The organism is Pseudomonas sp. R43(2017) (assembly GCF_002112345.1).
GTDB classification, from domain to species: domain Bacteria; phylum Pseudomonadota; class Gammaproteobacteria; order Pseudomonadales; family Pseudomonadaceae; genus Aquipseudomonas; species Aquipseudomonas kribbensis.
Map to the genome: position 1 here is coordinate 1 of NZ_NEHJ01000010.1, position 57,671 is coordinate 57,671.

Here is a 57,671-nt window from a genome sequence, read left to right on the forward strand (position 1 = left end):
AGCATTCGCAGTCACTCGCGCGCATCAAGGGGATGGCGCGAAACTTTGCGGGGGATCAAACAGGAAAGAAGTCAGGCAAGTAGGCGATGTCTGTAGGGCAATTCTCTAAATGCGATTCGGCGGACAACCGACATTGCCCGTTGCTCAACCTTGGCCGCGATCGTTATGCTGCTGAACCCTTTAATCAGATCCGAGCAGCGGTACCCGATGCCGCCTGGGATGTTTTTGATAACGGATCCGATGATGAATGCACCGCTGAAGGCGTTCGGCCCGATCAAGGCCGTGATTTTCGATATGGACGGTTTGCTGCTGGACACCGAGGGCATCTACACCGAGGTCACCTCGCTGATTGCCGAGCGTTACGGGCGCACCTTCGACTGGAGCATCAAGCAAAACATCATCGGGCGTGGCGCCGGCGATCTGGCCCGTTATGTGGTCGAAGCGCTGGATCTGCCGATCACCGCCGAAGAGTTCCTGGTGATCCGCGAGCCGCTGATGCGCGAGCGTTTTCCCACCGCGCAAGCGATGCCGGGTGCCGAGGAACTGATCCGTCACCTCAAGGCGCACAACATTCCGATTGCCGTCGGCACCAGTTCGTCGCGCCAGTCGTTCGGTCAGAAAACCACCTTGCACCGTGACTGGTTTGCGTTGTTCGACTTCATCGTCACGGCTGACGACCCGGAAGTCGGTGCGGCCAAACCGGCGCCGGACATTTTCCTCACCGCCGCGCGCCGCCTCGGTGTAGCGCCGGAAGATTGTCTGGTGTTCGAGGATTCACCGTTCGGCGTGACAGCCGCGAAAGCAGCTGGCATGACCGCCATCGCGATTCCCGATGCGGCCATGGCCGATGAAAAATACGCACACGCCGACGGGATTCTTCGTACGTTGAAAGCGTTCACGCCGAGTGCCTGTGGTTTGCCGGCGCTGGACTGGGCCTGATCAAACCGCAAACATAAAAACGCCGCCCCTCTGTTAAAGGAGGGGCGGCGTTTTTCGTTATCGGCAATCTGATCAATCAGGCGCCGAAACCACCGTCGATGCTCAGGCTGGCACCGGTGATGTAACCGGCCTCCGGGCCTGCGAGGTAGGCGACGAAGCTGGCGATTTCCTCGGCTTTGCCGTAACGACCGACCGCCATCAGCGGAATCAGGCTTTCGGCAAAGTCGCCGTGGGCCGGGTTCATGTCGGTGTCCACCGGGCCAGGCTGCACGTTGTTGATGGTGATGCCCCGTGGGCCGAGGTCGCGGGCCAGGCCTTTGGTCAGGCCCACCAGCGCGGATTTGCTCATCGCATACACGCCGCCACCGGCGAAGGGCATGCGGTCGGCGTTGGTGCTGCCGATGTTGATGATGCGCGAACCTTCGCCCATGTGTCTGGCGGCTTCCTGACTGGCGATGAACACACTGCGCACGTTAATTGCCAGAGTCTGGTCGAAGTCTTCCAGTTTGAAGTCTTCCAGCGGGGCGACGGCCAACACACCGGCGTTGTTGACCAGAATGTCGAGGCGGCCAAAGGTTTCGACGGTCGCGTTCACGGCGTTGCGGATGGCGCCGGCATCGGCGCTGTCGGCCTTGATCGCCAGGGCTTTGCCGCCGCTCGCGGTGATGCTGTTTTGCAATTCCTCAGCCTTGGCGGCGGAGCTGACGTAGGTGAAGGCAACCGCGGCGCCTTCGGCGGCCAGGCGCTTGACGATGGCGGCACCGATGCCGCGAGAGCCGCCTTGAATCAGAGCGACTTTACCGCTGAGGTGTTGAGTGGTCATGTTCGATCTCCAGAAATTTCAAGGCAGGCTGCCTTGGTGTGGTGTCGAGTATCTGCCCCTCGCCACCGGGCGAGTAGACCGTGGTTGCTATAGTCTGTGTAAACCAAAAGTTTGGAATGGCGGCCATGGAAACCTTCAGCAGTATCGAATGCTTCGTGCGTAGCGCCGAAGTCGGCAGCTTTGCCGAGGCCGCGCGACGCCTGAGCCTGACACCGGCCGCCGTGGGCAAAAGCGTGGCGAAACTGGAAGCGCGCCTCGGCGTGAGGCTGTTCCAGCGTAGCACCCGTCGGTTGACCCTGACGGAAGCGGGGCAATTGTTTCTGAGTGAGGTCAGCGGCAGCCTGACCACCATCCAGAATGCCGTGAGCAATCTGGCCAGCGCCGGCGGTCAACCAGCGGGTACGCTTAAAGTCAGCATGGGCACGGTGTTCGGCCGCTTGTACATCGTGCCGTTATTGGGTGAGTTTCTGAAAAGGTTTCCGGCGATCAACCCGGACTGGCACTTCGATAACCGACAGGTCGATCTGATCGGCCAGGGTTTTGATGCAGCGATTGGTGGCGGCTTCGAACTGCCCCAAGGGGTGGTCGCGCGCAGGCTGACGCCGGCGCATCGGGTGCTGGTAGCCTCTGCGGATTATCTGGATCGACACGCGCCGATCAGCGAACCGGACGACCTCAAGCTGCACGAGGGCATCCTGATCCGCTCACCGCAGACCGGACGCGTGCGTTCCTGGCAGTTGACCCATCGCACACAGCAACACAGCCCGCTGACCCTCACGGCGCGAATGACCATGAGCGATTCCGAAGCCGCCTGCGCCACGGCGGCGCAGGGGCTGGGGATTGCGTTGGTGAGCATGCCGTTCGCTGTCGGTTATCTGGAGGCGGGAACGTTACAGCGGGTCTTGCCTGACTGGTACGTCGACGACGGCAACATCTCCATCTATTACGCCGAGCACAAACTGCTGCCGGGCAAGACCCGGGCGTTCGTCGATTTCATCATCGAACAGTTTTCAACCCAGGGGCTCGCAGAGCGCTTCAACGCGCAAAACGTGCTGGCCAGCCGATGATGGTCTTCGGCCGTGGGGTCGCATACGTCCGCACCTTGGACGTCGACAGCCCCAGGCGCACCAGCGACTCGGCGATGGTCACGGCAGCGGTGACGCCATCGATCACTGGCACCCCGGTACGCTGACGGATCTTCTCATCGAGCCCGGCCATGCCGCCGCAACCGAGGCAGATCACTTCGGCTTTATCCTGAGTCACGGCCAGTTCGGCCTGGTGCACGATCGCCTCCAGCGCCCGCTGAGGTTCGTGTTCCAGCTCCAGAACCGCCAGGCCGCTGGCCCGCACCGAGGCGCAGCGGTCCCACAGGCCCGAGAGTTTCAGCCGATCCTCGATCAACGGCACGGTGCGATCCAGTGTGGTGACCACCGAATAGGCATGGCCGAGGAACATCGCAGTGCTGGCCGCCGCATCGGTGATGTCCACCACCGGCACGTTGAGCAATTCCTGCAAACCTTCGCGACCGTGTTCGCCGTAGCCGGCCTGGATTACTGCGTCGAACGGCTGGTCGTAGGACATCACCCGGTCCATCACGGCGATGGCCGCCAGATAACTTTCGAAATTGCCTTCGACTGAATCGGCGCCGAAGTACGGCGTCAGACCGACAATTTCGGTGCCGGGGGAGGCCACAGCCTGCGCCGAACGGGCGATGGCCTGGGTGATGGATTCGGTGGTGTTGACGTTGACCACGAGAATACGCATGGGAAGTCCTTATTACGGTTGGTTCTGCGGCCCCGCGAAGGGCCGCCAAAAGATTCAGTGGCTGACGTTGTCGACGGCGATGGCTTCGCCGTCCACGTCGGCGTAGTGCGGCTGGCGTTTGGCGACGATCAGGTAAAGCATCCCGGCAATGCCGGCACCGATCAGCCAGGAGAACGGCGAAACGCTGTGGAAGCCCGGCACCAGCGCCAGGACGATGGCGATCAGCGCGGCCGGAATGAACGCCGCCACCGCCCGCAGATTGACCCCGCGGCTGTAGAAATACGCGCCGTTCGGGTCTTCGCTATATAGCTGCGGTACATGGATCCGGCCTTTGCGGATCAGCCAGTAGTCGACCATGATCACGCCGTACAACGGGCCGAGCAGGGCACCGAGGCCGGACAGGAAATACACGATCACCAGCGGGCTGTTGTAGAGGTTCCACGGCAGGATCAGCACCGCAATCGTTGCGCTGATCAGCCCCGCACGGCGGAACGTCAGGTACTTCGGCGCCAGGTTGCTCAGTACAAAGGCCGGTGCAACGAAGTTGGCCATGATGTTCACCGCCACGGTGACGATCAGGAACGCCAGGCAGCCGAGCACCAGAAAGAACGTATTGGGGATCGACGCGATGATTTCGGTCGGGCTCTCGATGATCCGCCCGTTGATCTGAAATTGCGCACCGCACAGCAGGACGGTGATCCCGGCGAACACCAGAATATTCACCGGCAAGCCCCAGAAATTTCCGATCTTGATGGTTTTGCGGCACGGCGAAGAACGGGCGAAGTCGCAGAAGTTGAGGATCAGCGTGCCGTAGATCGCCAGCCACAAGGCGCCGCCGGCAAAGATGTTGCGCCACATCTCGCCGCCGGTCAGCGGTTCGCGGATCGACCAGGCAATGGTCGCGTCGGCCTGGGTGTACATCCACGCAGCTAGGCAGGCGACGGTCAGCAGAATCACCGGACCGGCGAAGGCTTCGTAGCGGCGGACCATTTCCATGCCGTAGGCCAGAATCCCCAGTTGTACGAACCAGATCGCCACGAAACACACCCAACCCAGACTCGACAGGCCGAGGATCGAGTTGTGGTCGTAGTCGGCGAATCCGGGATGGATCGCCGTGAGCAGTACGCGAAATACCACCGACGCCAGGTACGTCTGAATCCCGAACCAGGCGATGGCGATCACCGCCCGGATCAACGCAGGAATCTGCGCCCCGTGAATGCCGAAACTGATCCGGCTGATCACCGGAAACGGCACTCCGGTCTTCTGTCCCATGTAGCCGGACAGGTTCATGAAGAAGTACACCAGCGCCGCGCCGATCCCCAGCGACAGCAGAATCTGCCAGCCGCCCAGACCCAGGGCGTAAAGACCGATGGCAAACGAATAGTTGGCGATGTTGTGCACATCGTTGGTCCACAGGGCAAAGATGCTGTATTTGCCCCAGCGCCGTCCTTCGACCTTGGTCGGTGCGAGGTCACTGTTGTGCAGACGCGGACTCAATTGCAGCGGTTCGGCGATGCCGTCACCGGGCGCGGTGTGATCGAGGGTTGAGGAGGAGGGCAGATTCAGCGCGATGTTGTTGTTCGAAAGACTCGTACGCATTCCGGCAGGCTCCTGATGTTCGGGCCGCGATGACTGTGCATGAGCGCTCGGGCTCGGCAGATCTTCGTCGCGACGCTGAAACATCACTGGTTACGGGGCATCTGCAGCCTGTACGGGATAGGGCGCTTCAGGCTTGCGGATCGAAAGTGTGGGTTCATGTTTTGCGGTTTTGTATACAAAACATGTATGCACTTAAGCCAGATCTGTGCCAGTCAGCGATCTATGAAAACCACCACTGATTTCGAAAAGTTATTGAATGGCGCCAAGTCACTGAAATTCAGGCGATATAAATTGACCGTTCGAACAGGTATTTATTTTTCGGAAGGGATTTTGGCGGACGCCGGAAGGGATCGCTTTGGCAGCGGGATGTAACTTTTCAGGGCGCGGAAATGAAAAGTGCACACATAAATGGCACCGATGGTGACAATCCTGTGTACACGTTTTCTCATGGCATAACAAAGCAGATGTGGGAGCGGGCTTGCTCGCGAAGGCGTCCTTCCAGTCAACAGATCCAGTGACTGACAGACCGCTTTCGCGAGCAAGCCCGCTCCCACAGGGGGACATCATTGGGGCAGAGACTTAGGCCTTGCTGATGATATTCCCGGCGTGCAACCCGCATTCTTTCTGGGTCGCTTCTTCCCACCACCAGCGGCCTTCGCGCTCGTGCTGGTTCGGTAGGACAGGGCGGGTGCACGGTTCGCAGCCGATACTGATGAAACCGCGCTCATGCAGGCTGTTGTACGGCAGCTCCAGCATGCGGATGTAGCCCCAGATTTCCTCGCTGGTCATCTGCGCCAGCGGGTTGAACTTGTACAGCGTGCGTTCCGGGGTGGAGAACGCGCTGTCGATTTCCATCACCGCAACCGCGCTGCGGGTGCCCGGGCTCTGGTCGCGGCGCTGGCCGGTGGCCCAGGCTTTGACGCCGGACAGTTTGCGGCGCAGCGGCTCGATCTTGCGGATGCCGCAGCATTCGCCATGGCCGTCCTTGTAGAAACTGAACAGGCCCTTTTCCTTCACGAACGGTTCAAGTTTCGTGTAGTCCGGCGAGACCAGCTCGATGTCGATCTTGTAGTGCTCGCGCACCTGATCGATGAATCGGTAGGTTTCCGGGTGCAGACGACCGGTGTCGAGACTGAACACTTTGACGTTCTTGTTCAGCTTCCAGGCCATGTCCACCAGCACCACATCCTCGGCGCCGCTGAAAGATATCCACAGGTCATCGCCGAACTCGGCGAACGCGAGTTTGAGGATGTCCTGGGCGGATTTGTTGGCATAGGTCGTGGCGAGTTCCACGACGTCGAACGTTGGGCTCATCAGGGCGGCTTCCTACAGGTCGGTGGCGCTTGGCGCTCTATATGGCGGCGATGTTAACAAAAAGCAACGCCCGCCGGGGCGGCCTCTGCGTTGCACGGTCCAGGTCGAGCCGCTAGAGTTCGGGCTCGCTCGACTCAATAAACATTACAAACGGAGTGTCCTGTGGAAATTGCCTGTCTTGACCTTGAAGGAGTGCTGGTCCCGGAAATCTGGATCGCCTTCGCCGAAAAAACCGGAATCGAATCGCTCAAGGCCACCACCCGGGACATTCCCGATTACGACGTGCTGATGAAGCAGCGCCTGCGCATCCTCGACGAGCATGGCCTGAAGCTTTCGGATATTCAGGAAGTGATCGCCACCCTCAAGCCGCTGGACGGCGCGGTGGAGTTCGTCAGCTGGCTGCGCGAGCGGTTTCAGGTGGTGATTCTGTCGGATACGTTCTATGAGTTTTCCCAGCCGCTGATGCGTCAGCTGGGCTTTCCGACCTTGCTCTGCCACCGTCTGATTACTGACGACAGCGGGCGGGTTACCGGCTATCAGTTGCGTCAGAAAGATCCGAAACGTCAGTCGGTCCTGGCGTTCAAGAGCCTGTATTACCGGGTGATTGCCGCAGGTGATTCCTACAACGACACCAGCATGCTGGGCGAGGCGGATGCGGGGATTCTGTTCCATGCGCCGGATAACGTGATCCGCGAGTTCCCGCAGTTTCCGGCGGTGCACAGCTTTGGCGAGTTGAAGCAGGAGTTTCTCAAGGCTTCGAACCGCGATTTGAGCCTGTAAGTCATGCTGTGGCGAGGGCGCAACCGCCCTCGCCACACTCGTCAGAGGTTCTGCAGGGTTTCGAGCAGTACTTTGACTTTGGTAATCGACTCCTGATACTCCGCCTCCCAATCCGAATCGGCGACGATCCCGCCACCACCCCAGCAACACACCTGCCCATCCTTCACCAGCAGACTGCGAATCGCGATGGAGCTGTCCATCTCGCCACGCACGTCCAGATACAGCAACGAGCCGCAATACAAACCGCGTCGGGTCGGTTCCAGTTCGTCGATGATCTGCATCGCACGAATCTTCGGTGCGCCGGTGATCGAGCCGCCGGGGAAGCTGCCGGCGATCAGGTCCAGGGCATCGCGATCCTCCGCCAGCTCACCGGTCACGCTGCTGACCAGGTGATGCACGTTCGGATAACTTTCCAGGCTGAACAGCTCCGGCACCCGCACCGAGCCGATGCGGCAGGTGCGACCGAGATCGTTGCGCAGCAGGTCGACGATCATCAGGTTCTCGGCGCGGTCCTTGGGGCTGGCCAGCAGTTCGGCGGCGTTGGCGGCGTCTTCGGCCGGTGTCGCGCCACGGGGGCGGGTGCCTTTGATCGGGCGGGTTTCCACCTGGCGTTGGCTGACTTTGACAAAGCGCTCGGGCGAGAGACTCAGCACCGCGTTGCCGTCGGGCAAGCTCTGGAACCCGGAAAACGGCGTCGGGCAGGCCTCGCGCAACGCACAGTAAGCCAGCCATGGGTCACCTTCACACGGCGCGCGGAAACGCTGGGCGAAGTTCACCTGATAGCAGTCGCCCGCCTGGATGTATTGATGAATGCGTTCGAGGGCCTGGCGATAGTCGTCGGCCGACAGGTCGGCGGTCATCGGCGTGTTCAGTTTGAAGGGCGTCAGCTTGGCGGCCACCGGTTGGCTGAACAGATCGATCAGCCGTTGTTTTTCGCTGTCGCTTACCGACGGGTGAAACACCAGTTGGCTGGTCGCTTTCTGGTGATCGCTGATCAATGCCCAGTCATACAGGCCGAATCGCGCATCCGGCAGTTGCAGATCGTCCAGCGCCTGGCTCGGCAGGTTTTCCAGATGCCGGCCGAAGTCGTAACTCAGGTAACCGATCAGGCCACCGGCGAACGGCAGCTCGTATTCCGAAGACAACTGTGCCTCGCCGAGGCGCGCCAGATTGTCCCGCAGACGTTGCAGGAAATCGTCGCCGCGCTCATCCGGCAACACCGCCAGTTGTTCCAGCGGCCACGCACTGAGAAGGTCATAACGGCCACGGTCGGCATTCGGCCGGCCGCTGTCGAGCAGCACGGCGCCGGGCGCATGGCGGATTGCCGCGAAATAGTCGGCGGGGTTGGCGCGGTAGGGTAGCGGGTGTACGGAGCAGGTCAGCATGGGCGGGGCAGATCGGCCATCGAGGCGGGGTGGGGATTGTAGTCCCCTCGGGGAATTGCTCCTAGAGGGGATGTCGGGGATTGGCAGATCGGAGGCCGGTAACGCGACTCAGCCCTCGACCACCGGAATGTGCCCGAACAGTTCCTGAGCAAACGCCACCCGCTCTTCAACCGTTTCAGTCACACCGCGGGTCTTGAGATCCTCCAGATGCGCTTCCACCGCATGGGTCCGTGCCGTCAGCCCGCAGTCATTGGCAATCTGGATATTCAGCCCCGGCCGCGCATTGAGTTCCAGAATCAGCGGGCCTTTCTCCTGGTCCAGCACCATGTCCACGCCGATGTAGCCCAGGCCGCACAGCTCATAGCAACCGGCGGCGAGCCTCATGAAACCGTCCCAGTAGGGCAGTTGCACGCCGTCCACCGCGTTGGTGGTGTCCGGGTGTTTGGCGATGATGTTGTTCAGCCAGGTACCGCGCAGGGTCAGGCCGGTCGCCAGGTCGACACCGACGCCGATGGCGCCCTGGTGCAGGTTGGCCTTGCCGCCGGACTGCCGGGTCGGCAGGCGCAGCATGGCCATCACCGGGTAGCCCATCAGCACGATGATGCGGATGTCCGGCACGCCTTCGTAGCTGATGCTCTTGAAGATCTGGTCCGGGGTCACCCGGTATTCGATCAGCGCCCGGTCGCGGTGGCCACCGAGCGAATACAGACCGGTGAGGATGCTGGAGATATGGTGCTCCAGCTCTTCGTGGGTGAGGATCTTGCCCGACACCGTGCGATAGCGACCCTCGAAACGGTCGGCGATGACGATGATGCCGTCACCGCCGGCGCCCTGGGCCGGCTTGATCACGAAGTCGTTGCGCCCGCCGATGATCTCGTCGAGCTTGTCGATTTCCTTCTCCGTGGAGATCACGCCATACAGTTCCGGCACATGAATGCCGGCCTTGATCGCGCGCTCCTTGGTGATGATCTTGTCGTCGACGATCGGGTACAGACTGCGCTTGTTGTACTTGAGCACGTAGTCCGCGTTACGCCGATTGATGCCCATGATGCCCCGGGCTTCCAGGGCCTTCCAGGTCTTCCAGAAACCGAACATCAGGCGTCAGCCTTCTTCAGGAAGGCCTTGAAGCGCACCAGTTCGGTCAGGCGATAACCGCGATAGCGACCCATGGCCAGCATGAAGCCCACCAGAATCAGCAGGATCGCCGGGAAGGTGAACACGAAGTACACCAGCTCCGGCACGGTCATGATCAGGTGCGCCAGGGACGCCGCGAACAGCGTGCCGATTGCCACTTTCAAGGCATGGCTGGCGCCGCGTTCTTCCCAGGTGATCGACAGGCGTTCGATGGTCATGGTCAGAATCACCATCGGGAACAGCGCCACCGACAGGCCGCGTTCCAGACCGAGCTTATGACTGAACAGACTGATCGCCGCGATCAGCACCACCACGAAGGTCAACACCACCGACAGTCGCGGCAGCATTTGCAGCTTCAGATGTTCCAGATACGAGCGCAGCGACAGTCCAAGCGCGGTGATCACGGTAAACAGCAGGATGCCGAAGCCCAGTTGCGTCTCGCGGAAGGCCAGGGCGATCAGCACCGGAGTGAATGTGCCGAGGGTCTGCAGGCCGACCAGATTGCGCAGGATCAGGATCACCAGCACGCCGATCGGGATCATTACCATGATCATGAACGTCTGCTGGGTCTGCAGCGGCAGGCCGTACAGCGAGTATTCGAGGAAGTTGGCGTCGGTGTTTTCGTCGGTCAGTTTGGCCAGACGAATTGCGTTCATCTCGCTGTTGTTCAGGCTGAAGGTCACGTTGGCTTTCTTCGCGCCGTCGACGGTGATCAGGTTTTCATCGCCGGTCCACCACAGCAGGCGGTCGGTCGGCAGGCCTTGTTCGCCGGTTTCCGGGTTGAAGTACAGCCAGTCGTTGCCGTTGAAGCTGCGCAGCCACAGTTCAGGGGTTTGCGGCTGATCGGCGACGAGGCGGATGGTGTGGACTTTCTCGACAGGAACGTGGGCGATGGACAACAGCAGTTCAACGATTTTTGCCTTGTGGGCCGTCGACGGATCACCGGCCAGCAGCAGTTTCACGTTGTCGTCGTTGGTGTTGTTGACACGTTTGATCGCCTCGCCGATGAAGGTTTCGACGTCGGCCGAGTGCTGGCGGATCGGCGCGAGCAGGGCTTCGGCGGCGATTTTTTCCGGGCCTTCGATGGCCATGCTGTCGCGGAAGGTCGGGCCTTTGACCTTGGTTTTCTCGGCGGTGTAACGCTTGGTCAGCACCAGACGGTAATAAAGGGTCTGGTTGCCCTTGGCCCGGCGCGCCGACCAGGTGACCTTGCGGTTGCCGTCGACACGGTTGACCGCCACGCCATAGTTGTTGGAGATGAAGCTCTCATTGAGGCTGACGTAATCGCGGCTCAGGGGCGGCACGAACATCTGGATCTTCACCGGATCCTTGGTGCTGGCGACGAACTCGACCTTGGCGTCGATGTTCCACAAGTCGTCGGTGGCGTCTTCGGTCACCGGGATGCCGAGCACGAAAATCTGATAGGCCGTAACCGAAACGCCCAGGAGCACCAGGATGGTGATCAGGATTTTCAGGTGGAAGGTTAGAGAACGCATGGAAATTACTCGGCGGTATGAGCGGCGATGGCGCAGGCGGGTTTGCCGGCAGCGTATTTAAGACTGGGATCGACCAGCGCATCGAAGCGTTTCAGCGCCTCGGAGCCGATCAAAAGCGGGTATTGGAACGCACTGCGGTCGGTCAGGTTCACTTCGATACTGCGCATTGCCGAACCCATGCAGATATCCAGCTCGATCACCGGGCGTGCGGTGTACTTCTTGCCTTCTTCCGGGTCGTAGTCGCCGGCGCGGCGCTTGATCTTGCTGACCCGGGCCAGCGGCCGTTCGATCGGGTGCGAGTGCGCAGCGTCGATGGCCAGGTAGAAACGCACCCAGGATTCACCGTTGCGCTTGAAGCGTTTGATGTCGCGGGCGCTCAGGGAGGCGGTCTTGGCCCCGGTGTCGAGTTTCGCCGCCACTTCCAGGTTGATCCCGTCGAGGGCGGCGTACTCGTTGAGGCCGTACACAGTCTTTTCCCCCGCCACAGCGAGGCTGGGCAGGCAAAACAGATAGAAAAAGGTGGGGAAGGGCTTGATTCTCATAAATCCTGGCGAGCAGCGGTCCGTTCTCGGTTCAGGGCCACGGCATCAGGAGATCCTGTCTGCGCGCGCCTTCGTGTGCCTATCAGCTTTTTATGACAAGCCGTGCAAGTGACTGGCAAATGCGGGCGGCATTCTAGCACGGTGGTTTTATGGCGCCAGCGCCCGAGCGGGTCTATAACCCTTGGGGCTGATATCGGGCGTTATTAGACGATTGTCGACAATATCCATTTATCCTTTGACTGGCGCAGGCTGATTCGCTAGTTTTTGCCGCATTGGATTTAAAGGTGTCGACAATATGCTGGATCAACTCGATCCCCCGGTCATCAGCGGCGACGATTCGGAAACCCTGTCCGAAAACGTCTTCCGGCGTATCCAGGCCGCCATCGTCAAAGGCGAAATCGCCCCGGGCAGCAAGATCTCCGAGCCGGAACTGGCGCGCACTTATGGCATCAGTCGCGGGCCGCTGCGCGAGGCGATTCATCGTCTGGAAGGCCAACGCCTGCTGGTGCGCGTGCCACATGTCGGCGCGCGGGTGGTCTCGTTGAGCCATGCCGAACTGCTCGAACTCTACGAAATCCGCGAATCCCTCGAAGGCATGGCCTGCCGTCTGGCGGCCGAACGCATGAGCGTCGAAGAAATCGACGAACTGCGCCGGGTGCTGGAAACCCACGAGCGCGATGCGGCGTTTCAGGCCGGCGTCGGCTACTACCAGCAGGAAGGCGATTTCGACTTTCACTACCGGATCATCCAGGGCAGCGGCAACCGCACCCTGACCCAGATGCTCTGCGGCGAGCTGTATCAACTGGTGCGCATGTACCGCATCCAGTTTTCCACCACGCCCAACCGCCCGCGCCAGGCCTTTGCCGAACACCACCGGATTCTCGATGCCATCGCCGACCGTGACGGCGAGCTCGCGGAATTGTTGATGCGCCGCCACATCGGCGCCTCGAAACGCAACATCGCCCGTCATTACCAGGACGGCGCCGACAATAAGACAGCCACTGAACGAGGTGAGTCATGAGTTCCAACAAGAGCACTCCAGGCCAGCGTTTCCGCGATGCGGTCGCCAGCGAACATCCGTTGCAAGTGGTCGGCGCGATCAACGCCAACCACGCGCTGCTGGCCAAGCGCGCCGGTTTCAAGGCGATCTACCTGTCCGGTGGCGGGGTGGCTGCCGGCTCCCTCGGCGTGCCGGACCTGGGCATCACCGGTCTGGATGACGTGCTGACCGACGTGCGCCGCATCACCGACGTCTGCGACCTGCCGCTGCTGGTGGACGTGGACACCGGTTTCGGCGCCTCGGCGTTCAACGTGGCCCGCACTGTGAAGTCGATGATCAAGTTCGGCGCCGCGGCGATTCACATCGAAGACCAGGTCGGTGCCAAGCGCTGTGGTCACCGTCCGAACAAAGAGATCGTCACCCAGCAGGAAATGGTCGACCGCATCAAGGCTGCCGTCGATGCCCGTACCGACGACAGCTTTGTGATCATGGCCCGCACCGACGCACTGGCCGTTGAAGGCCTGGAGTCGGCACTGGATCGCGCCGCCGCGTGCATCGAGGCCGGTGCCGACATGATCTTCCCGGAAGCCATCACCGAACTTGAGATGTACAAGCTGTTCGCCAACCGCGTGAAAGCGCCGATCCTGGCCAACATCACCGAGTTCGGCTCGACGCCGCTGTACACCACCGAGCAGCTGGCTGGTGCCGACGTGTCGCTGGTGCTCTACCCGCTGTCGGCGTTCCGCGCGATGAACAAGGCTGCAGAAAACGTCTACACCGCGATCCGCCGCGACGGCACCCAGCAGAATGTCATCGACACCATGCAGACTCGCATGGAGCTCTACGATCGCATCGATTACCACACCTTCGAGCAGAAGCTCGACGCGTTGTTTGCGGCGAAGAAGTAAGCCGCAACCGTACTCCCTAACAAATTCAAGATTGGAGACAACAATGGCCGAAGCAAAAGTACTCAGTGGCGCCGGGCTCCGGGGCCAGGTTGCCGGGCAAACCGCACTGTCCACCGTGGGCCAGGCCGGCGCCGGGCTGACCTATCGCGGCTACGACGTGCGCGAACTGGCGGCAGACGCACAGTTTGAAGAAGTCGCGTACCTGCTGCTCTACGGAGAGCTGCCGACCAAGGCCCAGCTCGCCGAGTATCAAGGCAAACTGAGCAAGCTGCGCGATTTGCCGCAAGCGTTGAAAGAAGTGCTGGAACGCATCCCTGCCGACGCCCACCCGATGGACGTGATGCGCACCGGTTGCTCGTTCCTGGGCAACATCGAACCGGAGAAAGACTTCTCCGAGCAACGCGACAAGACCGACCGCCTGCTGGCCGCGTTCCCGGCGATCATGTGCTACTGGTATCGCTTCAGCCACGACGGCAAACGCATCAATTGCGTGAGCGACGAGCCGTCCATCGGTGGCCATTTCCTGCACCTGCTGCACGACAAGAAGCCTAGCGAACTGCACGTCAAAGTGATGAACGTTTCGTTGATCCTCTACGCCGAGCACGAGTTCAACGCCTCGACCTTCACCGCCCGGGTGTGCGCATCGACCCTGTCCGACCTGTATTCCTGCGTCACGGCAGCCATCGGCTCGCTGCGCGGCCCGCTGCACGGCGGCGCCAACGAAGCAGCGATGGAAATGATCGAGCGCTTCTCGTCGCCGGAAGAGGCGATCAAGGGCACCCTCGGCATGCTCGAGCGCAAGGACAAGATCATGGGCTTCGGCCACGCGATCTATAAGGACAGCGATCCGCGCAACGAGGTGATCAAGGGCTGGTCGAAGAAACTCGCCGACGAAGTGGGCGATAAAGTGTTGTTCGCGGTTTCCGAAGCCATCGACAAGACCATGTGGGAGCAAAAGAAACTGTTCCCCAACGCCGACTTCTACCATGCCTCGGCGTACCACTTCATGGGCATCCCGACCAAGCTGTTCACCCCGATCTTCGTCTGCTCGCGCCTGACCGGCTGGGCGGCGCACGTGTTCGAACAGCGCGCCAACAACCGCATCATCCGTCCAAGCGCCGAGTATGTCGGCGTCGAACAGCGCAAGTTCGTGCCAATCGAACGTCGCTGAATGGTGGGCTGACCTGGAGCTTGAGAACACCGATACACCCTGTGGGAGCGAGCTTGCTCGCGATTGCGGTACATCAGTCGACATCAGTGTTGAATGTCAGTCCGCTTTCGCGAGCAAGCTCGCTCCCACAAGGGGCTGTGTGAATCTTGAGACCTGTGCCAGGCCCCACCTTTTTGTTATCACCGTGACCGAGTCCTGACCGATGAACACAGAATTTCGCAAGAACCTGCCCGGCACACCGCTGGACTTTTTCGACGTCCGTGCGGCTGTCGATGCGATCCAGCCCGGCAGCTACGACACCCTGCCGTACACCTCTCGCGTGCTGGCGGAAAACCTCGTGCGTCGCTGCGACCCGGCCACGCTCACCGATTCCCTGAAACAACTGATCGAGCGCAAACGTGACCTCGACTTCCCGTGGTTCCCGGCCCGTGTGGTGTGCCACGACATTCTCGGCCAGACCGCGTTGGTGGACCTGGCTGGCCTGCGCGACGCGATTGCCCAACAGGGCGGCGACCCGGCGCAGGTCAACCCGGTGGTGCCGACGCAACTGATCGTCGACCACTCGCTGGCAGTCGAGGCGGGCGGTTTTGACAAGCAGGCGTTCGAGAAGAACCGCGCCATCGAAGACCGTCGCAACGAAGACCGTTTCCACTTCATCAACTGGACCAAGAAGGCGTTCAAGAACGTCGACGTGATCCCGCCGGGCAACGGCATCATGCACCAGATCAACCTGGAGAAAATGTCTCCGGTGATCCAGGTGCGCGACGGCGTTGCATTCCCGGATACCTGCGTCGGCACCGACAGCCACACCCCGCACGTCGATGCACTGGGCGTCATCGCTATCGGCGTCGGTGGACTTGAAGCCGAGAGCGTGATGCTCGGCCGCGCGTCGTGGATGCGCCTGCCGGAAAGCGTCGGCGTCGAACTGACCGGCAAGCTGCAACCGGGCATCACCGCCACCGACATGGTGCTGGCGCTGACCGAATACCTGCGCAAACAGAAAGTGGTCGGCGCATGGCTGGAGTTCTTCGGCGAAGGTGCCTCCGCGCTGACCCTCGGCGACCGCGCGACCATCTCCAACATGGCCCCGGAATACGGCGCTACTGCCGCGATGTTCTACATCGACCAGCAGACCATCGATTACCTGAAACTCACCGGTCGTGAAGACCAGCAAGTGCAGCTCGTCGAGCAGTACGCCAAGCAGATCGGCCTGTGGGCCGACAGCCTGAAAGGTGCGCAGTACGAGCGCGGCCTGACCTTCGATCTGTCTTCGGTGGTGCGCAACATGGCCGGCCCGAGCAACCCGCACGCCCGTGTGGCGGTGTCGGATCTGGCGGCCAAAGGCATCTCCGGGAAATGGGAAGACGTGCCCGGCCAGATGCCCGACGGCGCCGTGATCATCGCCGCCATCACCAGTTGCACCAACACCAGCAACCCGCGCAACGTGATCGCCGCCGGCCTGCTGGCGCGCAACGCCAACAAGCTCGGCCTGACCCGCAAGCCTTGGGTCAAGTCGTCGCTGGCGCCGGGCTCGAAAACCGTGGCGCTGTACCTCGATGAAGCGGGGCTGACCACGGAGCTGGAGCAACTCGGTTTCGGCGTCGTCGCGTTTGCCTGCACCACTTGCAACGGCATGTCCGGCGCGCTGGATCCGGTGATCCAGCAAGAGATCATCGACCGCGATCTGTACGCCACCGCTGTGCTGTCCGGCAACCGCAACTTCGACGGCCGGATTCACCCGTACGCCAAGCAGGCATTCCTCGCTTCGCCGCCGCTGGTGGTGGCCTACGCGATTGCCGGCACCATCCGTTTCGACATCGAAAAAGACGTGCTCGGTGTGGTCGACGGCAAGGAAATCCGCCTGAAGGACATCTGGCCGAGCGACGAAGAAATCGACGCGGTGGTGAAGTCGTCGGTGAAGCCGGAGCAGTTCCGTCAGGTCTACATCCCGATGTTCGCCATCCATGAAGACACCGGTCCGAAAGTCACGCCGCTGTACGACTGGCGCGAAATGAGCACCTACATTCGCCGTCCGCCGTACTGGGAAGGCGCGCTGGCCGGGGCGCGTCCGCTCAAGGGCATGCGCCCGCTGGCGGTGCTGCCGGACAACATCACCACCGATCACCTGTCGCCGTCGAACGCGATCATGCTCGACAGCGCCGCCGGTGAATACCTGGCGAAAATGGGCCTGCCGGAAGAGGACTTCAACTCTTACGCGACCCACCGTGGCGACCACCTGACCGCCCAGCGCGCAACGTTTGCCAACCCGAAGCTGTTCAACGAAATGGTCGTGGAAAACGGCAAGGTCAAGCAGGGCTCGCTGGCCCGTGTCGAGCCGGAAGGCCAAGTGATGCGCATGTGGGAAGCCATCGAAACCTACATGGAACGCAAGCAGCCGCTGATCATCATCGCCGGCGCCGACTATGGCCAGGGTTCGTCCCGGGACTGGGCGGCCAAGGGCGTGCGTCTGGCGGGTGTGGAAGCGATTGCCGCCGAAGGTTTCGAGCGCATCCACCGCACCAACCTGGTGGGCATGGGCGTGTTGCCGCTGGAATTCAAACCGGGCACCGACCGTAAAACACTGGGCATCGACGGCAGCGAAACCTACGACGTGATCGGCGCCCGCACGCCACGTGCCGACCTGACGCTGGTGATCCATCGCAAGAACGGCGAACGCGTCGACGTGCCGGTGACCTGCCGCCTCGACACCGCCGAAGAAGTGTCGATCTACGAGGCCGGCGGCGTGCTGCAACGCTTCGCTCAGGACTTCCTCGAAGAGTCGGCGGTTGCCGTTTAAATCAACTGATGTGGGCATGGGACTTCAAGTCCCATGTCTTCGTTAAGGAGCACCATGGCTCACGCACCGCAAATAAAAATCCCCGCCACCTACATGCGTGGCGGCACCAGCAAAGGCGTGTTCTTCAGCCTGAAAGATCTGCCTGAAGCGGCGCAAATTCCCGGCCCGACCCGCGATGCGCTGTTGCTGCGGGTAATCGGCAGTCCCGACCCGTACGACAAACAGATCGACGGCATGGGCGGCGCCACCTCCAGCACCAGCAAAACCGTGATCCTGTCGAAAAGCATCAAGGCCGATCACGACGTCGATTACCTGTTCGGTCAGGTGTCCATCGACAAGCCGTTCGTGGACTGGAGTGGCAACTGCGGCAACCTGTCAGCGGCGGTCGGATCGTTCGCCATCAGCAACGGCCTGGTGGACGCCAGCCGCATTCCGCACAACGGTGTGGCGGTGGTTCGCGTGTGGCAGGCCAACATCGGTAAAACGATCATTGCCCACGTGCCGATCACCAACGGCGAAGTTCAGGAAACCGGTGATTTTGAGCTCGACGGCGTGACCTTCCCGGCCGCCGAAGTGCAGGTCGAATTCATGGACCCGGCGGCGGAAGAAGAGGGCGGCGGTGGTTCGATGTTCCCCACCGGCAATCTGGTCGACGAACTGGAAGTGCCGGGTGTCGGCACGTTCAAGGCGACCATGATCAACGCGGGTATCCCGACGATCTTCGTCAACGCCGAAGACATCGGTTACACCGGCACCGAATTGCAGAGCGCGATCAACAGCGATCCGAAAGCCTTGCAGATGTTCGAGACCATCCGCGCCTACGGTGCGCTGCGCATGGGGCTGATTTCCAACATTGACGAAGCGGCCAAGCGTCAGCACACGCCGAAAGTGGCTTTCGTGGCCAAACCTGCGGATTACGTGGCGTCCAGTGGCAAGGCGATTGCCGCCGGGGATGTAGATCTGCTGGTGCGGGCGTTGTCGATGGGCAAGCTGCACCACGCGATGATGGGCACGGCGGCGGTGGCGATTGGTACGGCTGCGGCGATTTCCGGCACTTTGGTGAACCTCGCGGCCGGTGGTGTTGAACGCAATGCCGTGCGCTTCGGGCATCCGTCCGGGACGTTGCGCGTCGGGGCTGAGGCCAGTCTGGAAAACGGTGAGTGGGTTGTGAAGAAAGCGATCATGAGCCGCAGTGCGCGGGTATTGATGGAAGGTTACGTCCGCGTGCCTGGAGATTCGTTCTGACGAACAGTCGCCGAGAGCGAGCCTGATCGCTCTCGGCGCTTTGCGTATTTCAATAACAAGAAAAATTAGCCCTGAACCGAGGTCCCATCAACGAACCACTTTGAAGAGTGAATCGAACATGAGCGCCAACGTCGACCTGAACAACCGCCCCGACTACGACGATGTCCTGCAGAACATCGCCGATTACGTCCTCACCTACAAAATTGAATCCGCCGAAGCCCTCGACACCGCCCGCAACTGCCTGATGGATACTTTGGGCTGCGGCCTGCTGGCCCTGCGTTTCCCCGAGTGCACCAAGCACCTTGGCCCGATTGTAGAGGGCACTGTCGTCCCATTCGGCGCGCGAGTCCCCGGCACGTCCTATCGCCTGGATCCGGTCAAAGCCGCGTGGGACATCGGCTGCATCGTGCGTTGGCTCGACTACAACGACACCTGGCTCGCCGCCGAATGGGGGCATCCGTCGGACAACCTCGGCGGGATTCTCGCGGTGGCCGATCACCTGTCGCAAAAACGTCTGGCCAATGGCGAGGCGCCGCTGACGGTACGCGATGTGCTTGAAGCGATGATCATGGCCCACGAGATTCAGGGTGTGATTGCACTGGAAAACTCCTTCAACCGGGTAGGCCTCGACCATGTGATTCTGGTGAAAGTCGCTTCGACAGCCGTTGTTGCCAGGCTCATGGGCGCCAATCGCGAGCAACTGCTCTCGGCGTTGTCACACGCGTTTGCCGATGGTCAGGCGCTGCGCACTTACCGGCATGCGCCGAATGCCGGTTCGCGCAAATCCTGGGCGGCAGGGGATGCGTCGAGCCGCGGGGTGCGTCTGGCAGATATCGCGATGCGCGGCGAAATGGGCATTCCCGGCGTGTTGACGGCAAAGCAGTGGGGCTTCTACGACGTGCTGTTCAGCCACACCAACAACGATCTGGCGCTCAAGCCTGAAGGCAAACGCGCCTTCAGCTTCTCGCGATCCTTCGGCAGTTACGTGATGGAAAACGTGCTGTTCAAAATCAGCTTCCCTGCCGAATTCCACGCGCAAACCGCCTGCGAAGCCGCCGTGATCCTGCACCCGCAGGTGCGCAATCGTCTGCATGAGATCGACCGCATCGTCATCACCACCCACGAATCGGCGATCCGCATCATTTCCAAGGTCGGCCCGTTGGCCAACGCCGCCGACCGCGACCACTGCATCCAGTACATGACCGCCGTGCCGCTGGCGTTCGGCAATCTGGTGGCCGAGCAGTACGAAGATGACTTCCACGCGGCCCATCCGCTCATCGATGTGCTGCGCGAAAAAATGGTCATCGTCGAAGAGCCGCGTTTTACCCGTGAATACCTGGAAGCCGACAAGCGCTCGATTGCCAACGCGGTGCAGGTGTTTTTCAAGGACGGTTCCAGCACCGAAAACGTGGTGGTGGAGTACCCGATCGGTCACCGCCGGCGCCGGGCCGAGGGCATTCCGTTGCTGGAGGACAAGTTCAGGGCGAACCTGGCCACGCGTTTCACCGGTCAGCGCAGCGCCGAGATCCTTGCGCTGTGCAAGGATCAGGCGCGGCTTGCGGCAACGCCGGTGAACCGTTTTGTCGACTTGTTCGTGATCTGAAACGCCGGGATTGTCGAGGGCTACAGGCTGCCCTCGACATCCTCCAGGCTGAACGTTTCGGTGTGGTCGTCGTAGGAGAAAATCTCCGCATAGCGACCCCAGGCAATCACGATTTCCAGGTTTTTCTCGACGAAGGCTTCGGTCAGCGAGTCTTCCAGTTCCTGCTCGAAACGCACCCGTGGCGCCCGGTGGCCATTGCGTTCCAGCAGGACCTGGCGGATCCGCGCGGCCAGCGGAATGTAGCGGATCAGGTGTTCGGCAAACAGAGTCTTGCGTTCCTGGGTGCCGTAGTCAGCGAACAGCTTGCCGGCGTCGGTCAGGGTGATGTCCGCGCCCTTGAGTTCGGCGAAACCCAGGTATTCGAGCATCTCGGCCACCGGGAACAGGTCGTCCACTTCCAGCAAACGCCGCTCGGCCACGGTGGGCAGGCCGGCGTGACCGTTGTAGGGCTCGGCCGCAAGGGTTTCGATCAGGCCCGCCATCAAGTTGGTGGACACTTCCTGCAACGGGCTGCTGATTTTCAGTTCGGGTTTGCCGGTGCTGGCGTCGGCGCTGCGGCGGTCGGTCATCTGCGCGTAGATGTCATCGACCATCTGCCGGAACGCCGGGTCCAGACGATTGCGTGGGTGGGCGAAGGGCACCTTGATTTCCGCCACCAGCCGTCCGGGGTTGGACGACAGCACCATAATGCGGTCGCACATCAGCACCGCTTCTTCGATGTTGTGGGTGACGATCAGGATCGATTTGATCGGCAGTTGCTTGCCGCTCCACAGGTCCAGTAGATCGTTTCTCAGGGTTTCGGCGGTCAGCACGTCCAGCGCCGAGAAAGGTTCGTCCATCAACAGCAGCGTCGGGTTGACCACCAGCCCGCGAGCGAAACCCACGCGCTGGCGCATGCCGCCGGACAGCTCGCGAGGGTAGGCGTTTTCGAATCCGTCCAGGCCGATCAGGTCGATGGCCGCCAGCGCACGCTTGCGCGCTTCCTTGCGTTCGACCTGCAAGGCTTGCAGGCCGGCCTCGACGTTTTCCAGTACCGTCAGCCACGGGAACAGGGCAAACGTCTGGAACACCATGGCCACGCCTTCGGCCGGGCCGTCCAGCGGTTTGCCGTTGTACAGGACTTCCCCGGATGAGGGCTCGATCAGCCCCGCGATGATCCGCAGCAGGGTGGACTTGCCCGAGCCGGAGCGGCCAAGCATGCCGACGATTTCGCCTTCGTGCAGGGCCAGGTTGACCCCGCTGAGCACTTGCAACTCGTCCTTGCCCTTGCCGAACACCCGGTTCACATCGGTGAGCGAGTAGATTTCGGGTGTGGCGCCAGTGTGTTCGGTATAGGTATTCATCACATCGAATCCCGTCAGTTCAGGCGAAGTTTGTTTTCGGCCATGGCGTACATCGGTCGCCAGACCAGGCGATTGAAGGCCACGACGAAGAACGCCATGACCACCACGCCGAGAGTGATTTTCGGGAAGTCGCCGGCGGCCGTGGTTTGCGCGATATAGGCGCCGAGGCCATGGGCGACGACCTTGTCCTGTCCCCAGGAAACGAATTCGGAAACGATGCTGGCGTTCCACGCGCCGCCCGAAGCGGTGATGGCGCCGGTCACGTAATACGGGAAGATCCCCGGTAGCATCACCTTGCGCCACCACAGCCAGCCGCGAATGCGAAAGTTGGCGGCGGCTTCCTTGAAGTCATTGGGGAAGGCGCTGGCCCCGGCGATCACGTTGAACAGGATGTACCACTGCGTCCCGAGCACGATCAGCGGGCTCAGCCAGATATCCGGGTTCAACTGGTAACGCAGGATCACGATGACGAACACCGGGAACAGCAGGTTCGCCGGGAACGCCGCGAGAAACTGCGCCAGCGGCTGGATCTTTTCCGCCAGGGCCGGACGCAGACCGATCATCACGCCCAGCGGCACCCAGATCAGCGAGGCGATAAAGATCAACCCGGCCACCCGCAACAGGGTGTACAGCCCAAGCAGCAATACGTGCCCGACCTCGGCGAACGTCACTTCCGTGCCGACATACAGCACGATGTGGTACAGCGCATACGCAGTCAGCAGTGCGATAAACGAGCCCCAGATCCAGTCGATGGCCTTGGTGGCGGCGGGACTTTCCGAGGCCATGACCTTGCGCGCCGAACGCGGCAGATTCAGGCGCATGTTGCCGAGGCGGCTGATGGCGCGGCTGATGGGGCGCAGAATGCGCTGGATCATCCGGGTGCGCTGAATCAGATTCAGCACCCAGGATTCCGGCGCAGCGGTCTGCGAGGCGGTGTTTTCCATGCGGAACTTGTCGGCCCAGGCCACCAGCGGGCGGAACAGGAACTGGTCATAGATCAGGATGACCACGATCATCGTCAGGATGACGTAGCCCACGGCGTGCATGTCTTTTTGCGCGATGGCCAGGGCCAGGAACGAGCCGATCCCGGGCAGGGTGATGGTCTGGTCGCCGACGGTGATCGCTTCCGAGGCCACCACGAAAAACCAGCCGCCGGACATGCTCATCATCATGTTCCAGACCAGCCCGGGCATCGCGAAGGGCACGTCGAGCTTCCAGAATTTCTGCCAGCCGGACAGTTGCAGGTTGGTCGACACCTCCACCAGATCCCCCGGCAGCATACGCAGCGACTGATAGAAGCTGAACGTCATGTTCCACGCCTGACTGGTGAAAATGGCAAAAATCGCGGCGAATTCCGCGCCCAGAACCCGGCCGGGAAACAGCAACAGAAAGAAGGTCACGGTGAAGGAGATGTAACCCAGCACCGGCACCGATTGCAGGATGTCCAGCACCGGCACCAGCAGTTTCTCGGCCCGGCGGCTTTTCGCGGCCAACGTGCCGTAGAGCAGGGTGAACACCAGTGCCGCGACCATCGCCGCGAGCATGCGCAAAGTGGTGCGCATGGCGTATTCCGGCAGGTTGGCGGGGTCGAGCGAGACCACTTCACTTTGCAGCGTGCCGATCGGCGCCCAGGTTTCCCGGGCGCCGATGGAGAAAAACAGCAGGAAGCCGATCACCAGCGGCATGGCGATCAAGTCCCAGCGATTGGGCAGCAGGCGTCGGGTCGAGGCCGGTATGTAGTGACGGAACACTTTATTCATAAGCAGTGATTCCTGCAGTGCTCTGAATGGAGTGGCGGCAGTCTGAGCGTAGCTTCAGTCTGCACGGCGCACCCGGGAATGAACGGACGCTCATTCCTTGACTTCAATGGGGAGGCTGGATGCTGCGGGCCCGCTGAATTCAACGGGCCGAGAGGGTTGGCGCATCCGGTTTGTGGCCGGATACGCAACTTGCGCGGATTGTATATTTCGGAATGTTACAGAGGCGTAAAAAACACGGCCCGGGGCCGGGCTTGTGAAACTTCATTCAGCCTGCGGACAGGTTGGCCGGGTCGGGGTTACTTGAAGCGCCGTTCCACGCCTTTTTCCACCAGGATCTTCGCCGAAATCTCTTCCACGGAAAAATGCGTGGAGTTGATGTGCGGGATGTTTTCGCGGCGGAACAGGTTCTCCACTTCGCGCACTTCGAATTCGCACTGGGCGTAGCTCGAATAGCGGCTGTTGGGTTTGCGTTCGTTGCGGATCGCGGTGAGGCGGTCCGGATCGATGGTCAGGCCGAACAGCTTGTGCTGGTGGGCGCGCAGGGCGGCCGGCAATTGCAGGCGTTCCATGTCGTCTTCGGTCAGCGGGTAGTTGGCCGCGCGGATGCCGAACTGCATCGCCATGTACAGACACGTCGGCGTCTTACCACAACGCGACACGCCCACTAGTATCAGGTCGGCCTTGTCGTAATAGTGGGTGCGCGCGCCGTCGTCGTTGTCGAGGGCGAAGTTCACCGCTTCGATCCGCTCCATGTAGTTGGAGTTGTGGCCGATCGAATGGGATTTGCCGACGGTGTAGGAAGAATGCTCGGTCAGTTCCTGTTCGAGCGGGGCGAGGAACGTCGAGAAAATGTCGATCATGAAACCATTGGAGGTTGCGAGAATCTCACGGATGTCCTGATTGACGATGGTGTCGAAGATAATCGGCCGGAAACCATCGGTTTCAGCGGCTTTGTTGATTTGTTGTACCATGGCCCGCGCTTTGTCCGCGTTGTCGATGTAGGGCCGCGTGAGTTTGGTGAAGGTAATGTTTTCGAACTGCGCCAGAAGGCTTTGACCCAGGGTTTCGGCAGTAATGCCGGTGCCATCGGAGATAAAGAAAGCAGATCGTTTCATTTGCACCTTGGGCCTTAAGCTAATGAGTATTTCTGGATATGATAGGCGCGATTTGTCGGCCGCCAATGGCCCGCATTCTCACTTATTTTCCAGGTCCAGGCCATACAACCGGCCGATGCTCCCCCGAGCCGCCGGTTTCTGAGCTTTTCCAACACAGTTAGTGGAGAGATCACCTTGGTAGAGTACGTAGTTTCCCTCGATAAGCTCGGCAAACACGATGTTGAGCATGTGGGGGGCAAGAACGCATCCCTGGGCGAGATGATCAGCAACCTGGCCGGTGCCGGTGTGTCGGTCCCCGGCGGCTTCGCCACCACCGCGCAGGCCTATCGCGACTTTCTCGAGCTGAGCGGCCTCAACGACCAGATTCACAAGGCTCTCGACGCCCTGGACGTCGATGACGTCAACGCGCTGGCCAAGACCGGCGCCCAGATCCGCCAATGGATCATGGAAGCCGAATTCCCTGAAAAACTGAACACCGAGATACGCACCGCGTTCGCCGCGCTGTCGGCCGGCAATCCCGATGTGGCCGTGGCCGTGCGTTCCTCCGCCACCGCCGAAGACCTGCCGGACGCTTCGTTCGCCGGTCAGCAGGAAACCTTCCTGAACATCCGTGGTGTGGAAAACGTCATCCGCGCCGCCAAGGAAGTATTCGCTTCCCTGTTCAACGACCGTGCCATTTCCTACCGCGTGCACCAGGGCTTCGACCATAAACTGGTCGCCCTGTCTGCCGGCGTGCAGCGCATGGTGCGTTCGGAAACCGGCACCGCCGGCGTGATGTTCACCCTCGATACCGAATCCGGCTTCCGTGACGTGGTGTTCATCACCGGCGCCTACGGCCTGGGCGAAACCGTCGTACAAGGCGCGGTGAACCCGGACGAATTCTATGTCCACAAGGGCACGCTGGAGGCCGGTCGTCCGGCGATCCTGCGCCGCAACCTGGGCAGCAAGGCCATCAAGATGATCTACGGCGACGAGGCCAAGGCCGGTCGTTCCGTGAAGACCGTCGATGTCGACAAGGCCGACCGCGCACGTTTCTGCCTGACCGACGCCGAAGTCAGCGAACTGGCCAAGCAGGCGATGATCATCGAGAAGCATTACGGCTGCCCGATGGACATCGAATGGGCCAAGGACGGTGACGACGGCAAGCTGTACATCGTGCAGGCCCGTCCGGAAACCGTGAAGAGCCGCACCCAGGCCAACGTCATGGAACGTTACCTGCTGAAGGAAACCGGCACCGTGCTGGTGGAAGGTCGTGCCATCGGTCAGCGCATCGGCGCGGGCAAGGTGCGGATCATCCGCGACGTGTCGGAAATGGACAAAGTGCAGCCGGGCGACGTGCTGGTCTCCGACATGACCGACCCGGACTGGGAACCGGTCATGAAACGCGCCAGCGCCATCGTCACCAACCGTGGCGGCCGTACCTGCCACGCGGCGATCATCGCCCGTGAGCTGGGTATTCCGGCAGTCGTCGGTTGCGGCAACGCCACCCAACTGCTGAAGGATGGCCAGGGTGTGACCGTGTCCTGCGCCGAAGGCGACACCGGTTACATCTTCGAAGGCGAACTGGGCTTCGACATCAAGAAGAACTCCGTGGACGCCATGCCGGAGCTGCCGTTCAAGATCATGATGAACGTCGGCAACCCGGACCGCGCCTTCGACTTCGCGCAGCTGCCGAACGCCGGTGTGGGCCTGGCCCGTCTGGAATTCATCATCAACCGCATGATCGGCGTCCACCCGAAAGCGCTGTTGAACTACGACGGCCTGCCGCAGGACATCAAGGAAAGCGTCGACAAGCGCATCGCCGGTTACGACGATCCGGTCGGCTTCTATGTCGAGAAACTGGTCGAAGGCATCAGCACCCTGGCTGCTGCGTTCGCACCGAAGAAAGTCATCGTGCGTCTGTCGGACTTCAAGTCCAACGAATACGCCAACCTGATCGGCGGCAAGCTGTACGAGCCGGAAGAAGAAAACCCTATGCTGGGCTTCCGTGGCGCTTCGCGTTACATCAGCGAATCGTTCCGTGACTGCTTCGAACTCGAGTGCCGTGCGCTGAAACGCGTGCGCAACGAGATGGGCCTGACCAACGTCGAAATCATGGTGCCGTTCGTCCGTACCCTGGGCGAAGCGAGCCAGGTGGTCGATCTGCTGGCCGAAAACGGCTTGAAGCGCGGCGACAACGGCCTGCGCGTGATCATGATGTGCGAACTGCCGTCCAACGCGATCCTGGCTGAAGAGTTCCTCGAATTCTTCGACGGTTTCTCGATCGGTTCCAACGACCTGACCCAGCTGACACTGGGTCTGGACCGTGACTCCGGGATCATCGCGCACCTGTTCGACGAGCGTAATCCGGCGGTCAAGAAGCTGTTGGCCAACGCGATTGCCGCGTGCAACAAGGCCGGCAAGTACATCGGCATCTGCGGTCAGGGTCCTTCGGACCACCCGGACCTGGCCAAATGGCTGATGGAGCAGGGCATCGAAAGCGTTTCCCTGAACCCGGACACCGTGCTGGAAACCTGGTTCTTCCTGGCCGAAGGTCAGGCGGAATAAGCCGTGAATGAAGCCTCGGCCTGCTGAACCGGGCCGGGGCTTTAAGATTGAAGTAGGGCGGGCTCTCCGGATGCCGCCCTTTTTTGTGCAAGAGCATTATGCAAAGCAGCAGCAACCTTTTTCCTGTCGCTCTGATCAGCGCCGAACGTCGCGGTGATCTGAGCGAAGACATCTACCGTCTGAAACCGGGCAACAGCCCCGACTGGTCTGTGGAAATCGCGGTGACCCGTCTCGGCATGGCCGATGAGCCGGCGACACGCGGTGTGCCGGTGATCCTGCTGCATGGCAGCTTCTCCAACCGGCGTTTCTGGTTTTCCCCGAAAGGCCTGGGGCTGGGCGCCTATCTGACCCGACTGGGTTTCGATGTGTGGATCCCGGAAATGCGTGGCCACGGCATGTCCCAGCGCAACGAGGACTATCGCCGCAACCGCGTCGCCGATTACGCCCGTTACGATCTGCCGGCCATCGCCGCGTTTGTACGTGAACAGAGCGGGCAGATTCCGCACTGGATCGGCCATTCGCTGGGCGGCATTACGCTCGCTGCAGCGCTGGGGGGCGAATACCTCGGCGAACCGGCGGTGGCGTCGGCCGCGTTTTTCGGCACGCAGGTCAGTCGCACGTACTGGCCGCTGAAAATTCCGCCGGTGGAGTGGAGCGGGCGCTTTATTCTCAAGCGTTTTGCCCAGTTGTCCGGCTCGCGGCTCAAGCGCGGCCCGGAAGACGAACCGATCGGCCTGGCGCTGGAAAGCATGCGCTGGTACGGCCTGTTCGGGCGCTTCGGTGACAAGGACAAGGATTGGTGGGCGGGGCTTGCCGACGTTCAGGTGCCAGTGTTGGCGGTAACGGCGGCCGGCGATCATCAGGATCCGGCCTGGGCCTGTCGCAAGCTGTTCGAGCAGATCGGCTCCGAGCACAAGCAATTCATCAATCTGGGGCGCGAGCAGGGCTTCAGCGAAAATTTCGGCCATGTCGAGATGCTGGTGAGCAAGGCTGCCCAGGCTGAAGTCTGGCCACTGGTGGCGCGCTGGCTGGCGGATCAGCACACACCATTACTCGGCGAAAAGGTGGATCTGGCGGCGGCAGGATGAGCGGAAGGCTCTGAAAAGGGCATTTCGTTCGAGTCGGCTTGCGGCTAAGATATGACGCATTGGACGGTTCCGGTCACATTTGGTGACTGTTTCGCTATTACGTTTCAGCCTGTGTTCAGGTTCGCTCAGCGACCATTGCATGAACTAAGGTAAACAGCGACCGCCGGATCTCGTTTCAAAAGAGTGCGACATCCTTGATCGTCTTCCTTGTTACAGGAGTTATTCGATGAACCATTACCTCACGCCTGACCTGTGCGACGCCTATCCGGAGCTGGTGCAGGTGCTGGAACCGATGTTCAGCAATTTCGGCGGCCGTGATTCCTTCGGCGGCGAAATCGTGACCATCAAATGCTTCGAAGATAACTCACTGGTCAAGGAACAGGTCGAACTCAAGGGCAACGGCAAGGTGCTGGTGGTCGATGGCGGCGGTTCCCTGCGGCGCGCGCTGCTGGGCGACATGCTGGCCGACAAGGCCTCGAAAAACGGCTGGGAAGGGCTGGTGATCTACGGTTGCATCCGTGACGTGGATGTCATCGCCCAGACCGATCTCGGCGTGCAGGCACTGGCCAGCCACCCGATGAAGACCGACAAGCGCGGTATCGGCGACCTCAACGTGCCGGTGACTTTTGCGGGCGTCACCTTTCATCCGGGCCAATACATTTATGCGGACAACAACGGCGTGATCATCTCGCCGAGCCCGCTGAAAATGCCTGAATAAATCGCGGCAACTACCGGGGTGAGGATGTTCGAGGAAGAAAACGCGCAATGGGGGCTGGTGCATGCCCTGGTGCTGGACGGTAAAGGCGGTGCGCGTTCGATAGCCCGGACTGAACTCGACGATCTGCAACTGCAGGCCCATGAAAGCCTGTGGCTGCACTGGGATCGCAGTCATCCGCAGACCCAGACCTGGCTGCGCAAGTCCAGCGGACTCAACGAATTCACCTGCGATCTGCTGCTGGAAGAGAACACCCGCCCGCGGCTGCTGCCGTTGCCCGATTCCGAATTGCTGCTGTTTTTGCGCGGGGTCAACCTCAACCCCGGTGCCGAGCCGGAAGACATGGTCTCGGTGCGGATTTTCGCGTCGGCCCAGCGTGTGATTTCCCTGCGTCTGCGCCCATTGCGCGCCACCGATGAACTGCTGGCGATGCTGGGGGAGGGCAAGGGTCCGAAAACCTCGTCCGAGCTCATTCTTTATCTGGCGCAATACCTCACCAACAAGGTGCAGGATCTGGTCACTTGCCTCTCGGAAGTGGTCGATGACGAGGAAGAAAAGCTGGATGCCGACGAACGGTATACCCCAGAGCACGGAGCGGTTTTGCACATCCGTCGCCGGGCGGCCGGACTGAAGCGTTTTCTCGCACCGCAGCGGGATATTTTCGGACAGCTGACGCGGATAAAACTGCCATGGTTCGTCGATGACGACGCGGACTACTGGAACGAATTGAACAACAGCCTGACCCGCTATCTCGAAGAGCTCGAATTGACCCGAGAGCGCGTGGGGCTTGTGCTGGACACCGAAGACCGGCGTTTGAGCGTGCGCATGAATCGCACCATGTACCGCTTCGGGATCATCACCGGGATCTTTCTGCCGATGAGTTTTCTCACCGGCCTGCTGGGGATCAACGTTGGCGGAATTCCGCTTTCCGGAAACCCTTACGGCTTTCTGGTGGCGTGCCTGCTGATGGTCCTGGTGGCCCTCGGACAATGGTGGTTGTTCCGCCGATTGCGCTGGGTATGACGATGCATCATGTGACCCGACCAAATCTGCCCGCGTCTTTCACAGACATCACGAGAGGTGCGTATGCACGATCCGTTTGAACAGTCTTTGCGCGACATGCTCAACGCCTCGCCGTCCGGCCGCGACGACGATGCCTGCCTGGGCCGCGTACTCAAAACCGCCAACCGCCAGGTCGGCGCCGGTGATCTGTTCAGCCTGCTGGGCCGCTGGCTGCCCGCGCTGATGATCGCCCTGAACAACGGCTCGGCTCATGTCGCGCCGGTTTCCCGTCTCCGTAAACCTAACGCTCGCACTGCTGATAAGGCTGATTGAATATGGAACTTGATCTCTGGACTCAGAGCCTCGTCACGGCAATGACTGCGTTGTGGACCAAAGTCGCTAATTTCATCCCGAACCTGTTCGGCGCACTGGTGGTGCTGCTGTTGGGCTTCGTCGTGGCCAAGTTGCTGGACACCTTGCTGTCCAAACTGCTGGCCAAGCTCGGTCTGGATCGCCTGATGGGCGGCACCGGCCTGACCAAATTGATGTCCCGTGCGGGACTGCAAGTGCCGATCTCGACCTTGATCGGAAAAATCGTCTATTGGTTCGTTCTGCTGATTTTCCTGGTTTCTGCGGCAGAATCCCTTGGACTTGAGCGAGTTTCAGCTACGCTGGACATGTTGGCTCTGTATGTGCCGAAAGTTTTCGGTGCCGCGCTGGTGCTGCTGGTTGGTGTATTGCTGGCACAACTGGCCAACGGTCTGGTGCGCGGTGCGGCAGAAGGCGTCGGACTGGACTACGCTTCAGGACTTGGGCGCATTGCCCAGGGCCTGGTGATCATCATCAGTATCTCGGTCGCTATCAGTCAGCTCGAGGTCAAGACCGACCTGCTGAACCATGTGATCGTCATTGTATTGATTACCGTTGGTCTGGCGGTTGCGCTGGCCATGGGTTTGGGAAGCCGGGAAATTGCCGGTCAGATTCTTGCGGGAATCTATGTGCGTGAGTTGTATCAGGTTGGGCAACAAGTGCGTGTTGGCGAGGTCGAAGGCCAGATCGAAGAGATCGGCACGGTTAAGACCACATTGCTGACCGATGAGGGTGAGCTAGTCTCTCTCTCCAATCGGATCCTGCTGGAACAGCATGTGAGTAGCCGCTAATCCGGCAAACCCTGCTAATGTATGCCGCCGCAAAATGCCAGCTGATGCTGGCAGCGGTGGACATTGACCTGACTGTCGGCACGACTTGTTTTGAATAAAGCCCAAACGCTATCCACGCGCTACGACCCCCGCGAGCTCTCTGACGAGGAGTTGGTCGCGCGCTCGCATACCGAGCTGTTTCACGTGACGCGCGCCTATGAAGAACTGATGCGGCGTTACCAGCGAACACTATTTAACGTTTGTGCGCGGTATCTTGGGAACGATCGCGACGCAGACGATGTCTGTCAGGAAGTGATGCTGAAGGTGCTGTACGGCCTGAAGAACTTCGAGGGGAAATCGAAGTTCAAGACATGGCTATATAGCATCACTTACAACGAATGCATCACGCAGTATCGGAAGGAACGGCGAAAGCGTCGCTTGATGGACGCACTGAGTCTTGACCCCCTCGAGGAAGCGTCCGAAGAAAAGGCGCCGAAACCCGAGGAGAAGGGCGGACTTGATCGCTGGCTGGTGTATGTGAACCCGATTGACCGTGAAATTCTGGTGCTACGTTTTGTCGCAGAGCTGGAATTTCAGGAGATCGCAGACATCATGCACATGGGTTTGAGTGCTACAAAAATGCGGTACAAACGTGCTCTAGATAAATTGCGTGAGAAATTTGCAGGCATTGCTGAAACTTAGTTCGGCGCAAATATCTCTTACGTGTAGGCAAGTTCTGATAGACTTGCCGCCGAGTTGTCCCCCGGTTTGCGGGACTGCTTCACAATCACCAGATGGGGATTTAACGGATGAAACTGAAAAACACCTTGGGCTTGGCCATTGGTTCTTTGATTGCCGCTACTTCGTTCGGCGCACTGGCACAAGGCCAAGGCGCAGTTGAAGGCGAACTGTTCTACAAGAAGCAGTACAACGACAGCGTTAACCATGTCGAAGACGGCTTCAACCCAGGCGCCTCTATCGGTTACTTCTTGACCGACGACGTGTCGTTGAACTTCACCTACGACAAGAACAACCACACCCGTTCGAACGACGGCACTGGCAGCCAGAAGCTGGATGGCGACAACTTCGGCCTGATCGCTCAGTACCACTTCAACAACGCTGGTGACGCTCTGCGTCCTTACGTTGCTGGCGGTGTGAAGCACGGCAGCCTGACCAACGTAGCCGCTGACGGCCACACCGGTCGCGACCAGTCGACCTACCTGAACGCTGGCGCTGGCGTTAAGTACTACTTCGCTGAAAACTTCTACGCCCGTGCTGGTGTAGACGCTGACTACAAACTGGACAACGGTCGCTGGAACTACGCTCCAGTAATCGGTCTGGGCGTGAACTTCGGTGGCGGCAACAAGCCTGCTGCTGCTCCAGTTCCAGCACCAGCTGAAGTCTGCTCCGACAGCGACAACGATGGCGTTTGCGACAACGTTGACAAGTGCCCGAACACCCCAGCCAACGTAACTGTTGACGCTGATGGCTGCCCGGCAGTTGCTGAAGTTGTTCGTGTAGAGCTGGACGTGAAGTTCGACTTCGACAAGTCGGTCGTCAAGCCAAACAGCTACGCTGACATCAAGAACCTGGCTGACTTCATGAAGCAGTACCCATCGACTCACACCACTGTTGAAGGTCACACTGACTCCGTCGGTCCTGACGCTTACAACCAGAAACTGTCCGAGCGTCGTGCAAACGCCGTTAAGCAAGTTCTGGTTAACCAGTACGGTGTTGAATCGTCCCGCGTTCAGTCGATTGGCTACGGCGAAACCCGTCCAGTTGCTGACAACAAAACCGAAGCTGGCCGCGCCGTTAACCGTCGCGTAGAAGCTCAGGTTGAAGCTCAAGCTAAGTAATTAGCTCGCTGCTTTGAGAAAAGCCCGGCTTATGCCGGGCTTTTCTTTGTCTGCAATTTGGTAAAAACCAGATGCTCAGGCTGACTGATCGGCTGGCCAGGCGAGCAAACCGGATCGGGCCGCGGAAGCCGCCACCGCACCAATCACCAGAATGGCCGGGCTCTTGAGCTGGAACCTGCTGGCCGCTTCCTCCATCCCCGTCAGATCGCTCCGGCATTCGCGCTGCTGCGGCAGGGATGCGTTCTCGATCATCGCCACCGGCGTCTCCATCGCCATCCCGCCTGCCAGCAATTGCTCACGAATCTCGCTGAGCCTGGCGACTCCCATGTAGATTACCAAAGTCGTTCCACCCTGCGCCAACGCTTGCCAGTTCACCTGACTGTCATCCTGAGTGTGCGCGGTAACCAGCGTCACACCCCGCGCCACGCCGCGCAAAGTCAGTGGAATATCACACTGCGTCGCCCCGGCCAGCCCGGCAGTGATGCCATTGACCAGCTCCACTTCAACCCCGTGTTCACGCAGCCACTGCGCTTCCTCGCCGCCACGGCCGAAGATGCAGGGATCGCCGCCCTTGAGGCGAACCACGCATTTGCCCTGACGCGCATAACGCTGCATCAGCCGATGAATGAATGCCTGAGGCGTCGAGCGGCAGCCGCCGCGCTTGCCGACCGGAATGATCCGCGCGGCAGGGCAGTGCTCCAGCACTGCGTCATTGACCAGATCGTCGATCAGCACCACATCCGCTTCGTGCAGGGCACGCACGGCTTTGAGCGTCAGCAATTCAGGGTCGCCGGGACCTGCGCCCACCAGCCAGACTTTTGCGTTCATGGTGTTTTCCTCTTCAGATAACGGCGACCGGCCGTGCTTCGGCGGCCAGCAAACGCTTGATTTCCGGGACGCAGGAACCGCATTGCGTGCCGCAGCCCAGTGTGTTTTTCAAACCCTGCAAATCCAGACCTTCACGGATCCCGGCGCAGACCGCGCTGTGGCTGACGTTTCTGCAATTGCACAAGGTCTTGTCGGCAACGCTTTGCACGCCGGCATTGCCCGGCGGCGCGCTCATCGGCGCCAGCAGCCAGCGCCGCAGTTGTTCGTCTGCGCGGCCTTCCAGCCACAGGCCTTGCAGCCAGTGCTGGGCGAGGGTCTCACCGGCGAGGCGGATTGCCGTGATTCGCCCGCTCTCAATGCGTACCCGCTTGCCGATGGCTCGGCGCGGATCGTCATAGGCCAGTACCGGACCGTCGATCAGGGCCAGGCACTGATCAATTTCGCGCAGCAATTGCGGATCGGGCGCGGCGGCGCTGGCAGCGCGTATCAGCAACGCCGGACGCTCGCGACCGACAAGGCTGAGGCTGACGTAGGAAAACGCCTCACACAGCGGTCGAAGCGCCTCAAAGTGCCGTTGAACATCGCCCTCGATCAGTGCGAAAAGCTGCCAGGGCAGATCCACCGGCTCCAGGCGTACACCGCTGTGCTTGAGTTCCGGTTGTTTCGACAAGGGATCGAAGGCGGGCAGGGTCAGGCAATTCACGCCGCCTTTGAGAAAACGGTCGCCCCAGTGCATCGGCAGAAAGGCCTGGCCCGGACGCACGCTGTCATCGCTGGCGACCGCCACGATCACGGAGCCCCGGCGGCTCTTCAGATTCACCAGATCCCCCGGCTGCAAACGGTGCCGGCGCAATTCGTCCGGGTGCAGACTCAGCACGGCTTCACCGACATGCCCGAACAACTGCGCTGCTGTGCCGGTGCGGCTCATACCGTGCCATTGATCGCGCAGACGGCCGGTGATCAGGGTCAGTGGAAAACGCGCGTCCCGTTGCTCCTTGGCCGCACGATAAGGATCGGCAACGAACTGCGCGCGACCACTGGCCGTAGGAAATATGCCGTCGCAGTAAAGCCGTGACGTACCTTGCCGGGCGCCCTGAGGAAACGGCCATTGCTGCGGACCAATTTCATCGATCAACTCGTGGCTGATGCCGGACAAGTCCAGATCGCGGCCACGGGTCAGTGCCTTGAATTCATCGAACAACTGCGCGGGGCGCTCGAATGCAAACAGACCCGGCTGTTGCGGGCGCAGACGTTTCTCCAGGCGTTGTGCGAAATCCACCGTGATCGCCCAGTCCGGTCGCGCTTCACCCGGTGCGGCAATGGCTTTGCGGACGTGGGAAATGCGCCGCTCGGAGTTGGTCACCGAGCCTTCCTTCTCGCCCCAACTGGCCGCCGGCAACAACAGGTCGGCAAACGCTGCGGTTTCGGTGGTGCGAAACGCTTCCTGCAACACCACGAAGGGGCAGGCGTCCAGCGCTGCGCGCACGGCGTTTTGGTCCGGCATCGATTGCGCCGGGTTGGTGCAGGCAATCCACAAGGCCTTGATCTTGCCGTTGCGCACCTGTTCAAACAGCTCAATGGCGCTGAGACCGGTGTTTTCCGGCAGCGAATCCACGCCCCAATACGCCGCCACTTCTGCGCGGTGTTCCGGGTTGGCAGCCTCGCGATGACCGGGCAACAGGTTGGAGAGGCTGCCGGTTTCCCGCCCGCCCATGGCATTCGGCTGACCGGTCAGGGAGAAAGGTCCTGCACCGGGCCGGCCGATTTGCCCGGTGGCCAGGTGCAGATTGATCAGGGCGCTGTTCTTCGCGCTGCCGGCGGTGGACTGGTTCAACCCCATGCACCACAACGACAGGAAACTCGGCGCGGTGCCGATCCACTCGGCGCATTGCTGCAACTGCTCGACACTGATCCCGCACAACTGAGAAACCATGGCCGGTGTGTAATCGCGCACCAGGCTTTTCAGCTCGGCGAGGCCTTCGGTGTGCGCCTTGATGAAATCGCGATCGATCCAGTCTTCCCACATCAACAGATGCAAAATCCCATGGAACAAAGCGACATCGGTGCCCGGCAGAATCGCCAGATGCAGGTCGGCGAGATCGCAGGTGTCGGTGCGCCGTGGGTCGATAACGATGACTTTCATCTGCGGGCGGCGGGATTTGGCCTCTTCGAGCCGACGAAACAGTACCGGGTGGGCGTAGGCCATGTTACTGCCGACGATCATCACGCAGTCGCTCAGCTCCAGGTCCTCGTAGCTGCACGGTGGTGCGTCGGCACCGAGGCTGCGTTTGTAGCCGACCACCGCCGAAGACATGCAAAGCCGTGAATTACTGTCGATGTTGTTGGTGCCGACCAGCGCCCGCGCCAGTTTGTTGAAGGCGTAGTAGTCCTCGGTCAGCAGCTGTCCGGAGATGTAGAACGCCACGCTGTCGGGGCCGTGTTCGGCGATGGTTTCGGCAAACACGTTGGCGGCGTGTTCCAGCGCGGTGTCCCAGTTACAGCGGCTGCGCGCCAGACCTTTGCCCAGGCGCAATTCCGGGTACAACGCCCGCGCCGCCAGATCACCGGTCAGGTGCAGGGTCGAGCCCTTGCTGCACAGTTTGCCGAAGTTGGCCGGATGCGCCGGATCGCCGCTGACGCTGAGGATGCGCTCGCCGTCATGCTCGATCAGCACGCCGCAGCCGACCCCGCAATAACAGCAGGTCGAGGCGGTCGTCTGGCGGTTCATCAGACGGCGTCCCGCAGGGCCAGTTGCACGCGGCCGTTTTCGACCCGGGCCGGGTGATGGTACGCGCAGCCTACGTCCGGTGCCTGGGCTTCGCCGGATTGCAGGTCGATCTGCCAGTTATGCAGCGGGCAGGCCACGCGCTTGCCGTAGATCAGCCCTTGGGACAATGGACCGCCCTTGTGCGGGCAGCGGTCATCGAGTGCGAAAACTTCGTCGTCGCTTGTGCGAAAGATCGCGATGTCACCTTTGGGCCCGGCAATGATCCGCGAACCGAGGGCATTGATCTCTTCTAGGGCACAGATATCGAGCCAGTTCATGCCGGCACCTCCAGGTTTTTCACGGGGATCACGTCGAATTCTTTCTTCAGTTGCGGCTGGGCGAGGCGTTCTTTCCATGGGTCCTGTTCGAACGAGAGGGAGAATTGCAGGCGCTCGTTCAGGGCCTTGCGGCGCTCGGGGTCTTCCAGCACGGCTTTCTTGATGTGCTCCATGCCGACCCGTTGCAGGTAGTGCACGGTGCGTTCGAGGTAGAAGGCTTCTTCGCGGTACAGCTGCAAGAACGCGCCGTTGTACTCGCGGACTTCCTCGGCGGTCTTGAGTTTGACGAAGAACTCGGCGACTTCGGTCTTGATCCCGCCGTTGCCACCGATGTACATCTCCCAGCCGGAATCGACGCCGATGATTCCTACGTCCTTGATCCCTGCTTCCGAGCAGTTGCGTGGGCATCCGGAGACCGCCAGCTTCACTTTGTGCGGCGACCACATGTTGAACAGATCGTGTTCGAGGTCGATGCCCAACTGGGTCGAATTCTGCGTGCCGAAGCGGCAGAACTCGCTGCCGACGCAGGTTTTCACGGTGCGGATCGATTTGCCGTAGGCGTGACCGGACGGCATGTCGAGGTCTTTCCACACGCCGGGCAGGTCCTGCTTCTTGATCCCCAACAGGTCGATGCGCTGGCCGCCGGTAACCTTGACCATCGGCACCTGATATTTGTCCGCGACGTCGGCGATCCGCCGCAGCTCCGACGGGTTGGTCACGCCGCCCCACATCCGTGGCACTACCGAGTAGGTGCCGTCCTTCTGGATGTTGGCGTGGGCCCGTTCGTTGATCAGGCGCGACTGCGGATCATCCTTGGCTTCGCCGGGCCAAGTGGAAATCAGGTAGTAGTTGAGGGCCGGGCGGCAGGTGGCGCAGCCGTTCGGGGTGCGCCAGTTGAGGTAGCTCATGGTGCCGGCGATGGTCAGCAGGTGCTGCTCGCGGATGGCCTGGCGGATCTGGCCGTGGTTGAGGTCGCTGCAACCGCAGATGGCTTTTTCGCTTTTCGGTTTGACGTCCGCCGCGCCGCCGACGGTGTTGATCAGGATCTGCTCGACCAGCCCGGCGCAGGAGCCGCAGGAGCTGGCCGCCTTGGTGTGTTTCTTCACTTCGTCGACGCTGAACAGCCCGTGTTCCTGAATCGCCTTGACGATGGTGCCCTTGCACACGCCGTTGCAGCCGCAGACTTCGGCGTTGTCGGCCATGCTCATGGCTTTGTCCTGGCCCTGATGTCCTACATCCCCCAGTGCGTTTTCTCCAAACATGAGGTGATCACGGATCTCGCCGATGGCGTGATTCTCACGAATCTGCCGGAAATACCAACCGCCATCTGCCGTATCGCCGTACAGACAGGCGCCGACCAGCACGTCATCCTTGATCACCAGTTTTTTGTACACCCCGCCGATCGGATCGGAGAGGGTGATGGTCTCGGTGCCTTCGCCGCCCATGAAGTCGCCGGCGGAAAACAGGTCGATGCCGGTGACCTTCAATTTGGTCGACGTCACCGAGCCCTGATAACGGGCAAAACCCAGTTGCGCCAGGTGGTTGGCGCAGACCTTGGCCTGTTCGAACAACGGCGCGACCAGACCGTAGGCGATGCCACGGTGGCTGGCGCATTCGCCGATGGCATAGATGCGCGGGTCGTAGGTTTGCAGGGTGTCGTTGACCAGAATCCCGCGATTGCACGGGATGCCGGCCTTTTCCGCGAGTTCGGTATTGGGGCGGATGCCGGCGGCCATCACCACCAGATCGGCAGGGATGATGTCACCGTTCTTGAACTGCACCGAGCCGACCCGGCCGTTGCCGGCGTCCTGCAGGGCCTGGGTCTGTTCGCACAAGCGAAAGTGCAGGCCACGGGATTCGAGGGCGGTTTGCAGGAGCTGGCCGCTGGTCTTGTCCAGTTGCCGCTCCAGCAGCCATTCACCGAGGTGCACCACGGTGACGTGCATGCCGCGCAGCATCAGGCCGTTGGCCGCTTCGAGGCCGAGCAGGCCACCGCCGATCACCACGGCGTGCTTGTGGGTTTTGGCGGTGTCGATCATCGCCTGGGTGTCGGCGATGTCGCGGTAACCGATCACGCCCTGCAAGGTATTGCCGGGGATCGGCAGGATGAACGGGGTCGAGCCGGTGGCGATCAACAGGCGATCGTATTCGGCCTCGGTGCCGTCCTCGGCGATCACCCGGCGCTTGACCCGGTCGATCTCCACCACTTTGCGGTTGAGCAGCAACTTGATGTTGTTTTGCAGATACCAGTCGAGATCGTTGAGCACGATCTCTTCGAAGGTCTGCTCGCCGGCCAGTACCGGTGACAGCAGGATGCGGTTGTAGTTAGTGTGGGGTTCGGCACCGAAGACCGTGATGTCGTACAGCTCGTTGCTCAGTTTGAGCAATTCTTCCAGGGTACGGACCCCGGCCATGCCATTGCCGATCATCACCAGTTTGAGTTTTTTCATCAGGTTCTCCGGGGAGCTTCGGGCTTGCCTCTTGTGGGCAGTCAGGCCTTGCTCGACAAAAATGGCGCAAACAAAAAAGGCGTCCCGCTAGTGATCTAGCGAGGACGCCTTTGTCCTTGTCCCGTTCTCTCGGGAAGCCTGGCCTTCGTCGTTGAAGGTCGGGCTTTATGTCAGTTGAAAACGATAATGCAGCGGTTGTGCCAAGTCGCGGTGAGCCTTGAATTCATTGATGTGGCGCAGACATAGGCCGGAGAGCCATTGTGGTTTTTGCACCGATTGGATGCGGCTTGCCCGCTAATGGAGCGACGAGTCAGCCATGAAACAACAGGAACAGCAGCACCAGATTGCCCAGCAGCGCCAGTAACGCCAATGTCCGCCAGACCTTCAGCGGCTCTCGTTCGAGCAAGGGGCGAGGGCGTACATTCAGGCTGCGGCGCTCACCCTGTTCCAGTGTGAGCAGCCATTCCTCGGCGGTTTCATAGCGTTGCAACGGATCGGCCGAGACCCCGCGTTCCAGACACTGCGCCAGCCATTCCGGCAGATCCGGTCGATAACGCGCTGCACTCACTGGCACCCCGAAACGCGGACGCTGGAAGGCTTCGATCTCGCCGTAGGGAAAATACCCGGTGAGCAGGAAATACAAGGTCACGCCCACCGAATACAGATCCTGACGAGCCTCGGGTGCATCACCCCGAAAGGACTCCGGGGCGATGTAGCTAGGAGTGCCGGGCAAGGTTGACGGCGTGTCCTGCGAAAGACCGGGGCAATACGCCAGGCCGAAATCCAGCAGACGCAACTCGCCGTCGTCCCCCAGCAGCAGGTTTTCCGGTTTGATGTCGCGGTGCAGTATCTGCCGTCGATGCAGCAGACCGACGGCACGTAGCAGGCGTTCGGCCACGTCCTGCCACTGAGGCAGCGACAACGGGCCGTTTTGCTCGAATAGCTGCGCGAGGGTGATTCCCGAATATTCACGCATCACGTAGTACAAATGCTGACGCTGACTGGCGCTATGGACTTCAGGGAAATGTCGCCCGGCCACGCGTTTGAGAAACCATTCCTCCGCCAGCAAGGCCTGACCTGCGTGGGCATCGTCCGCCAGCCGTGTGGGCAGGGTCTTCAACAGCCATGCCTGACCCTGACTATCAAGTACGCGATACAGCAGCGATTGCTGGCTTTGGCCGACAATGCCTTGAACCTGCCAGCCTTCGAAGGTCTGGCCCGGTTTGAGCGTCGGGGGCAGCGGCCATTGCTGCAGCTGGATCAACGCATCGCCGATGCTCGCTTCCCCCACGGCATCCACCCGCACCAGCAAGGCGCTGGCGTTGTCCTGGCTGCCGGCCAGATGCGCGGCGTTGACCAGCGTTTGTGCCGCACTTTGCAAATCCGGTTGATCGCGCAGGATCCCGGTGATGGCCGTGTCGCCAAGCACGGCCCAGACACCGTCGCTGAGCAGCACGAAACATTCGCCCTCACGCAGTTCGCCGTCGAGAAAGTCCAGCACCAGATGCTGATCCAGCCCTAGTGCACGCTTGAGCACGTGTTGCATGCCCGGTTGCTCCCAGACGTGATCCTCGGTGATCCGCTGCAGGGTGTCGGCATGCCAGCGATAGACCCGACAATCCCCCACATGCGCCAGCGTGAAGCGTCTGCCGCGCAGGACCAGCGCGCTGACGGTGGTGAGCAATGGCAGGCCACCGCCATTGGCCTGCAACCAGCGGTTTTGCGCGAGCAGCAGGCGATCCAGCGCCTGGGCCGCGCTCCAGGTCTGCGGGGTGGCGTAGTAGTCCAGCGCCAGCGCCTGCAGGGTCGAGCGCGCAGCCAGACCGCCATCGGCGCACTGGCTGACACCGTCGGCGATGACGAACAGAAACCCTTTGCTGGCGGCCAGCGCCGGGGCCGGCGTGACCAGGCGCAAGGCGTCCTGATTCTCCGCGCGCGGTCCGGTGGCGCTGGCTTCGGCGAAGCTCAGTTGCAGGGCCATGCGGGCCTCAGACCCGGGCAGCGGTCACGGCCGCCGAACCCCAGGTGGTTCTCCAGCGACGCTTGACCCCGTGCAGGCCGAACCACGCCAATACGCCAAGGCTGGCGAACAACCACAGGGCCAGTTGATAGCTGCCGGTGCTCTGTTTGATCGCACCCATGCCTGCTGCCAGAGCGAAACCGCCGATGCCGCCGGCCATGCCGATCAGCCCGGTCATCACGCCGATCTCCCGGCGAAAGCGCTGCGGTACCAGTTGGAACACCGCACCGTTACCCGCGCCGAGACCGAGCATGGTGCAGACGAAAAGTGCCAGTGCCGCGTAGGAACTCGGCAGGTTGAAGCCGACTGCCGCGATGCAGACCGCGGCCACCGTGTACATCGCCAGCAATGTGCGAATCCCGCCGAAACGGTCGGCGAGCGCGCCGCCCAGAGGGCGCATCAGGCTGCCGCCGAACACGCAGGCGGCAGTGTAGTAACCGGCGGTGACCGGGCTCAAACCGTATTGATCGTTGAAGTAGCCGGGCAGGGCGCTGGCCAGGCCGATGAAACCGCCGAAGGTGACGCTGTAGAAAAACATGAACCACCAGCTGTCGCGGTCGCCCAGGGCCTTGAAGTAGTCAGCCATGGATTTGGCCTTTGGTCGCTCCGGCGCGTTTTTCGCCAGCCAGGCAAACAGCACCAGCGTCAGGATCAGCGGAATCAGGGCGAAACCGAACACGTTGCTCCAGCCGAACGCCGCCGCCAGTACCGGAGCGATCAGCGCCGCGAACACGGTCCCGGAGTTGCCGGCCCCGGCGATGCCCATCGCCTTGCCCTGATGCTCCGGCGGATACCACTGCGAGGCCAGCGGCAGCGCTACGGCGAACGAGGCGCCGGCCATGCCGAGGAACAAGCCGAGCAACAAGGCTTGTTCGTAGCTGTGGATGCCAAGTTTCCAGGCACCGAACAGCGCGCCAATCACGATCACCTGACCGATCAGGCCAGCGGTTTTCGGCGACAGGCGATCGGCGAGCATGCCCATCGCAAAGCGCAGCACGGCGCCGGCCAGAATCGGTGTGGCCACCACCAGGCCGCGCTGTTGGGTGGTCAGGTGCAAGTCGGAGGCAATCTGCACCGCCAACGGGCCAAGCAGATACCAGACCATGAAGCTCAGGTCGAAATACAGGAAGGCCGCGAACAGGGTCGGGGTGTGGCCGGATTTCCAGAAGCTTTTATTCATCGCGCACCTCAGCGGTAGAGAATCTCGAGAAGGAGTCAGAACCAGCACAGTGGGGCGCCGCCACGGCCGCACCACCGGCCCCGGTCAATGGGGCCAAAACGCAAAAACGCCGCTACCCGGATCGCCGAAAGGGGCGAAGAAGGTGAGCGACGTCTTTGTCGTGGGTGGGGCAACCGCCGTTGGTTACCTGTAGGAATTGCTTAGCGAGATCTGTGCCAGCTCAGCCAAGCAACTCGCTCATGGCAATGATCTGCTCCGCCACCTGAATCAGTTTCTGCTGACGGCTCATGGCCTGGCGGCGCATCAGGGTGTAGGCCTCTTCTTCGTTGCAGTCCTTCATTTTCATCAACAGACCCTTGGCCAGTTCGATGCGTTTGCGCTCGGCCAGTTGCTGGTCGCGGGCCTGAAGCTGGGCTCGCAAGGCCTGGTCGCTTTCGAAGCGGGCCATGGCCACGTCGAGAATCGGCTGCAAGCGTTGTGCGTGAATGCCTTCGACGATGTAGGCACTGACCCCGGACTTGATCGCCTGACGCATCACGTCGGGGTCGTGCTCGTCGGTGAACATCACGATCGGCCGGGGTTGGTCGCGGCTGACCAGCACCACTTGTTCCATCACATCGCGACCCGGTGACTCGGTATCGATCAGGATCACGTCCGGGCGCACCGTTTCGACGCGCGCAGGCAGGTCGATGGTCAGGCCGGACTCGTCGATCACCTCGAAACCGGCCTCGGTCAGCGCAGCTTTCAGGCGGCCGACTTTTTTCGCCGTGTCGTTGATCAGCAGAATGCGCAGCATGTTCGCGGTCTCCTGTCAGCGACGGGCGAGAAGAGGAGCGTTGTTGCTCAACGCGTGCAGCTTGAAACTTTGCGCGTAAGCGGCCGGGTCGCTGCCGTCCCAGACCTTGCCGTCGATCAACTGGCTGCTGCGCATGTCCTCGGTGCCGACCGGCACGCCGACGGCGCTGGCGGCGTCGCGGTACAGCGCCAGTTGCTGAACCTGACGGGCGACGGCGAGGTAGTCCGGGTTATCGCGCAGCAGACCCCAGCGGCGGAACTGGGTCATGAACCACATGCCGTCCGACAGATACGGCAGATTCACCGCACCATCGCCGTGAAAGCGCAGGGCGTGCGGATCCTGCCAGCGATTGCCCAGACCGTCGTCGTAATCGCCGAGAAAACGCGGTTCGATGCAGGACACCGGGGCGTCGAGGTACTCGGCGGCGCTGAGCAGGTGCGCGGTGCTGCGGCGGTTTTCCGGGCTTTCTTCGATGAAACGGCTGGCTTCGAGGATCGCCATCACCAGCGCCCGGGCCGTATTGGGGTATTGCTCGACGAAGGCGCGGGTGCAGCCGAGGACTTTTTCCGGATGGTCGGGCCAGATGGTCTGGCTGGTCGCCAGGGTGAAACCGAGATCCTGCTGCACGGCGCTGGCCGCCCACGGCTCGCCGACGCAGAAGCCGTCGATGCGACCTGCCTGCAGGTGCGCGACCATTTGCGGCGGCGGCACCACCACGCTGTCGACATCCTGCAACGGATGAATTCCTTGACTCGCCAGCCAGTAATACAGCCACATTGCATGGGTGCCGGTGGGGAAGGTCTGGGCAAAGGTCAGCCTTGCGCGGGTTTGGTGCACATGGCGGTGCAGCGCCTCAGGACCGGTCACGCCCAGGCTCTGCAAACCGTGGGACAGGTTGAGGCTCTGGCCGTTCTGGTTCAGGCCCATCAGCACCGCCATGTCGGTGGAAGCAACGCCGCCGATGCCCAGGTGCACTGCATAGATCAGGCCGTAGAGGCTGTGGGCGGCATCGAGTTCACCGCTGACCAGATTGTCCCGCAGGTTGGCCCATGAACTCTGGCGTTTGAGATTCAGGGTCAGGCCGTAAGGCTGGGCAAAGCCCTGCGTGGCGGCGACCACCACCGAAGCGCAGTCGCTCAGGGCCATGAAACCGAGGTTGATCGCGCTTTTTTCCGGGGCATCGCTGCCGTTGACCCAGGCCAGTGGCCCGACGGAGGTTTGAGTCATGAAAAACCACCCTCAAAAAAAACGCCGTCCGAGGCTTTGCCCGCGCAAAACCGAGAGACGACGCCATTGTCCTTGCCTGCACGCCACCATTGGCCTGCGGGCTGATATCGGGGGAAGGTGCAAGGCATATGCCAGCGCAGCGGATTTGCGCATGCGCCTCGCGCGGCGGGGTGATGCCCGGCTATAATCGCCGCCTCTTTTCGCCGCCCGAGTCATAGCCGCCCATGTACACCCTGGCCCGTCAGCTGTTGTTCAAACTTTCCCCGGAAACCTCCCACGATCTGTCGCTGGATCTGATCGGCGCGGGCGGGCGTTTGGGTCTCAACGGCTTGCTGTGCAAGGCGCCGGCGTCGCTGCCGGTGAACGTGATGGGCCTGCAGTTCCCGAACCCTGTCGGTCTGGCGGCCGGTCTGGACAAGAACGGCGCGGCCATCGACGGCTTCGCGCAGCTGGGTTTCGGTTTTGTCGAAATCGGCACCGTGACCCCGCGTCCACAGCCGGGCAACCCGAAACCACGGATTTTCCGCCTGCCGGAAGCCGAGGCGATCATCAACCGCATGGGTTTCAACAACCTCGGTGTGGATAACCTGCTGGCGCGGGTGGCGGCGGCCAAATACAAGGGCGTGCTGGGGATCAACATCGGCAAGAACTTCGACACCCCGGTCGAGCGCGCGGTGGATGACTACCTGATCTGCCTGGACAAGGTCTACGCCCACGCCAGTTACGTCACGGTCAACGTCAGCTCGCCGAACACCCCGGGCCTGCGCAGCCTGCAATTCGGCGATTCGCTCAAGCAGTTGCTGGCGGACCTGGCCACACGCCGCGCCGAGCTGGCCCTGCGCCACGGCAAACATGTTCCGCTGGCGATCAAGATCGCGCCGGACATGACCGACGAAGAAACCGCGCAAGTCGCCCAAGCGCTGATCGAAACCGGGATGGACGCGGTGATTGCGACCAACACCACCCTCAGCCGCGTGGGCGTCGAAGGCATGGAGCACGGTGACGAGGCGGGCGGTCTGTCCGGTGCGCCGGTGCGTGAGAAGAGCACCCATACCGTGAAAGTGCTGGCGTCCGAGCTAGGCGGCAAGCTGCCGATCATCGCGGCCGGCGGCATCACCGAAGGCAAGCATGCGGCCGAGAAGATCGCTGCCGGCGCGAGCCTGGTGCAGATCTACTCCGGCTTCATCTACAAGGGCCCGGCGCTGATCCGCGAATCCGTGGACGCCATCGCCGCCAAGCGCTGATCATCGGACATAAAAAGGCAGGCATAAAAAAGGGCTCCTCGAAGGAGCCCCTGGGCCGTAGCCCGCCGTCCGGGAAGGACGTGCATGGTGATCAGGGTGTTGCGAAATCAGATTGTCGTGTCGGAATAAATGCCCTGTGTCAGCCGACGGCGTGAAGTTCGTTGAGTCTGTGGATTCCCGCAGTGCCGGTCATACCGTCCCAGTTGTCGCCGCGTCCTTCTCGCCAGCCGTTGATCCAGGCTTGACGTACCGACGGTAGAGTAAATGGGCAAAGCTCACGGGATTTGCCACCAACGCCATATTGATATCCGCGCAAAAATGCTCTTTCCAACGGATCACGCTTAAGTCTTCTCATAGGGTGTTTCCCTCACTTGTTGACTGTTTTTGTCGCGTCGACCTCAATTGAGGTCTGGCAGAAAAACTCTGCCGTTGGCGGCTCGCTGCCGGCGTGGCGAGCCAAGGTGTTGACGCCGTTGCGACGTCAACCTGTGTCCAGTTCTAACCAATGAGTCACATCGAGGGAATGACCGTTTTGTCATAAGGACGTAACGAAAAGGGTGCTATGGCGATAAGTAACGGCAGGTTTCATGAATGTTTATTCACCAAACCCCGGTATGATCGGCCCTGCGCTGTATGACAGGTTTAATGCCTTAGTGAGAATGACCCACGTTTACCGTCGGGTACTTTTCGACGAAGGGTTGCTTTGAGTCATTTTGTTGCATCAACTTTTTTATCTGTCCCGGCATCTAAGCTCCTTTGACCCGAGCAGCGGGGATGGAACGGCACACCTTCGTGCCACGCGGGCGCTCTTGTAGAAAAGCGCCTGATTCAAAACCGGATCGGCAATGCGTTGCCGGTTCATTAGCCAAAGGCTCTGGAAAAACCATGTCCGACCGTTTCGAACTCTTCCTCACTTGCCCCAAAGGCCTTGAAGGCCTGCTCATCGAGGAAGCCGTCGGGCTTGGCCTTGAAGAAGCCCGCGAGCACACCTCCGCCGTGCGTGGCATGGCGACCATGGAAACCGCTTATCGCCTGTGCCTCTGGTCGCGTCTGGCCAACCGCGTGTTGCTGGTGCTCAAGCGCTTCCCGATGAAAAACGCCGAAGACCTGTACCACGGCGTACTCGACGTCGACTGGCAGGACCACATGCTCGCCGACGGCACCCTGGCTGTTGAATTCAGCGGCCACGGCTCGGGCATCGACAACACCCATTTCGGCGCCTTGAAGGTCAAGGACGCCATCGTCGACAAACTGCGCACCCCGCAGGGTGATCGCCCGAGCATCGACAAGCTCAACCCGGACCTGCGCATTCACCTGCGACTGGATCGCGGCGAAGCGATTCTGTCCCTCGACCTCTCCGGCCACAGCCTGCACCAGCGCGGCTACCGCTTGCAGCAGGGTGCTGCGCCGCTGAAGGAAAACCTGGCAGCCGCGATCCTGATCCGTTCCGGCTGGCCGCGCATAGCTGCCGAAGGTGGCGCGCTGGCTGACCCGATGTGCGGTGTCGGCACGTTCCTGGTCGAAGCCGGCATGATCGCCGCCGATATGGCGCCGAACCTGCGTCGCGAGCAGTGGGGCTTCACCGCGTGGCTCGGTCACGTACCGGCGCTGTGGAAGAAACTGCACGAAGAAGCCGTCGAGCGTGCCGCTGCCGGTCTGGCCAAGCCACCGCTGTGGATCCGAGGTTATGAAGCCGATCCACGACTGATCCAGCCGGGCCGCAACAACGTCGAGCGCGCCGGCCTGAGCGAATGGATCAAGATCTATCAGGGCGAAGTCGCGACGTTCGAACCGCGTCCGGACCAGAACCAGAAAGGTCTGGTGATTTGCAACCCGCCTTACGGCGAGCGTCTCGGTGACGAAGCCAGCCTGTTGTACCTCTACCAGAACCTTGGCGAGCGCCTGCGTCAGGCCTGCCTGAACTGGGAAGCCGCGGTGTTCACCGGCGCTCCGGACCTGGGCAAGCGCATGGGCATCCGCAGCCACAAACAGTATTCGTTCTGGAACGGCGCGCTGCCGTGCAAGCTGCTGTTGATCAAAGTGTTGCCGGATCAGTTCGTCACCGGCGAGCGTCGTACCCCGGAGCAGCGTCAGGCCGAGCGCGAGCAGGCTGCCTACGATCAGGCTCCGGACGAGCCGCAAGAGCGCAAATACAACAAGAACGGTAACCCGATCAAACCGACGCCGGCCCCGGCTCCGGTGATCGAGCAACCACGCCTGAGTGAAGGCGGGCAGATGTTTGCCAACCGCCTGCAGAAGAACCTCAAGGCGATGGGCAAGTGGGTCAAGCGCGAAGGCATCGACTGCTACCGCGTCTACGATGCGGACATGCCGGAATACGCCATGGCCATCGACCTGTATCACGACTGGGTTCACGTTCAGGAATATGCCGCGCCGAAGTCCATCGACCCGGAAAAGGCCTCGATCCGCATGTTCGATGCGCTGGCGGCCATCCCGCAGGCACTGAACATCGACAAGAGCCGCGTGGTGGTCAAGCGCCGCGAGCGTCAGAGCGGCACCAAGCAGTACGAACGTCAGGCGGCCCAGGGCAAGTTCAACGAAGTCACCGAAGGCGGCGTGAAGCTGCTGGTGAACCTCACCGATTACCTCGACACCGGGCTGTTCCTCGATCACCGGCCGATGCGCATGCGGATCCAGAAAGAGGCGGCCGGCAAGCGCTTCCTCAACCTGTTCTGCTACACCGCGACCGCCAGTGTGCACGCAGCCAAGGGCGGCGCGCGCAGCACCACCAGCGTCGACCTGTCGAAAACCTACCTCGACTGGGCGCGCCGCAACCTGTCGCTCAACGGTTTTTCCGACAAGAACCGTCTGGAGCAGGGCGATGTGATGGCGTGGCTGGAAAGCAGCCGCGACGAGTACGACCTGATCTTCATCGACCCGCCGACCTTCTCCAACTCCAAGCGCATGGAAGGGATCTTTGACGTGCAGCGTGACCAGGTGCAATTGATCGACCTGGCCATGGCACGTCTGGCAGCCGGCGGGGTGTTGTACTTCTCCAACAACTTCCGCAAGTTCCAGCTGGAAGACAACCTGGCCGAGCGTTATGCGGTCGAGGAAATCACCGCCAGCACCATCGACCCGGATTTCGCCCGCAACGGCAAGATCCACCGCGCCTGGAAAATCACGGCTCGTTGACGCTCTGCATAATTGGATCCACAGAGCCTTGATTTTAAAGGTTCTTGGATCCGATCAGAGCTAGCCAAATTAATGGCTAATAGCTATAACTCACTCACGGCCAATGGGGTTATCCCGTAAGTACTGGCGTAGTGAGTGGCCCATATGTCGTTGCACCCCGTGCGCCCAAAGATCCTGGGTTTTATCAGTGAAGAAGTTTCGGCCTGGCTGGTCGCGCTGCTGGTATTGCTCGCCGGCGGGATTCTCACGGGGCTGCTGGCCTGGGCCACCCTCAATCAGTTTCACAGCCAGTTGCGCCAGCGTTTCCAACTGCTGGCCAACGAGCGTTACAGCCGTATCGAAGAACGCTTTCAGGATCAGGAACAACGCCTCGACGGCCTGCGCCGGTTCTTCGCCAACTCCGAATCGGTGTCCCGCGCCGAATTCGACGGCTACACCCAACCTTTATTACTGCGCACCCAGGCCTATTCGTTCGCCTTGCGGGTGAGCGGTGCCGAGCGCGCCGCGTTCGAGCAGCGGGTGCGTGACGAAGGCCTGAGCACCTTCAGCGTGCGCGAACTCAATACCCGCGGCGAACTGCAACTGGCCGCCGCCCGGGATGAATACGTCGTCGTGGTGTACAGCCAGACCCAGAGCCGCCTCGGTTCCCCCCTGGGCTACGACTTGCTGGCCCAGCCGCTGCGTCGTTCGACTCTGGAGCGCGCCGATCAGCTCGGTGGCCTGGCGGTATCGCAGCCGATGCATCTGGTCAGTATCGAACCGGCCTATGCGCGGGGCGTGCTGCTGGTGGCGCCGGTGCGGCGCGAGGGTGAGCCCAAGTCCTTCGGTTATGTGATGGCGGTGATCAGCATGCGCCAGTTGCTCGCCGACGGGCTGCCGGACGCGCTGCATGATTACCTCTCGGTGCGCATCCTCGACCTGTCGACCAATGACCAGCACGAGGTGCTGTTCGAGTCGACCAATGATCCGGCGCCCAGCGATCTGTCGACCACGCGGCTGGTGCGCATGGCCGATCATGACTATCAGGTCGACATTTCGCCCAGCGAAGCCTTTCTGCAAGCCAACCATTCGTCGGTTGGCAGCGTGGTGGTCCTCGGCGGTTTGCTCAGCCTGTTGCTCAGTGCGCTGCTGTATGTGCTGGTCAGTCAGCGTCAGCGGGCCTTGCGCATGGTCGAGCTGCGCACCCAGGAACTGCATGAGCGCGAGCAGGAACTGCGGGGCACCCATGGCCAGTTGCGCGGGGTGCTCAACGCGGCGACTCAAGTGGCGATCATCGCTACCGACCTGCGCGGCGTGATCAACACCTTCAACCCCGGCGCGGAGCAGATGCTCGGCTATCGCAGCGCCGAGGTGGTCGGCCACATGACCCTGGAAAACCTGCATTTTCCCCGAGAGCTGATTACCCGTGCGGCGGAGCTGAGCGCCCGCTATGGCAAGGCCATCCCGACCTGCCAGGCGATGCTGGTGGAGGGCGGCGAAGTCGGCGGGCATGAGGCGCGCGAGTGGACGCTGGTGCGCAAGGACGGCAGCCATCTGCCGGTGAACATGCTGGCCACCCCGGTGCTCGATGAGCAGGGGCTTTGGGTCGGGCACCTGGCGATCTGCATCGATATCACCGAGCGCAAGCGTGTACACGAAGCCCTGGCGGCGCGAGACGTGCTGCTGAAGAAGCTCAGTGCCCACGTTCCCGGCGGCATCTATCAGTTCAAGATGGAGTTCGACGGGCGCTTCAGCGTGATCTACGCCAGCGACGGCATTCGCGAGATCTACGAGCTGGAGCCGGATGTGTTGCTGCTCAATGCCGAATCAATCTTCACCCGGATTCATCCGCAGGACGTCAGCCGCGTGCGCAAGTCGATCCGTGCCTCGGCGGACAACCTCAGTCCGTGGCGTGAGGAGTACCGCGTGCAATTGCCCGAGCGCGGCCTGCGCTGGGTACGCGGCGAAGCGACGCCCGAGGAGCTGCCGGGCGGTGGCGTGCTGTGGCATGGCTACATTTCGGACATCTCCGACCTGAAGCGCGTGGAGGAAGAACTGCGCGCGCTGTCGGTGACCGATGCGCTGACCGGCATTCACAACCGGCGCTATTTCCAGGAGCGTCTGACCACCGAAATGGCCCGGGTCGAGCGTGGCGGTGGCGAACTGTCGGTGATCATGCTCGACATCGACCACTTCAAACGGATCAACGATCAGTACGGCCATGCGGTCGGCGACCGGGTGTTGCAGGCGGTGTGCGAGCGCATCGGCCATCGCCTGCGGCGGACCGATGTGTTCTGTCGTCTGGGTGGCGAAGAGTTCATGGTGCTGTGCCCGGACATCGATGGCGATCATGCGTACATGCTGGCCGTGGAGTTGTGGCAAGGCCTGCGCGGGGCGCCGGTGGATGTGGTCGGTGTGGTGACCGCGAGTTTCGGGATTGCCAGCTGGCGGCCGGGGGAGGGCGCCGACTCGCTGTTGTTGCGGGCGGATTCGGGAGTTTACGCGGCGAAGCAGGGCGGGCGGGATCGGGTCGAGCGGCAGATGCACTGATCCGGTTTGCCGCTGAACACCTGTGGGAGCTCGCTCCCACAGTGTTTTCTGGTGTGCTTACAGAACCGAAGCCGTCTGCGGCGCTCGCGGCTGCTTGTAGAGATCCAGCAGCACCTGATCCAGCACCGACGACGCGCCGAACGGCGCCTTGTCGTTGAGGATCGCCACCACGGCCCAGGTGTTGCCGTTGACGTCGCGGCTGAAGCCGGCGATGGCGCGTACGGTGTTCAGGGTGCCGGTCTTGACGTGGGCCTCACCGCGCATTGCGGTGGTTTTCAGGCGTTTGCGCATGGTGCCGTCCATGCCGGCGATCGGCAGCGAGCTGATGTACTCGGCGGCGTACGGGCTGTGCCAGGCGGCTTGCAGCATCGCGGCCATTTCCCGGGCGCTGACCCGCTCGGCACGGGACAGGCCGGAACCGTTCTCCATCACCAGGTGCGGCGCGGTGATGCCTTTTCTCGCCAGCCACTGGCGGACCACGCGCTGCCCGGCCTTGGCGTCATCACCGTCGGCTTCGTTGCGGAATTTCTGGCCAAGGCTCAGGAACAGCTGCTGGGCCATGGTGTTGTTACTGTATTTGTTGATGTCACGGATGATTTCCGCCAGATCCGGCGAGAAGGCACGGGCCAGCACCTTGGCGTTGCTCGGCGTCGGGGCCAGACGGTCCTTGCCCTGGATGCTGCCGCCCAGTTCCTTCCAGATCGCCCGCACGGCGCCGGCGGTGTAGGTCGCGTGGTCGAGCAGCGACAGATAAGTCTGCGAGCTGCAGCCTTCGCCCAACTGACCGGCAACGGTCACGGTCACGCTGCCATCGGCCTGCGTCACCGGGTTGTAGCGCACGCCGCCGGTGCACTGCTTGGAGTTGAGCGCCTTGACGGTGTTTTCGATCTTGATGCTGGCAATCGGCGGTTCAACCGAGATCAGCACCCGGCCATTGTCATTGCGGGCCACGAAGCGCAGGGCCTTGAGGTTGACCAGCAGCGAGTCGGGCTTGACCAGGAACGGCTTGTTCTCGTCGTTGCCGTCATCGTTGAACTCAGGCAGTTGCGGCTGAATGAAGAAGCTGCGGTCCAGCACCAGGTCGCCGGTGATCTGGGTTACGCCGTTGGCGCGCAGGTCGCGCATCAGCAGCCAGAGTTTCTCCATGTTCAGCTTCGGATCGCCGCCGCCCTTGAGGTAGAGGTTGCCGTTGAGGATGCCGCCGCTCAGGTCGCCGTCGGTGTAGAACTCGGTTTTCCACTGGTGGTTGGGGCCGAGCATTTCCAGCGCCGCGTAGGTGGTCACCAGTTTCATGGTCGAGGCCGGGTTGACCGACACATCGGCGTTGTACACGGTCGGTGTGCCCGGGCCGTCCAGCGGCACCATCACCAGCGACAGAGCAGTAGGCTGCAGCTTGCTGGCCTTGAGGGCTTTTTCGACGTTGGGGGTCAGGGACGTGTTGATGGTGGCAGCGGAGACAGGCAAGGCCAGGGGAAGAAGAAGGCCGGCCAGGAGCAGAGGACGCAACGATTTGATCATATGAAATAAAACCCTACAGCCGAGGGGAAAAAGACGAGGACATGGATGAAAAGGCCCTCAGTGGTCATGAAAGTGTCGGCATTATGCCCCAAGGTGTAACAGCTTGTGCCTTTCCCAAGGGGCCCAATCGGTTATTTTTTTACGGGCGGTCGTACGCACGTCCCGGATAGGCGGGCAATCGCCGCCTTAAACTGGTAAAGTGCCGGCCGTTATTACTTAAGAGGATTGTTCCAATGGCGACTAACCGTTCCCAGCGTCTGCGCAAAAAACTGTGCGTCGATGAATTTCAAGAGCTGGGTTTCGAACTGAACCTGGGCTTCAAAGAAGACCTGTCCGAAGAAGCCATTGACGCTTTCCTCGAAGCATTCATCAAAGAAGCCATGGAAGCCAACGGTCTGGGCTATGTCGGCGGCGAAGACTTCGGTCTGGTTTGCCTGCAGAAGCGTGGCTCGGTCTCCGAAGAGCAGCGCGCTGCTGTCGAAGCCTGGCTGAAAACCCGCTCCGAGCTGACCACCACTGAAATCAGCCCGCTGCTGGACGTCTGGTATCCGGAAAAGCCGATCAACGCGGCCAAGTGATACTGAAAAAAACGGCGACCCTCGGGTCGCCGTTTTTTTATGCCTGCTTTTTAACGAGTCATGCCTTGCGCCAGTTCAGAATCAGCAAGGTCAGCACCCCCGCAACAATCCCCCAGAACGCCGAACCGATGGAGAACAGCGTCAGCCCCGACGCCGTGACCATGAAAGTGATCAATGCCGCTTCCCGTTCCTTCACCTCGGTCATGGCAATGCTCAAGCCATTGATGATCGAACCAAACAGCGCCAGCGCGGCAATCGACAGCACCAGTTCCTTGGGCAGCGCGGCAAACAGCGCCGCCAGCGTGGCGCCGAACACCCCGGCAATCCCGTAGAAAATCCCGCACCACACCGCCGCCGTGTAGCGTTTGTTGCGATCCTCGTGGGCGTGGGGCCCGGTGCAGATCGCGGCGCTGATGGCTGCGAGGTTGATGCCGTGGGAACCGAACGGCGCCAGCAAGAGCGACGCAATGCCTGTGGTGGTGATCAACGGCGAGGCCGGGACGTTGTAGCCATCGGCGCGCAGCACGGCGACGCCGGGCATGTTTTGCGAGGTCATCGCTACGACAAACAACGGAATGCCAATGCTGATGGTCGCGGCGAGGGAGAAGTGCGGCGTGGTCCAGACCGGCGTCGCCACTTCCAGGTGAAAACCGCTGAAATCCAGCAGCCCCATGAAGCCCGACAGTGCGGTGCCGATCAGCAGCGCGGCAAGCACCGCATAACGCGGCGTCAGGCGCTTGACCAACAGATAAGTGAAGAACATCCCCAGCACCAGCCCGGTGCGGTGCTGCGCGGCGACGAAGATTTCACTGCCAATCTTGAACAGGATCCCCGCCAGCAACGCGGCGGCGAGGGAGGCCGGGATCTTTTTCACCAGCCGTTCGAAGCTGCCGGTCAGGCCGCAGATCGTCACCAGCACCGCACAGGTAATGTAGGCGCCGATGGCTTCGCCGTAGGTGACGCCGCCAAGGCTGGTGATCAGCAGGGCTGCACCGGGCGTCGACCAGGCAATGGTGATCGGCGTCCGATAACGCAACGACAGGCCGATCGAACATACCGCCATGCCGATGGAAATTGCCCAGATCCACGAGGAAATCTGCCCGCTGGTCAGGCCCGCGGCTTGCCCGGCCTGGAACATCAGCACCAGCGAACTGGTGTAACCGGTCATCATCGCGATGAAACCGGCGACGATGGCGGAGGGCGATGTGTCCGCGAAGGGGCGCAGTCGGGTGTGGGTGATTTCGTTCATGACAGCGGCGTTCCTTGTACCAATGAAGATATTCGCAGCTACACGAAACCCTTGTGGGAGCGAGCTTGCTCGCGATGGCGGCGGAACAATCGACATTGGAGTTGAATGTACAACCGCTATCGCGAGCAAGCTCGCTCCCACAGGGATCGCGGATTCTGCGATCAAGCCTAAACTCAAACGTAACGATGCGTTGCAATACAGCCGAAGTCACAAATAGCCGTACAGTCGTGTTGCCACCTTCCATTGTGTACAATCGCGCTGTTTTTTACGCGATACTTGCCAGCGACCCACTGTGCCGTATTACAGTCACGGTCAATTCGCCGCCGCTCTTCCCGACTCGAGTGCCCATGAACGAACAGTTGCAACCCCTCAAGAAACAACCGCGAGCAGGCAAAGCCGGCCGCAGCGGAACCCAGGACGATATTGTCTATGCGCATATCTTCGAGGCCATCCTCGAACAACGCCTGGCGCCCGGTACAAAGTTGAGCGAAGAAGCGCTGGGGGAAATTTTCGGGGTCAGCCGCACCATCATTCGCCGCGCGCTCTCGCGTCTGGCCCATGAAGGTGTGGTGCTGTTGCGGCCGAACCGTGGCGCGGTAGTGGCGAGCCCGAGCGTCGAAGAGGCGCGTCAGGTGTTCCTCGCCCGGCGTCTGGTGGAGCGCGCAATCACTGAACTGGCGGTGCAGCACGCCACCGCCGAGCAGATTGCCGAACTACGGCAGATGGTCAACGACGAACGCGACAGCTTCTCCCGCGGCGATCGTGGTGCCGGTATCCGTCTCTCCGGCGAATTCCACCTGAAACTGGCCGAAGCGGCGAAGAACGCGCCGTTGATCAGCTTCCAGCGCAGCCTGGTTTCGCAGACTTCGCTGATCATCGCCCAATATGAAAGCGGCAACCGCTCGCACTGTTCCTATGACGAACACACCCAGTTGATCGACGCCATCGAAGCGCGCAACGGCGAGCTGGCGGTGGACCTGATGATGCATCACATGGATCACATCGACAGCAAACTCAACCTCGACGAGGAAAGTGCGTCCGACGATCTGCATGCGGTGTTCTCGCATCTGTTGCAGACCAAGAAGCCGGGGCGGCCTGCGGCCAAGCTCTGACTGGCACCGAGTCGCGGCATTCGCGGGCAAGCCCGCTCCCACATTTGAAATGCATTCCCCTGTGGGAGCGGGCTTGCCCGCGAAGACTTTCTGACGGGCAATAAAAATCCCCCGGAGCTGAACGCTAGCGGGGGATTTTTTATGCCTTGGAGAAACTCAGCGCTGATGTACCAGCGCACCCGCCGCGTAGGTCTGGGCCACGGTGCGGTCATCGCCCAGGGTCATCAGCACAAACAATGTTTCGGCGATATTGTTGGACTGCTTCAAGCGGTAGCTCAGCAACGGCGTGGCGTTGTAATCCAGCACCAGGAAGTCGGCGTCGGAACCCGGTTGCAGGTTGCCGATCTTGTCTTCCAGGCGCAGTGCCCGCGCGCCGCCGAGGGTGGCGAGGTACAGCGATTTGAACGGGCTCAGGCGCGCACCTTGCAACTGCATCACTTTGTAGGCTTCGTTCAGGGTCTGCAGCAGCGAGAAACTGGTGCCGCCGCCGACGTCCGTGCCGAGGCCGACGTTCAGTTTGTGCTTCTCGGCCATCGGCAGGTTGAACAGGCCGCTGCCGAGGAAGAAGTTCGAGGTCGGGCAGAACGAGATCGCCGAACCGGTTTCTGCCAGACGCGCGCATTCGTCGTCGCACAGGTGCACGCCATGGGCGAACACCGAACGCTCGCCGAGCAACTGGTAGTGATCGTAGACGTCGAGGTAGCCCTTGCGCTCCGGGAACAGCTCCTTGACCCACTCGATTTCCTTGAGGTTCTCGCTGATGTGGGTCTGCATGTACAGATCCGGGTATTCAGTCAGCAACTGGCCGGCGAGGGTCAACTGTTCCGGGGTGCTGGTCGGAGCGAAGCGCGGGGTTACGGCATAGTGCAGGCGACCTTTGCCGTGCCAGCGCTCGATCAGCGCCTTGCTGTCGACATAGCTGGATTCGGCGGTGTCGGTCAGGTAGTCCGGCGCATTGCGGTCCATCATCACCTTGCCGGCGATCATCCGCAGGTCGAGCTTCTCGGCCGCTTCGAAGAACGAGTTCACCGACTGCGGGTGCACGCTGCCGAACACCAGCGCGGTGGTGGTGCCGTTGCGCAGCAGCTCCTTGATGAAAATGTCCGCCACTTCATCGGCGTGGGCCTTGTCGCCGAACTGGCTTTCGCACGGGAAAGTGTAAGTGTTGAGCCAGTCCAGCAGTTGCTCGCCGTAGGCACCGACCATGCCGGTCTGTGGCAGGTGGATGTGGGTGTCGATGAAGCCCGGGGTGATCAGCGCATCCTTGTGATGCGTGATCTCGATATCCGCCGGCAAGGTCGGCAGCAGTTCGCTGGCGTGGCCGAGGGCGCTGATCTTGCCGCCATCGACCACCAGCAGGCCGTCCTCGAAATACTCGTAGGAGGCTTCGATGCCGACCTCGGCAGGGTCGGCGATGCTGTGCAGGATGGCGGCGCGGTAGGCTTTGCGAGTCAGAGGCATGAGGGTTCTCTAATCAGTTTGAGGCTTTGAGTGTGGCGGCCTGACTGCGGCGCGAAACCGGCAGCAGTTTGGCAATCGGTTCGGCGCTGGCGGTGTGCTGGCCGAAATTGGCGTTATAGGTGGCGATGATTTCGCCGGCGATGGAGATGGCGATTTCCACAGGCAACTTGCCTTTGACTTCGCTGATGCCCATCGGGCAGCGCATGCGTT

Annotated in this window: 46 protein-coding genes (1 of these 46 running past the window's edge); 22 read left to right on the forward strand and 24 right to left on the reverse strand. The window is 61.3% G+C overall.

Translation table 11 applies throughout. From position 1 onward, the window contains the following. Positions 1–243: 243 nt before the first annotated feature. A complete protein-coding gene (locus CAG02_RS25145; RefSeq protein ID WP_007960113.1) occupies positions 244–939 on the forward strand; it encodes an HAD-IA family hydrolase in 696 nt (231 codons plus the stop codon). A 76-nt stretch (positions 940–1,015) separates the two neighbouring features. Here the strand turns inward: CAG02_RS25145 and CAG02_RS25150 are convergent, their stop codons facing one another. Continuing rightward, positions 1,016–1,762 (reverse strand): 3-oxoacyl-ACP reductase family protein, encoded by a 747-nt coding sequence (locus CAG02_RS25150; RefSeq protein WP_085711881.1) that lies wholly within the window; start codon positions 1,760–1,762, stop codon positions 1,016–1,018. Between the two features lie 125 nt (positions 1,763–1,887). Between CAG02_RS25150 and CAG02_RS25155 the strand changes: the two genes are divergently transcribed. Next, positions 1,888–2,829: a LysR family transcriptional regulator gene (locus CAG02_RS25155; protein WP_085711882.1), complete on the forward strand. Its 942-nt coding sequence runs from the start codon at positions 1,888–1,890 to the stop codon at positions 2,827–2,829. Here CAG02_RS25155 and CAG02_RS25160 read toward each other — a convergent pair. The 3 genes from CAG02_RS25160 to CAG02_RS25175 form a co-directional block, all read right to left on the reverse strand. Next, positions 2,798–3,526 (reverse strand): aspartate/glutamate racemase family protein, encoded by a 729-nt coding sequence (locus tag CAG02_RS25160; protein WP_085711883.1) that lies wholly within the window; start codon positions 3,524–3,526, stop codon positions 2,798–2,800. The genes CAG02_RS25155 and CAG02_RS25160 overlap by 32 nt on opposite strands. 54 nt (positions 3,527–3,580) lie before the next feature. Continuing rightward, positions 3,581–5,125: an NCS1 family nucleobase:cation symporter-1 gene (locus tag CAG02_RS25165; RefSeq protein WP_085711884.1), complete on the reverse strand. Its 1,545-nt coding sequence runs from the start codon at positions 5,123–5,125 to the stop codon at positions 3,581–3,583. Between the two features lie 579 nt (positions 5,126–5,704). Continuing rightward, the gene (locus CAG02_RS25175; RefSeq protein WP_085711886.1) at positions 5,705–6,439 is read right to left on the reverse strand and encodes a phosphoadenylyl-sulfate reductase; all 735 of its coding nucleotides are present in this window, start codon (positions 6,437–6,439) and stop codon (positions 5,705–5,707) included. A gap of 162 nt (positions 6,440–6,601) precedes the next feature. On the opposite strand from CAG02_RS25175, the gene thrH reads away from it, so the two are divergent. After that, the gene (thrH, locus tag CAG02_RS25180) at positions 6,602–7,219 is read left to right on the forward strand and encodes a bifunctional phosphoserine phosphatase/homoserine phosphotransferase ThrH (protein WP_085711887.1); all 618 of its coding nucleotides are present in this window, start codon (positions 6,602–6,604) and stop codon (positions 7,217–7,219) included. Between the two features lie 41 nt (positions 7,220–7,260). On the opposite strand, the gene pabB is transcribed toward thrH, so the two are convergent. The 4 genes from pabB to CAG02_RS25200 all read right to left on the reverse strand — a co-directional run bounded on the left by pabB (position 7,261) and on the right by CAG02_RS25200 (position 11,776). Continuing rightward, on the reverse strand, positions 7,261–8,604 hold the full coding sequence (pabB, locus tag CAG02_RS25185; protein ID WP_085711888.1) for an aminodeoxychorismate synthase component I: 1,344 nt from the start codon (positions 8,602–8,604) through the stop codon (positions 7,261–7,263). Between the two features lie 108 nt (positions 8,605–8,712). Beyond that, entirely contained in the window at positions 8,713–9,699 is a 987-nt protein-coding gene (locus CAG02_RS25190; protein ID WP_085711889.1) for an alpha-L-glutamate ligase-like protein, read from the reverse strand. Continuing rightward, positions 9,699–11,234, reverse strand: a complete 1,536-nt coding sequence (locus tag CAG02_RS25195) for an inactive transglutaminase family protein (protein ID WP_085711890.1) — start codon at positions 11,232–11,234, stop codon at positions 9,699–9,701. Before CAG02_RS25195 ends, CAG02_RS25190 begins: the two co-directional genes overlap by 1 nt. Positions 11,235–11,239: 5 nt before the next feature. After that, positions 11,240–11,776 (reverse strand): ATP-dependent zinc protease, encoded by a 537-nt coding sequence (locus CAG02_RS25200; RefSeq protein ID WP_085711891.1) that lies wholly within the window; start codon positions 11,774–11,776, stop codon positions 11,240–11,242. Between the two features lie 298 nt (positions 11,777–12,074). Between CAG02_RS25200 and CAG02_RS25205 the strand changes: the two genes are divergently transcribed. The 6 genes from CAG02_RS25205 (at position 12,075) to prpD (ending at position 20,500) form a co-directional block, all read left to right on the forward strand. Then, positions 12,075–12,797 carry a GntR family transcriptional regulator gene (locus CAG02_RS25205; RefSeq protein WP_169432611.1) on the forward strand — a complete coding sequence of 241 codons (723 nt, stop codon included), beginning with the start codon at positions 12,075–12,077 and terminating at the stop codon, positions 12,795–12,797. After that, complete coding sequence (gene prpB / locus CAG02_RS25210; protein WP_085711892.1) at positions 12,794–13,684, forward strand: methylisocitrate lyase; 891 nt, start codon at positions 12,794–12,796, stop codon at positions 13,682–13,684. The genes CAG02_RS25205 and prpB overlap by 4 nt, the downstream gene beginning before the upstream one ends. 43 nt (positions 13,685–13,727) lie before the next feature. Then, positions 13,728–14,855 carry a 2-methylcitrate synthase gene (gene prpC, locus CAG02_RS25215; protein ID WP_085711893.1) on the forward strand — a complete coding sequence of 376 codons (1,128 nt, stop codon included), beginning with the start codon at positions 13,728–13,730 and terminating at the stop codon, positions 14,853–14,855. 202 nt (positions 14,856–15,057) lie between these two features. After that, positions 15,058–17,652 carry a Fe/S-dependent 2-methylisocitrate dehydratase AcnD gene (gene acnD / locus CAG02_RS25220; protein ID WP_085711894.1) on the forward strand — a complete coding sequence of 865 codons (2,595 nt, stop codon included), beginning with the start codon at positions 15,058–15,060 and terminating at the stop codon, positions 17,650–17,652. A 54-nt stretch (positions 17,653–17,706) separates the two neighbouring features. Beyond that, entirely contained in the window at positions 17,707–18,897 is a 1,191-nt protein-coding gene (prpF, locus tag CAG02_RS25225; protein WP_085711895.1) for a 2-methylaconitate cis-trans isomerase PrpF, read from the forward strand. A gap of 118 nt (positions 18,898–19,015) precedes the next feature. After that, entirely contained in the window at positions 19,016–20,500 is a 1,485-nt protein-coding gene (gene prpD, locus CAG02_RS25230) for a 2-methylcitrate dehydratase (RefSeq protein WP_085711896.1), read from the forward strand. 20 nt (positions 20,501–20,520) lie between these two features. On the opposite strand, the gene CAG02_RS25235 is transcribed toward prpD, so the two are convergent. The 3 genes from CAG02_RS25235 to CAG02_RS25245 form a co-directional block, all read right to left on the reverse strand. Continuing rightward, positions 20,521–21,843 (reverse strand): AAA-associated domain-containing protein, encoded by a 1,323-nt coding sequence (locus tag CAG02_RS25235; protein WP_085711897.1) that lies wholly within the window; start codon positions 21,841–21,843, stop codon positions 20,521–20,523. Between the two features lie 14 nt (positions 21,844–21,857). Then, complete coding sequence (locus CAG02_RS25240; protein ID WP_085711898.1) at positions 21,858–23,603, reverse strand: ABC transporter permease subunit; 1,746 nt, start codon at positions 23,601–23,603, stop codon at positions 21,858–21,860. Between the two features lie 296 nt (positions 23,604–23,899). After that, positions 23,900–24,718, reverse strand: coding sequence for a pyruvate, water dikinase regulatory protein (locus CAG02_RS25245; protein WP_085711899.1), 819 nt, complete (start codon positions 24,716–24,718; stop codon positions 23,900–23,902). Positions 24,719–24,892: 174 nt separating this feature from the next. Here CAG02_RS25245 and ppsA point away from each other — a divergent pair, with 174 nt between their 5' ends. From ppsA to CAG02_RS25285, 8 genes are all read left to right on the forward strand, one after another. Then, entirely contained in the window at positions 24,893–27,265 is a 2,373-nt protein-coding gene (gene ppsA / locus CAG02_RS25250; protein WP_085711900.1) for a phosphoenolpyruvate synthase, read from the forward strand. A 98-nt stretch (positions 27,266–27,363) separates the two neighbouring features. After that, entirely contained in the window at positions 27,364–28,353 is a 990-nt protein-coding gene (locus tag CAG02_RS25255) for an alpha/beta fold hydrolase (RefSeq protein ID WP_085711901.1), read from the forward strand. A 226-nt stretch (positions 28,354–28,579) separates the two neighbouring features. Next, positions 28,580–29,071: a ribonuclease E activity regulator RraA gene (gene rraA / locus CAG02_RS25260; RefSeq protein ID WP_085711902.1), complete on the forward strand. Its 492-nt coding sequence runs from the start codon at positions 28,580–28,582 to the stop codon at positions 29,069–29,071. Positions 29,072–29,095: 24 nt separating this feature from the next. Further along, positions 29,096–30,091, forward strand: coding sequence for a zinc transporter ZntB (locus tag CAG02_RS25265; protein WP_085711903.1), 996 nt, complete (start codon positions 29,096–29,098; stop codon positions 30,089–30,091). 63 nt (positions 30,092–30,154) lie between these two features. After that, positions 30,155–30,403 carry a CrfX protein gene (locus CAG02_RS25270; protein ID WP_065259737.1) on the forward strand — a complete coding sequence of 83 codons (249 nt, stop codon included), beginning with the start codon at positions 30,155–30,157 and terminating at the stop codon, positions 30,401–30,403. 2 nt (positions 30,404–30,405) lie between these two features. Then, on the forward strand, positions 30,406–31,230 hold the full coding sequence (locus CAG02_RS25275; RefSeq protein ID WP_065259736.1) for a mechanosensitive ion channel domain-containing protein: 825 nt from the start codon (positions 30,406–30,408) through the stop codon (positions 31,228–31,230). Between the two features lie 90 nt (positions 31,231–31,320). Then, entirely contained in the window at positions 31,321–31,911 is a 591-nt protein-coding gene (gene sigX, locus CAG02_RS25280; RefSeq protein ID WP_011333251.1) for an RNA polymerase sigma factor SigX, read from the forward strand. Between the two features lie 107 nt (positions 31,912–32,018). Further along, entirely contained in the window at positions 32,019–33,068 is a 1,050-nt protein-coding gene (locus CAG02_RS25285) for an OmpA family protein (RefSeq protein WP_085711904.1), read from the forward strand. A 75-nt stretch (positions 33,069–33,143) separates the two neighbouring features. On the opposite strand, the gene cobA is transcribed toward CAG02_RS25285, so the two are convergent. The 8 genes from cobA to CAG02_RS25325 all read right to left on the reverse strand — a co-directional run bounded on the left by cobA (position 33,144) and on the right by CAG02_RS25325 (position 44,614). Then, the gene (cobA, locus tag CAG02_RS25290; RefSeq protein ID WP_085711905.1) at positions 33,144–33,896 is read right to left on the reverse strand and encodes a uroporphyrinogen-III C-methyltransferase; all 753 of its coding nucleotides are present in this window, start codon (positions 33,894–33,896) and stop codon (positions 33,144–33,146) included. A gap of 13 nt (positions 33,897–33,909) precedes the next feature. Beyond that, positions 33,910–36,624 carry a nitrate reductase gene (locus tag CAG02_RS25295; RefSeq protein ID WP_085711906.1) on the reverse strand — a complete coding sequence of 905 codons (2,715 nt, stop codon included), beginning with the start codon at positions 36,622–36,624 and terminating at the stop codon, positions 33,910–33,912. Then, complete coding sequence (gene nirD, locus CAG02_RS25300) at positions 36,624–36,941, reverse strand: nitrite reductase small subunit NirD (protein WP_085711907.1); 318 nt, start codon at positions 36,939–36,941, stop codon at positions 36,624–36,626. The genes CAG02_RS25295 and nirD overlap by 1 nt, the downstream gene beginning before the upstream one ends. Beyond that, positions 36,938–39,391 carry a nitrite reductase large subunit NirB gene (nirB, locus tag CAG02_RS25305; RefSeq protein ID WP_085711908.1) on the reverse strand — a complete coding sequence of 818 codons (2,454 nt, stop codon included), beginning with the start codon at positions 39,389–39,391 and terminating at the stop codon, positions 36,938–36,940. The genes nirD and nirB overlap by 4 nt, the downstream gene beginning before the upstream one ends. 310 nt (positions 39,392–39,701) lie before the next feature. Then, positions 39,702–41,372 (reverse strand): bifunctional protein-serine/threonine kinase/phosphatase, encoded by a 1,671-nt coding sequence (locus CAG02_RS25310; RefSeq protein ID WP_085711909.1) that lies wholly within the window; start codon positions 41,370–41,372, stop codon positions 39,702–39,704. Positions 41,373–41,379: 7 nt separating this feature from the next. Next, positions 41,380–42,591: a NarK/NasA family nitrate transporter gene (locus tag CAG02_RS25315; RefSeq protein WP_085711910.1), complete on the reverse strand. Its 1,212-nt coding sequence runs from the start codon at positions 42,589–42,591 to the stop codon at positions 41,380–41,382. Positions 42,592–42,811: 220 nt separating this feature from the next. Next, positions 42,812–43,387: an ANTAR domain-containing response regulator gene (locus tag CAG02_RS25320; protein ID WP_085711911.1), complete on the reverse strand. Its 576-nt coding sequence runs from the start codon at positions 43,385–43,387 to the stop codon at positions 42,812–42,814. A gap of 15 nt (positions 43,388–43,402) precedes the next feature. Continuing rightward, positions 43,403–44,614, reverse strand: coding sequence for a CmpA/NrtA family ABC transporter substrate-binding protein (locus CAG02_RS25325; RefSeq protein WP_085711912.1), 1,212 nt, complete (start codon positions 44,612–44,614; stop codon positions 43,403–43,405). 224 nt (positions 44,615–44,838) lie between these two features. On the opposite strand from CAG02_RS25325, the gene CAG02_RS25330 reads away from it, so the two are divergent. Next, a complete protein-coding gene (locus tag CAG02_RS25330) occupies positions 44,839–45,858 on the forward strand; it encodes a quinone-dependent dihydroorotate dehydrogenase (protein WP_011333259.1) in 1,020 nt (339 codons plus the stop codon). 139 nt (positions 45,859–45,997) lie between these two features. Here CAG02_RS25330 and rmf read toward each other — a convergent pair whose 3' ends face one another. Beyond that, positions 45,998–46,213, reverse strand: coding sequence for a ribosome modulation factor (gene rmf / locus CAG02_RS25335; RefSeq protein WP_003223300.1), 216 nt, complete (start codon positions 46,211–46,213; stop codon positions 45,998–46,000). Between the two features lie 530 nt (positions 46,214–46,743). Between rmf and rlmKL the strand changes: the two genes are divergently transcribed. After that, a complete protein-coding gene (gene rlmKL / locus CAG02_RS25340; protein WP_085711913.1) occupies positions 46,744–49,014 on the forward strand; it encodes a bifunctional 23S rRNA (guanine(2069)-N(7))-methyltransferase RlmK/23S rRNA (guanine(2445)-N(2))-methyltransferase RlmL in 2,271 nt (756 codons plus the stop codon). 144 nt (positions 49,015–49,158) lie between these two features. Beyond that, positions 49,159–51,543 (forward strand): diguanylate cyclase, encoded by a 2,385-nt coding sequence (locus tag CAG02_RS25345; protein WP_085711914.1) that lies wholly within the window; start codon positions 49,159–49,161, stop codon positions 51,541–51,543. A 57-nt stretch (positions 51,544–51,600) separates the two neighbouring features. Here CAG02_RS25345 and dacB read toward each other — a convergent pair whose 3' ends face one another. Then, positions 51,601–53,061: a D-alanyl-D-alanine carboxypeptidase/D-alanyl-D-alanine-endopeptidase gene (gene dacB / locus CAG02_RS25350; protein WP_085711915.1), complete on the reverse strand. Its 1,461-nt coding sequence runs from the start codon at positions 53,059–53,061 to the stop codon at positions 51,601–51,603. 233 nt (positions 53,062–53,294) lie between these two features. On the opposite strand from dacB, the gene CAG02_RS25355 reads away from it, so the two are divergent. Then, positions 53,295–53,639, forward strand: a complete 345-nt coding sequence (locus tag CAG02_RS25355) for a YggL family protein (RefSeq protein ID WP_085711916.1) — start codon at positions 53,295–53,297, stop codon at positions 53,637–53,639. A 58-nt stretch (positions 53,640–53,697) separates the two neighbouring features. On the opposite strand, the gene CAG02_RS25360 is transcribed toward CAG02_RS25355, so the two are convergent. Beyond that, entirely contained in the window at positions 53,698–54,888 is a 1,191-nt protein-coding gene (locus tag CAG02_RS25360; RefSeq protein WP_085711917.1) for a benzoate/H(+) symporter BenE family transporter, read from the reverse strand. Positions 54,889–55,235: 347 nt separating this feature from the next. Here CAG02_RS25360 and CAG02_RS25365 point away from each other — a divergent pair, with 347 nt between their 5' ends. Further along, positions 55,236–56,000, forward strand: a complete 765-nt coding sequence (locus CAG02_RS25365) for a GntR family transcriptional regulator (RefSeq protein ID WP_064378756.1) — start codon at positions 55,236–55,238, stop codon at positions 55,998–56,000. 156 nt (positions 56,001–56,156) lie between these two features. Here the strand turns inward: CAG02_RS25365 and guaD are convergent, their stop codons facing one another. Both guaD and xdhC read right to left on the reverse strand, forming a co-directional pair. Next, positions 56,157–57,461 carry a guanine deaminase gene (gene guaD, locus CAG02_RS25370; protein ID WP_085711918.1) on the reverse strand — a complete coding sequence of 435 codons (1,305 nt, stop codon included), beginning with the start codon at positions 57,459–57,461 and terminating at the stop codon, positions 56,157–56,159. A gap of 13 nt (positions 57,462–57,474) precedes the next feature. Beyond that, positions 57,475–57,671, reverse strand: partial view of a xanthine dehydrogenase accessory protein XdhC gene (gene xdhC, locus CAG02_RS25375; protein ID WP_085711919.1) — the 3' portion only. The gene runs 661 nt beyond the window's last position; 197 of the gene's 858 nt are visible here — the last part of the coding sequence; its start codon lies beyond the right edge, outside the window; it ends in the stop codon at positions 57,475–57,477.

Excerpts from the sequence above, each read along its gene's own strand:
- CAG02_RS25145 (WP_007960113.1), top strand. The coding sequence starts at position 244 with ATGAATGCACCGCTGAAGGCGTTCGGCCCGATCAAGGCCGTGATTTTC.
- CAG02_RS25150 (WP_085711881.1), bottom strand. The coding sequence starts at position 1,762 with ATGACCACTCAACACCTCAGCGGTAAAGTCGCTCTGATTCAAGGCGGC.
- CAG02_RS25155 (WP_085711882.1), top strand. The coding sequence starts at position 1,888 with ATGGAAACCTTCAGCAGTATCGAATGCTTCGTGCGTAGCGCCGAAGTC.
- CAG02_RS25160 (WP_085711883.1), bottom strand. The coding sequence starts at position 3,526 with ATGCGTATTCTCGTGGTCAACGTCAACACCACCGAATCCATCACCCAG.
- CAG02_RS25165 (WP_085711884.1), bottom strand. The coding sequence starts at position 5,125 with ATGCGTACGAGTCTTTCGAACAACAACATCGCGCTGAATCTGCCCTCC.
- CAG02_RS25175 (WP_085711886.1), bottom strand. The coding sequence starts at position 6,439 with ATGAGCCCAACGTTCGACGTCGTGGAACTCGCCACGACCTATGCCAAC.
- pabB (WP_085711888.1), bottom strand. The coding sequence starts at position 8,604 with ATGCTGACCTGCTCCGTACACCCGCTACCCTACCGCGCCAACCCCGCC.
- CAG02_RS25190 (WP_085711889.1), bottom strand. The coding sequence starts at position 9,699 with ATGTTCGGTTTCTGGAAGACCTGGAAGGCCCTGGAAGCCCGGGGCATC.
- CAG02_RS25195 (WP_085711890.1), bottom strand. The coding sequence starts at position 11,234 with ATGCGTTCTCTAACCTTCCACCTGAAAATCCTGATCACCATCCTGGTG.
- CAG02_RS25200 (WP_085711891.1), bottom strand. The coding sequence starts at position 11,776 with ATGAGAATCAAGCCCTTCCCCACCTTTTTCTATCTGTTTTGCCTGCCC.
- prpB (WP_085711892.1), top strand. The coding sequence starts at position 12,794 with ATGAGTTCCAACAAGAGCACTCCAGGCCAGCGTTTCCGCGATGCGGTC.
- prpC (WP_085711893.1), top strand. The coding sequence starts at position 13,728 with ATGGCCGAAGCAAAAGTACTCAGTGGCGCCGGGCTCCGGGGCCAGGTT.
- acnD (WP_085711894.1), top strand. The coding sequence starts at position 15,058 with ATGAACACAGAATTTCGCAAGAACCTGCCCGGCACACCGCTGGACTTT.
- prpF (WP_085711895.1), top strand. The coding sequence starts at position 17,707 with ATGGCTCACGCACCGCAAATAAAAATCCCCGCCACCTACATGCGTGGC.
- prpD (WP_085711896.1), top strand. The coding sequence starts at position 19,016 with ATGAGCGCCAACGTCGACCTGAACAACCGCCCCGACTACGACGATGTC.
- CAG02_RS25235 (WP_085711897.1), bottom strand. The coding sequence starts at position 21,843 with ATGAATACCTATACCGAACACACTGGCGCCACACCCGAAATCTACTCG.
- CAG02_RS25240 (WP_085711898.1), bottom strand. The coding sequence starts at position 23,603 with ATGAATAAAGTGTTCCGTCACTACATACCGGCCTCGACCCGACGCCTG.
- CAG02_RS25245 (WP_085711899.1), bottom strand. The coding sequence starts at position 24,718 with ATGAAACGATCTGCTTTCTTTATCTCCGATGGCACCGGCATTACTGCC.
- CAG02_RS25255 (WP_085711901.1), top strand. The coding sequence starts at position 27,364 with ATGCAAAGCAGCAGCAACCTTTTTCCTGTCGCTCTGATCAGCGCCGAA.
- rraA (WP_085711902.1), top strand. The coding sequence starts at position 28,580 with ATGAACCATTACCTCACGCCTGACCTGTGCGACGCCTATCCGGAGCTG.
- CAG02_RS25265 (WP_085711903.1), top strand. The coding sequence starts at position 29,096 with ATGTTCGAGGAAGAAAACGCGCAATGGGGGCTGGTGCATGCCCTGGTG.
- CAG02_RS25270 (WP_065259737.1), top strand. The coding sequence starts at position 30,155 with ATGCACGATCCGTTTGAACAGTCTTTGCGCGACATGCTCAACGCCTCG.
- CAG02_RS25275 (WP_065259736.1), top strand. The coding sequence starts at position 30,406 with ATGGAACTTGATCTCTGGACTCAGAGCCTCGTCACGGCAATGACTGCG.
- CAG02_RS25285 (WP_085711904.1), top strand. The coding sequence starts at position 32,019 with ATGAAACTGAAAAACACCTTGGGCTTGGCCATTGGTTCTTTGATTGCC.
- cobA (WP_085711905.1), bottom strand. The coding sequence starts at position 33,896 with ATGAACGCAAAAGTCTGGCTGGTGGGCGCAGGTCCCGGCGACCCTGAA.
- CAG02_RS25295 (WP_085711906.1), bottom strand. The coding sequence starts at position 36,624 with ATGAACCGCCAGACGACCGCCTCGACCTGCTGTTATTGCGGGGTCGGC.
- nirD (WP_085711907.1), bottom strand. The coding sequence starts at position 36,941 with ATGAACTGGCTCGATATCTGTGCCCTAGAAGAGATCAATGCCCTCGGT.
- nirB (WP_085711908.1), bottom strand. The coding sequence starts at position 39,391 with ATGAAAAAACTCAAACTGGTGATGATCGGCAATGGCATGGCCGGGGTC.
- CAG02_RS25310 (WP_085711909.1), bottom strand. The coding sequence starts at position 41,372 with ATGGCCCTGCAACTGAGCTTCGCCGAAGCCAGCGCCACCGGACCGCGC.
- CAG02_RS25315 (WP_085711910.1), bottom strand. The coding sequence starts at position 42,591 with ATGAATAAAAGCTTCTGGAAATCCGGCCACACCCCGACCCTGTTCGCG.
- CAG02_RS25320 (WP_085711911.1), bottom strand. The coding sequence starts at position 43,387 with ATGCTGCGCATTCTGCTGATCAACGACACGGCGAAAAAAGTCGGCCGC.
- CAG02_RS25325 (WP_085711912.1), bottom strand. The coding sequence starts at position 44,614 with ATGACTCAAACCTCCGTCGGGCCACTGGCCTGGGTCAACGGCAGCGAT.
- CAG02_RS25330 (WP_011333259.1), top strand. The coding sequence starts at position 44,839 with ATGTACACCCTGGCCCGTCAGCTGTTGTTCAAACTTTCCCCGGAAACC.
- rmf (WP_003223300.1), bottom strand. The coding sequence starts at position 46,213 with ATGAGAAGACTTAAGCGTGATCCGTTGGAAAGAGCATTTTTGCGCGGA.
- rlmKL (WP_085711913.1), top strand. The coding sequence starts at position 46,744 with ATGTCCGACCGTTTCGAACTCTTCCTCACTTGCCCCAAAGGCCTTGAA.
- CAG02_RS25345 (WP_085711914.1), top strand. The coding sequence starts at position 49,159 with ATGTCGTTGCACCCCGTGCGCCCAAAGATCCTGGGTTTTATCAGTGAA.
- dacB (WP_085711915.1), bottom strand. The coding sequence starts at position 53,061 with ATGATCAAATCGTTGCGTCCTCTGCTCCTGGCCGGCCTTCTTCTTCCC.
- CAG02_RS25355 (WP_085711916.1), top strand. The coding sequence starts at position 53,295 with ATGGCGACTAACCGTTCCCAGCGTCTGCGCAAAAAACTGTGCGTCGAT.
- CAG02_RS25360 (WP_085711917.1), bottom strand. The coding sequence starts at position 54,888 with ATGAACGAAATCACCCACACCCGACTGCGCCCCTTCGCGGACACATCG.
- CAG02_RS25365 (WP_064378756.1), top strand. The coding sequence starts at position 55,236 with ATGAACGAACAGTTGCAACCCCTCAAGAAACAACCGCGAGCAGGCAAA.
- guaD (WP_085711918.1), bottom strand. The coding sequence starts at position 57,461 with ATGCCTCTGACTCGCAAAGCCTACCGCGCCGCCATCCTGCACAGCATC.